Consider the following 55,446-nt stretch of genomic DNA (forward strand, 5'->3'; position numbering starts at 1 on the left):
CGATCTCCGGCTCCGACTTCGTCGAGATGTTCGTCGGCGTCGGCGCCAGCCGGGTCCGTGACCTCTTCGAGCAGGCCAAGGCGAACGCCCCGGCCATCGTCTTCGTCGACGAGATCGACGCCGTCGGGCGCCACCGCGGCGCCGGCATGGGCGGCGGGCACGACGAGCGCGAGCAGACGCTGAACCAGCTGCTCGTCGAGATGGACGGCTTCGACGTCAAGGGCGGCGTCATCCTCATCGCCGCCACCAACCGCCCCGACATCCTGGACCCGGCGCTCCTGCGCCCCGGCCGCTTCGACCGCCAGATCGCGGTGGACCGCCCGGACATGCAGGGCCGCCTGGAGATCCTGAAGGTGCACCAGAAGGGCAAGCCGGTCGCCCAGGACGTCGACCTGGGTGCCGTCGCCCGCCGCACCCCGGGCTTCACCGGTGCGGACCTGAACAACGTGCTGAACGAGGCGGCGCTGCTCGCCGCCCGCTCCAACGCGAAGATGATCGACAACAAGTACCTCGACGAGGCGATCGACCGTGTCGTGGCCGGGCCGCAGAAGCGCACCCGGATCATGAGCGACAAGGAGAAGAAGATCACCGCGTACCACGAGGGCGGTCACGCCCTGGTCGCGGCGGCCTCGCCGAACTCCGACCCGGTGCACAAGATCACCATCCTGTCCCGGGGCCGGGCGCTGGGCTACACCATGGTCCTGCCCGACGAGGACAAGTACTCGACCACGCGCAACGAGATGCTCGACCAGCTCGCCTACATGCTCGGCGGCCGGGCCGCCGAGGAGCTGGTCTTCCACGACCCGACGACCGGCGCCGCCAACGACATCGAGAAGGCGACGGCGACGGCCCGCGCGATGGTCACCAAGTACGGCATGACGGAACGTCTCGGCGCCATCAAGTTCGGCTCCGACCAGTCCGAGCCCTTCCTCGGCAAGGAGATGGCCCACCAGCGGGACTACTCCGAAGAGGTCGCCGGCCTCGTCGACGAAGAGGTCAAGAAGCTGATCGAGACCGCGCACAACGAGGCGTGGGAGATCCTGGTCGAGAACCGCGACGTGCTGGACAACCTGGTCCTCGCGCTCCTGGAGAAGGAGACGCTGGGCAAGGAGGAGATCGCCGAGATCTTCCGGCACATCGTCAAGCGTCCGGCCCGCCCGGCGTGGACGGGATCCACCCGGCGCACGCCGTCCAGCCGCCCGCCGGTGTCCACGCCGAAGGAGCTCGCCGTCACCAACGGCAGCGCCCCGGTGCTGGAGAAGGGCAAGGAGATCGGCCCCGTCGAAGCCCCCTCCGAGGCGGAGCGCCGCACGGAGAGCTGAGCGTGCCGGCCGGGCCGCCCCGGAATGCCGTCCGCGCCCCTCGGGTTCTACTCTGAGGGGCGCGGACGCTTTCGTGCGTGTATTCGAACGGTGCGGACGAGAGCACCGCGCACAGGCAAGGAACGAGGCAGACCCATGACCGACCCGGTGAGGCTGGCAGGCGACGGCGAGATCGGTGAGTTCGACGAGAAGCGGGCGGAGAACGCCGTCCGCGAGTTGCTCATCGCCGTCGGTGAGGACCCGGACCGGGAGGGCCTGCGCGAGACGCCGGCCCGCGTCGCCCGGTCCTACCAGGAGATATTCGCCGGGCTGTGGCAGCGCCCCGAGGACGTCCTGACGACGACGTTCGACCTCGGGCACGACGAGATGGTGCTGGTCAAGGACATCGAGGTGCTCAGCTCCTGCGAGCACCACCTGGTGCCCTTCGTCGGCTTCGCCCACGTCGGCTACATCCCGTCGGCCGAGGGCAAGATCACCGGCCTGTCCAAGCTGGCCCGGCTGGTGGACGTCTACGCGCGCCGCCCGCAGGTGCAGGAGCGGCTGACGACGCAGATCGCCGACTCGCTGATGCGCATCCTCGAACCGCGCGGCGTCATCGTCGTCGTCGAGTGCGAGCACATGTGCATGACGATGCGCGGGGTGCGCAAGCCCGGCGCCAAGACGCTGACCTCCGCCGTGCGCGGTCAGCTCCGTGACGCGGCCACCCGCTCGGAGGCCATGAGCCTGATCATGGCCCGCTGAGCCGCGCGGTCCCCGCCGCCCCCGCCCCCGGTGCGGCGGACCGCCGCGGGTCAGCACATACGCTGGACGCATGAGTGCGAACCGGCGTCCACGGAGAAGCGTGTCCGGCCTCCCGCGGTGGGACCGCTGCGCGGTGATGGGTGTGATCAACGTCACCCCCGACTCCTTCTCCGACGGCGGCCGCTTCTTCGACCCGGCCGCCGCCGTCAAACGCGGTCTGGAGCTGGCGGCCGAGGGCGCCGACCTCGTCGACGTCGGGGGCGAGTCCACCCGTCCCGGAGCGCAGCGCGTGGACGAGGAGGAGGAGCTGCGGCGGGTGCTGCCCGTCGTGCGCGGCCTCGTCGGCGAGGGCGTGCTGGTGAGCGTGGACACGATGCGCGCCCGCGTCGCGGAGCGGGCCGTCGCGGCCGGGGCGCGGCTGGTCAACGACGTCAGCGGGGGCCGGGCGGACCCCCGCATGGTGCCGGTCGTCGCCGAGGCCGGGGTGCCGTTCGTCGTCATGCACTGGCGCGGGCAGTCGGCCGACATGAACGACCGCGCGGTCTACGGCGACGTCGTGCGCGAGGTGTGCGACGAGCTGCGGGCCGCGCTCGACGGGGCCGTCGCGGGCGGCATCGACGCCGACCGCATCGTCGCCGACCCGGGCCTGGGCTTCGCGAAGAACGCCGAGCACGACCTCGCGCTGGTGGCCGCGCTGGGGGAGCTCGCCGAGCTCGGCCGTCCGCTGCTGGTCGCCGCCTCGCGCAAGCGCTTCCTCGGCCGGGTGCTGGCCGGTGGGCCCGGGGCCACGCCGCCCCCCGCCCGGGAGCGGGACGCCGCCACGGCGGCCGTGACCGCCCTGGCGGCGCGGGACGGCGCGTGGGCCGTCCGGGTGCACGAGGTCCGGGCCAGCGCCGACGCCGTCCGGGTGGCGCACGCCGTCGAGCGGGCCGCCCGGTGAGCGGGGGGCGGCCGGAGGAGGACGCGGAGGCCGTCCTCCAGGAGGTGGAAGCGGCCAACACGGCGCTGTACGACGCGGTGGAGAGCGGCGACTACGACGCGCTGGCCGAGCTGTGGCTGGACGGCGACGTGAGCGTCGTGCACCCGGGCTGGCCGGTGCTGCGCGGCCGGGGCGAGGTGCTGCGGTCGTACGCGCTGATCATGGCGAACACGGACTACATCCAGTTCTTCCTCACCGAGGTGGAGGTCTCCGTCGTCGGGGACGCCGCTCTGGTGACGTGCACCGAGAACATCCTCAGCGGCGGTCCGGCCGAGGCCGACGGGTCGGCGGGGGAGCTGGTCGGCGGCCTCGTGGTGGCCACGAACGTCTTCCGCCGGGACACCGACGGCGTGTGGCGCGTCTGGTCGCACCACGGCTCCCCCGTCATCACGGGTGAGGACGACGCCGAAGGCGGTCCGGAGGAGGAGGCCCGGGGTGACGGGCCGGAGCACTCCGGCGGCCCGGCGGACTGACGGCCGGGTGACCGGCCACGCACCGGCCCGTCACCCACAGGGGTGGATGCGGGGAATACCGGCGTCCGCGCGTTCGGTTAGGGGTAGACGCGCCCGGTCGGCCCCGCTGTGGGCCCCCGCGAGCACGGACGCGGGGTCGGCGCGGGTAGATTCGACGCGGTGCCGCCGGGCCTCCGTGCTCCGGCACGCCGCGGCGGACACGGCATCACCGGACGAACGACACCGAACGGCAGGACGAGAGAGGCGGACGGGGTGACGCAGGCGTGGACCGGGTAGCCGTACGCGGGCTGAGGGCGCGCGGGCATCACGGGGTGTTCGAGCACGAACGCGCCGAGGGGCAGCTCTTCGTCGTCGACGTGGACATGGCCGTGGACACCCGGGCCGCCGCCGCGGGGGACGAACTGGCGAAGACCGTGCACTACGGCGTCGTCGCCGAGGAGGTGCACGCGATCGTCACGGGGGAGCCGGTGGACCTCATCGAGACGCTGGCCCAGCGGATCGCGGACCAGTGCCTCAGCCACGACGCGGTGCGGGAGGTGGAGGTGGTCGTGCACAAGCCGGAGGCCCCCATCACCGTGCCCTTCGACGACGTGACCATCACCATCAAGCGGAGCCGCTCATGACGCCGAACAGTGACCCCACCGTGCAGCCGGTACCGGCCTCCGTGGTGCGGCAGGTGGACGCCGCCGACTCCACGCTGGCCAACCCCCAGCGGGCCGTGATCTCCCTCGGCAGCAACCTCGGCAACCGCCTGGAGACCCTCCAGGGAGCCGTCGACGCGCTGGAGGACACCCCGGGTGTCCGGGTCAAGGCCGTCTCGCCGGTCTACGAGACGCAGCCCTGGGGCGTGGACCCGCAGTCGCAGCCCTCGTACTTCAACGCCGTGGTCCTCATCAAGACGACGCTGCCCCCCGCGTCGCTGCTGGAGCGCGGGCACGCGATCGAGGAGGCGTTCCAGCGCGAGCGCTCCGAGCACTGGGGCCCGCGCACCATCGACGTCGACATCGTCGCCTACCAAGACGTCGTCTCCGGCGACCCGGGCCTGACCCTGCCGCACCCGCGCGCCCACGAGCGCGCCTTCGTGCTCGTGCCCTGGCACGACGTCGACCCGGAGGCCGAGGTGCCGGGCGTGGGACGGGTGGGCGACCTGCTGCGCGGCGTCCCCCGGGAGGGCGTCACCGTCCGCACCGACGTCTCCCTCGTCCTGCCCGAATAGCCCGCCGGAGGCCAAGACCCCCGTGAAGCAGCTTCGTCTCCGCACTCTCCTCGGCGTCTTCCTGGTGAGCGGCGTCCTGGCCTGGGCCGGTGCGCGCCTGTGGCACAACCTGGGCTCGCTGCCCGCCGTCCCGGTGCTGGCCCCGGTCGTCCTCGGCGGCATCGCGGCGGTGCTGCTGGCCACGGCCCTCTCGCTGCGGTCCCGGCTGAAGGCCCAGCGCGAGCGGCGGCCGGGCGCGCGGGGTGTGGAGCCGATGCTGGCGGCCCGCGCCGTGCTCTTCGGCCAGGCGAGCGCCCTCGTCGGCGCGCTCGCGGCCGGGGTCTACGGCGGCACGGGCCTCCTCCTGCTGACCTCGGACCTCTTCCAGGTCGACCCGCGCCGCGACCAGGCCTTGTACGCCGGCCTCTCGGTCGTCGCCGCCGCCGGGGTCGTCGCCGTCGCGCTGTGGCTCCAGCACATCTGCCGTCTGCCGGAGGACGAGGACCCCGCGTCCGCCGCCCCCGTTTCGTGACCCGGGCCCGCCGGAGGGCAACCCCGCGGGCGGTCCGTCGGTCGTAGGGGCATGCAGCCTGCACGCACCCGGTTCCTGCTGGGACTCACCTCCGCCGCCACCGTCGCCGTCACCGCGTACGCGGCCCTGCCCTCCCCGGACACCGGCCCGCGGCTTCTCCCGCGCGGGGCGTACGACCCCGTCCGGGCCTCGGCCTCGGCGGCGGACTGGGCGACGCACGCCGACCACGTCGTCGTCCTCGACGTCACGCACGAGGAGCCGCGCGGCGGCCCGGACGCGTTCGGCTACCGGGGGCGGTCGGTCACGGCGCGGGTCGCGGAGGGGCTGTGGTCCCGTGAGGCCGCCCCCGCCCTGGCGGCGGACGTCACGCTGCGGGTCGACGGCTGGTACGAGGCCGACGGGGGCGGACGGCGGGAGGCCGGCGTGGAGGCCGCGTCCCGGATCGAGCCCGGTCACCGCTATGTGGTCGCCCTGGTGGTGGAGGGGCGGACGGCCGAACCGGTGGGGGTGGACGCCGTCGTCCCCTGCGACGGTGGGACGGTGGGGGCGGGCGAGTTCGAGGGCCGGACCGTCGCCCCGGACGTCTACCGGGACGCGGTGGAGCGGACGGCCGAGGACACCGTGGCCGAGTTCCTGTCCACTCCGGGGCGGACGGCGCGCGACGTGCGTCGGCTGCTGACGGCCGCCTCCGGCTGACCGGCGCGGACGCGGGCGGTGCGCAGCTCGTGGTCGAGGAGGTGGCGCTTGCGCTCCAGGCCGCCGCCGTAGCCCGTCAGGCCGCCGGTCGAGCCGACGACGCGGTGACAGGGCACGACGATGCCCACCGGGTTCCGGCCGTTGGCCAGGCCGACGGCCCGGGAGGCGCTGGGACGGCCGATGCGGCGCGCCAGCTCGCCGTAGGAGACCGTCTCGCCGTAGGGGATCTCCGTCAGCGCGGCCCAGACCGTCCGCTGGAACGGGGTGCCGTGCAGGGCGAGCGGCAGGGAGAACGCCGTCCGGGCGCCCGTGAAGTACTCCTCCAGCTGCTCCACGGCGCGGGGGAGGGCCGAGGCGTCGGGCACGCCGAAGCTCTCCCGTGACGGCCGGTGCCGCTGGTCCTCCATGTAGACCCCGCACAGGACGCCGTTCTCGGCCACCAGGGTCAGCGGGCCGACCGGGCTGTCCAGGACGGTGTGGGTGCGGTGCGCGTAGGTGTTCACGGCTCCAGTCTGCGCCCGCCGGGGCCGGTGGACCGGCGGGTTTCGGACACCGTCATGGGTGCACGCTGTCCAGGGTGACGGCGTCCCGAGGCCGGTCGCCGTCCTCCGTGGCCACGGAGCGGCGCAGCGCCTCGTGCAGCCGGGACGGGGTGAGCACCCCGGCGAAGCGCTCGCCGTCCAGGACGGCGACCCAGCCGGCGTCGTACTGGAGCATGGTCGCGAACGCCTGCTTGAGCGAGGCCCCGAGCGGCAGCCACGCGTCCATGCGGCGGGCGTGGGCGCGTACGGTCGCGGCGCCGTCCGCCGCGTCCGTCAGGGCTTCGGCCGACACCCAGCCGTGGAGCGCGTCCCGGTCGTCGAGGACGACGGCCCAGCGGGCGTCGTCGGCGCGCAGTCGGGCGGCGGCCCGGTCGAGCCGGTCGTCGAGGTGGACGACGGGGGGCTGCTCCAGGTCGGCGGGTTCGATGGGCGTGACGGAGAGCCGTTTCAGCCCCCGGTCCGCGCCGACGAACTCCGCGACGTAGGGCGTCGCGGGTGCGCCGAGGATGCGGGCGGGGGAGTCCAGCTGCTCGACGCGGCCCGCGCCGTAGACGGCGATGCGGTCGCCCAGCCGGACGGCCTCCTCGATGTCGTGGGTGACGAAGAGCACCGTCTTGCGCACCTCCGACTGGAGCCGGAGGAACTCGTTCTGGAGGTGCTCGCGCACCACCGGGTCCACGGCCCCGAACGGCTCGTCCATCAGCAGGACGGGCGGGTCGGCGGCCAGCGCGCGGGCGACGCCGACGCGCTGCCGCTGCCCGCCGGAGAGCTGGTCGGGGTAGCGCCCGCCGTGGACGGCCGGGTCGAGGCCGACGAGGTCGAGGAGCTCGGCGGCGCGCCGCCGGGCCGCCGCCTTGGAGGCCCCGAGCAGCGTGGGCACCGTCGCGGTGTTGTCCAGGACGGTCCGGTGCGGGAAGAGGCCGACCTGCTGGATCACGTAGCCGATGCGCCGCCGCAGCCGCACCGGGTCGGACGCGGCGACGTCCTCACCGTCCAGCAGGACGCGTCCGGAGGTGGGCTCGACGAGGCGGTTGACCATCTTCATCGTCGTGGTCTTGCCGCAGCCGGACGGGCCGACGAGGGTGACCAGCTCGCCCTCGGCCACGTCGAGGGACAGGTCGTCCACGGCGGTCGTGCCGTCCGGGTACCGCTTGGTCACCCGCTCGAATCGGATCATCACCGCCCCTTTCGCCGACCGGTTCGTCGGCTGGACATTCTGTCACTCGTGCGCGTTAGGGTCGCCGAGTGATGACGACCGGGACGGAAAGCTGTCTGTCCGCCAATGACTGGATCTGTGCGGAATACGTCCGCACGCGCGGTCCGGAGTTGACCGACGCGACGGTGCAGCACATCTGGATCACCCTCACCTCGGTCGGCGTCGCACTGCTCGTCGCGCTCCCGCTGGCGCTCGTGGCCCGGCGCTGGCGCGCGGCGGCCGGGCCGGTGCTGGGGCTGACGACCGTCCTCTACACCGTGCCCTCGCTGGCCATGTTCGCGCTGCTCCTGCCCCTCCTCGGGCTCTCACCGGCCGTCGTCGTCACCGGGCTCGTGCTCTACTCGCTCACCCTGCTCGTCCGCAACATCCTGGCCGGACTCGCGTCCGTGCCGGAGGAGACGCGGGAGGCCGCGCGCGGCATGGGGTACGGGCCGGCGCGGATGCTCGTGAGCGTCGAACTGCCGCTCGCCCTGCCCGGCGTGCTGGCCGGGGTGCGGATCGCCACCGTCTCGACGGTGTCCCTGACGACCGTCGGCTCCATCGTGGGCTACGGCGGGCTCGGCAACCTCATCTACAGCGGCATGGACAGCTTCTTCAAGGCGGAGGTGCTGACGGCCTCCGTGCTGTGCGTCGTGCTCGCCGTCCTCTTCGACGTCGCCCTGCTCGGCCTGCAACGGCTGCTGACGCCCTGGGCGCGCGCCGGACGGGCCGCGCGCCGCCGGCCGTTCCCCGGCGGCCCGCTGCCGCGTCGGCTCGGGAGGGCGGCCTGAGATGGGCGTGGTGAACGGGACCTGGGACTGGCTGACGGACGGCGCCAACTGGAACGGTCCGGGGGGCGTGTGGGAGCGGCTCGGGGAGCACCTGTTCCTCACCGGCGTCTGCCTGGGGCTCGCCTGCGCCATCGCCCTGCCCGTCGCGCTGTGGCTGGGGCACGTCGGACGGGGCGGCGCGCTCGCCGTCAACCTCTCCAACGTCGGCCGCGCCGTCCCGACGTTCGCCGTGCTGGTCCTGCTCGGCCTCACCCCGCTCGGCGGGCACGGCGCCTGGCCCACCGTCATCGCCCTCGTCCTGTTCGCCGTGCCGCCGCTGCTGACCAACGCCTACGTCGGGATGCGGGAGGCCGACCGGGGCGTCGTCGAGGCATCGCGGGGCATGGGGATGTCCGGCGGGCAGCTGCTGTGGCGCACCGAACTCCCGCTCGCCTACCCGCTGATCATGACCGGCGTCCGCTCGGCGGCCGTGCAGGTCGTGGCGACCGCGACGCTGGCCGCGCTCCCCGGCGGTGGCGGGCTCGGCCGCATCATCACCGCCGGCTTCCGCACCTACGACACGCCGCAGGTGGTGGCGGGCGCGGTGCTCGTCGCCGCCCTCGCGCTCGCCGTGGAGGGCGTCCTCGTCCTCGCCGACCGCCTCCTCGACCCGATGCGCGGCCGGGCCCGCGCCGCACGGGCCACGGGCGCGACGCCGCCGCTCACGGCCGACCGGGCCACGCCGTGACCCGCGCCGCCGCACCGCCGCACCACCGTCGTCCACGAGAAGGAGCAGCACCGTGAGAACCTCCCGCACCCCGCGCCGACCGCGCGGCACCGCCGTCCTCGCCGCCGCCGCGCTCGCCGCCGCCCTGACGGCCTGCGGCGGCGAGAGCCTGGAGGAGGAGGGCGGCGACGGCGGCGACGGCGGCGGCAAGGGTGCCCTCGTCATCGGGTCGGCCGGGTTCACCGAGTCGAAGATCATGGCCGAGCTCTACGCCCAGGTCCTCGCCGAGGCCGGGTACGACACCAGCGTCCAGCAGCTCGCCAACCGCGAGCTGTACGAACCGGCCCTGGAGAAGGGCGACATCGACGTCGTCCCCGAGTACGCCGCGACGCTGGCCGAGTTCCTGAACGCCAAGGTGAACGGCGCCGAGGAGGCGGCCGGGAACCCGGTCGCGAGCAACGACGTGGACGCCACGATGGCGGCCCTGGAGAAGCTGGCCGACCAGCGGGGGCTGACCGTGCTGGAGGCGGGCGACGCCGTCGACCAGAACGCCTTCGCCGTGAGCGCCGACTTCGCGGAGGAGAACGGGCTCAGCACCCTCACCGACGTCGGCGAGCAGAAGCTGGAGATCCGCCTCGCCGCCGGTGACGAGTGCCCCGAGCGGCCCTTCTGCCAGCCGGGCCTGGAGCAGACCTACGGCATCGACGTCACCGCGCTCGACCCCAAGGGCGTCGGCACCGTACCGGCCAAGCAGTCGGTGGCCGACGGCGAGAACGACATGGTCCTCACCACCACGACCGACGCGACGCTGGAGCAGTTCGGCCTCGTCCTCCTGGAGGACGACCAGGGCCTGCAGAACGCCGACAACGTCGTCCCCGTCGTCAACACCGGGGACGCGGGCGGCCAGGACGTCGCGGACGCGCTCAACTCCCTGACCGAGGTGCTGACGACGGAGGACCTCACCGAACTGAACCGCAAGGTCGACGCCGAGCGCCAGAAGCCCGCCGACGTCGCCCGCGCCTACCTGGAATCCGAAAACCTGCGGTAGGTCCGGAAGATCCGCCGGGGCGCGTGCCGCTGCGATAACCCTCGGAGAACAATGCGTCACGCGCCCTCCCGGACGAAGGCCACGCAGGGTAAATTCCGGACCATGCCACGAGGACGTCACCGGCAAGCGCCACCCCTGCACCGGATGCTCGCCCCGGCGGCCCTCGCCGCGACCGCGCTGAGCTGCGCGGGCGGCGCCTGGCTGGCCGCCGACGGGCTGCTGCCGCGCGTCCTCGCGACGGGCGCCGCCGCGACCGCCCTCGCGGCGGCGGCCCTGCTGCGCGGCTGGGACCGCGCGGCGGGCCGTCGCCTCGGCGAGGCCCAGGCCGCCCGCCGCAGCCTGGAGTGGCGCGTCGAGGAGCGCTGCGCCGAGCTGGAGGAGGACCTGGAGGAGGCGCGCGCGCTGCGCCGGACGGCGCAGGAGGAGGCGCGGGCCGCGGAGGAGACGTTCGAGCGGCTGCGCACCGAACACGCCGCGCTGCTGCGCCGGTACGCCCACGCCGAGACCGACCGCGCCTCGGCGCTGGAGGGCCGCCGTCAGCTCGCCATCGCCGCCGCCGAACCGGCGAAGGCGCTGCCGCCGGGCCGGTCCGCCTCCGCCGTGGGCCCCGACGCCTACCGCAGGGCCTGCGCCGCGCTCGACCTGCTGGCCGCCCGCTCCGAGGCGGCGCCGCGCCCGGAATCGGACGTCGGCGGCGCGGACGTCGGCGGCGCGGAACTCGGCGGCAGCGGGGACGGCTTCGACTACTTCGGCTCCGGCGGCCCCCGCCCCGCCGCGCGGCGTGAGGCCGCCCGCGCCTCCTGAGCCGTCGGCCCCCAGGTGTCGGTCTACTTGTCGATGTCGCCGACGACGAAGAAGAACGACCCGAGGATCGCGACCATGTCGGCGACCAGCGTGCCGGGCAGCAGCTCGGTGAGCGCCTGGATGTTGTTGAACGACGCCGAACGGAGCTTCAGCCGGTACGGCGTCTTCTCGCCCTTGGAGACCAGGTAGTACCCGTTCAGCCCGAGCGGGTTCTCCGTCCACGCGTACGTCGCGCCCTCGGGGGCCTTCAGCACCTTCGGCAGCCGCTGGTTGACGGGGCCGGGGGGCAGCTCGGCCAGCCGGTCCAGGCAGGCGTCGGCCAGCTCCAGGGCGTTGTGCGTCTGGGCGAGCAGCACCTCGAAGCGGGCCAGGCAGTCCCCGCCGTCCCGGGTGACCACGCGCAGGACGTCCCGCAGCTCCCCGTAGGCGAGGTAGGGCTCGTCGAGGCGCAGGTCGAAGTCGACCCCGGACGCGCGCGCGATGGGCCCGCTCACGCCGTAGCCGTGCACCGTCGCGGGGCTCAGCACGCCGACGCCCTCGGTGCGCGCGCGGAAGATCTCGTTGCCGAGCACCAGGTCGTCGTAGACGCCCATGCGGGAGCGCAGGGCTCCGACGGCGGCGCGGGCCCGGTCCGTCCAGCCCGCCGGGAGGTCCTCCTTGAGACCGCCGACGCGGTTGAACATGTAGTGCATCCGCCCGCCCGACAGCTCCTCCATCACGTGCTGGAGGTCCTCCCGCTCCCGGAAGGCGTGGAAGATGGGCGTGATGCCGCCGAGCTCCAGCGGGTAGGAGCCGAGGAACATCAGGTGGTTGAGCACGCGGTTGAGCTCGGCCAGGAGCGTCCGCAGCCACACGGCCCGCTCGGGCACCTCCATGCCGAGCATCCGTTCGACGGCGAGGACGACGCCCAGCTCGTTGGAGAAGGCCGACAGCCAGTCGTGCCGGTTGGCCAGGACGATGATCTGCCGGTAGTCGCGTGCCTCGAAGAGCTTCTCGGCCCCCCGGTGCATGTGGCCGACGACGGGCTCGGCGGCGCTGATCCGCTCGCCGTCCAGCACCAGGCGCAGCCGCAGGACGCCATGGGTGGACGGGTGCTGGGGGCCGATGTTCAGCACCATGTCGGTGCTCTCGGCCGCGCCTCCGATGCCGACTGTCGTCTCCGTCATGGGCCAAGTCTGACAGCCGGGCCGCCGCGCCGCTGCCGCCGCCTACCCTTGACCCATGCAGGAGCAGGCGCAGCACGGGCCGACGGGGGAGCCCCCCGAGCAGGGCGCACCCGTACCGGACGCACCGGAGGACGTACCCCGCCCCACCGCGACGGGAGGCGCGGCACCGGACGCCCCGGCGTCCCGGCCGACGGCCGGGCCGGCTGACGGGCCGACCAACGGCCCCTCCGAGCCCGGGGAACAGGAGTGGCGCGGCGTCGAACGGGCGCTGCTGAGCATGCGGCGCACGGTGCTCCTGACGGTCATGGGCGTGCTGACGCTCGCCACCGCCCTGCCGCTGGCCCTGCCGCTCGGCCCGGTGTGGGCACTGCCCGCGCTGCTGTGGCCCGCCGTCGCCGCCTGGGGCTGGTACGCGCTGGGCCGCAACTGGCGGTCCTGGCGGTACGCGGAGCGCGCCGACGACCTGCTGATCAGCCGGGGCGTGCTGTGGCGCGAGACGACGGTCGTGCCCTACGGGCGGATGCAGCTCGTCGAGGTCACCTCGGGGCCGCTGGAGCGCCGGTACGGGCTGGCCCGCCTCCAGCTGCACACCGCCGCCGCCACGACGGACGCGGCCGTCCCCGGGCTGGTGCCCGCCGAGGCGGAACGGCTGCGGGACCGCCTCACCGAACTGGGCGAGGCCCGATCGGCGGGCCTGTGAGTACCGACCGGGAGCCGGAGGGGCCGGACGGGCCGGACAGGCCGGACGGGCCGGAGCGGGACGCCGCGCCGCAGGAGGGCCGGCGGCTGCACCCCATCACGCCGTGGCGCCGGGCCTGGGCGCCCATCGCGGCGCTCGTCGTCTTCTCCGTGCAGGACTACCAGCGCACCCGGGCCTGGGCGGAGGAGCTGACGCTCGGGTGGCTGGCGCTGGCGTTCGCCGTCGTGGTGCCGCTGGCGGCCGGGTACGGCTTCGTCTCGTGGTGGGTGACGCACTACGCGGTGACGGACACCGAGCTGCGCATCCGCACCGGGGTCCTCTTCCGCCGCGTCGCCCACATCCGGCTGGACCGCATCCAGGCCGTGGACGTCTCCCGGCCGCTGCTGGCCCGCGTCGCCGGCGTGGCCAAGCTGAAGCTGGACGTCGTCGGGACGAACGAGAAGGACGAGCTGGCGTTCCTCGGCGAGGCCGACGCCGTCGCCCTGCGGGCCGAGCTGCTGGCCCGCGCCGCCGGGATCGCCCCGGACGCGGCCCCCGAGGCGGGCGAGGCGCCGGAACGGGTGCTCCTGCGGGTGCCGCCGGGCATGCTCACCGTCGCGCTGCTGCTGATGGGCAGCGGTTGGGGGTTCCTGGCGGCCCTCGTCGTGGTCCCCGGCTTCCTGTGGTGGGCGAGCGGCAGCCCGGCCGCCGCCCTCGCGGCGGCGGTGCCGATGGTGGGCGGCGCGTGGATGGCGACCGTGGGCCGCTACCTGTCCGAGTACGACTGGAAGGTCGCCGAGTCCCCGGATGGCGTCCGCGTCGACCACGGGCTGCTGAACCGGGAGCACGCCACCGTGCCGCCGGGCCGGGTGCAGGCCGTGCGGATCTCGGAGCCGCTGCTGTGGCGGCGGCGCGGCTGGGTGCGCGTCGAACTGGCCGTCGCGGGCAACGGCGGCGACACGCTGCTGCTCCCGGTCGCGGAGCGGGCGGTGGCCGCCCGCGTGCTGGCCACGGTGCTGCCGGGGGTGGACGTGGCCGCCGCGGTGGCGGCGGCCCGGCCCGTGGCGCGCCGGGCGCGGTTCGCGGTGCCGGTGTGGTGGCACGGCTACGCGCACGGGGTCACCGACGCCGTCTTCGTCACCCGGCACGGACGGCTGCGGCGCGTGCTGGAGCTGGTGCCGCACGCGAAGGTGCAGAGCGTGCGGCGCACCCAGGGCCCGTGGGAGCGGCGGCTCGGCCTGGCGGACGTCCACGTGGACCACGGTGCGAACGGCTCGGTGGTGGCCCGCCTGCGGGACGCCGAGGAGGCCGAGGCCGTCGTCGTCGCCCAGGCGGAACGTTCGCGCACCGGACGCCGCACCGCCCGCCCGGAGCGCTGGCTGACCTGAGCACGCCCGCCGACCCGGGACGCCCCGCGACCGGCACGGCCCGCTCAGCGCAGCACGTCGCCCGTGCCCACCGGCTCGACGAGCCACAGGTGCCCGCCCAGCCCGGCCGGGTCGAGCAGCTCCGCCGCCTCCCCGGCCCGCACCAGCGCCCGCACGTACCCGGCCGGGTCGGCCGAGGCCGAGGCGAGCGGCGGCCGGTCGCCGCGCACCCCCAGCCGGGCCAGCGCCGTGCGCTGCGGCAGCAGCGCGGCCCGCGGCCCGGCGCAGGCGTCCAGCGCGACGTGCGCCGTCAGGTCGCACGACCCGTCCGGCACCGGGAGCACCGGTCGGCCCGCGCGGTAGCCGGTCAGGGTGCCGAAGGGCGGCCGGTCCGTCCGCAGATGGCCGTAGTCCACGGCGACGGCCAGCCCCCGGTCCAGCACGCGGACGGCCGCCCGCCACGCGGCGTCCCGGGGGCCGCCCGGCTCCGCCCGGTGGCCCGGCTCCGGCGGGCCGGGCCACCACCGGTCCAGCCACCGCGCGTCCGCCCCGGAGACCGGCGGGCCCAGCCGCTCCACCCCGTCCGTGCGCACCTCCACCCGGCGCCAGCGCCCCCCGTCGTCCGCCTCGACGACCTCGCAGGGCACGTTGTCCAGCCACTCGTTGGCGAACACCAGGCCGCTCAGGCCGCCTTCCGGCAGCGCGGACCGCCACGCCACCCGCGGGTCCAGGCCCGCCGGACGAGCCGCCCGCTCCACGGCGACGGGACGCACCCGGTCCGCCACGTCGGGCGGCAGCGCGGCCAGCACGCCGGTGAGCAGTTCGCCCCGACCCGCCCCGACGTCGACCAGCGCGAGTTCCGGCGGCCCGCCCAGCTCGGCGTCCACCCGCAGCAGGAGTTCCGCGACGGCCTCCGCGTACCGCGTCGAGGCGTGCACGGAGGTGCGGAAGTGGGCGCCCGGCGCCTCGCGGACGAAGAAGCCGTCGGGGCCGTAGAGGGCCCGCTCGGCGGCGTCCCGCCAGCCCGTGAACCCCGCGTCCGCATCGCTCGCGCCGCCCATCGCGGGGCCTCCCCTTCCACTTCGGTTCCGACGCCGTCCACCAGGCCGGGTACCGGCCCGGGGCCGTCCCGTATCCACCCTGGGAAGTAGTTGAACGTAGCAGGGATCGATCCTCCGGTTGACCCGTCGGCCGTTCGGGCTGTTTACGCTGGGTGACGTGCACCGGCTCTACGAGTTCCTCCGCAGACATCCCATGTGGGTGGACGGCTTCTGGGCCGTCTGCCTGCTCATGATGTCCGCCGTGTGGCTCGTCGCCGAGGCGTCCGCCGCGAACCACGGCGGCGCGCTCGCCGAATGGCAGGTCCTCGCCGCGATCCCGGTCACCCTCGCGCTCGCCGTCGTCGTCTGGCTGCGCCGCCGCTGCCCGCAGCAGATGCTGCTGCTCGCCGCCCTCGCGGGCGTCGCCCAGCTCGTCACCGACGTCTTCGCCGTGCCACCGGACTTCGCGATGCTGGTGATCGTCTTCACCGTCGCCTCCGGGCCGGTGCGCTGGGCCTCGCTGCTGGCGCTCGGCGGGGCCTTCGTCGCCCCCACCCTCGCCGCCCTCCGCTTCTTCGCCGGCGAGGGCAGCTCGCTCAGCACCATCGCCGGCCTGGTCTTCCTGACCGTCTGCTTCCTGCTGGCCTGGGTGCTGGGCGACTCGCTGCGCACCCGCCGCGCCTACTACGTGCAGCTGGAGGAGCGCGCCGCCCGGCTGGAGCGGGAGCGGGAGGCGCAGGCCAAGGTCGCCGTGGCCGCCGAGCGCGCCCGCATCGCCCGGGAGCTGCACGACGTCGTCGCGCACAACGTGTCGGTCATGGTGGTGCAGGCCGACGGCGGCGCCTACGTCCTGGAAACCGCGCCCGAGCAGACCCGGCAGGCCCTGGAGACCATCTCCGGCACCGGGCGCCAGGCACTCGCCGAGATGCGACGGCTGCTGGGCGTCCTGCGCACCAGCGAGGACGGTGAGGCGGGCGAGTACGTGCCGCAGCCCGGCGTCGACCAGCTCACCGAGCTCGTCGAGCAGGTGCGCGGCACGGGCCTCACCGTTGACTTCCGGGTCGACGGCTCCCCCCGCCCGCTGCCCAGCGGCGTCGAGCTGACGGCGTACCGCATCGTGCAGGAGGCGCTCACCAACACGCGCAAGCACGGCGGACCCGACGTGGGGGCGACCGTCCGCCTCACCTACGGCACCGACGAGCTGAGCCTGCTGGCCGAGGACGACGGGCGCGGCTCCCAGGCGGAGCTGTACGAGGAGGGCGGCGCGGACGGCCTCGGGCACGGGCTGATCGGCATGCGCGAACGCGTCGGCATGGTCGGCGGCCGGCTGGAGGCCGGCCCCCGCCCCGGCGGCGGCTTCCGCATCCACGCCCGGCTGCCGCTGGCCGGACGGACCTGACGCCACCCCTCAAGCCGCCGCCCCGCCCGCCGAGACCGCCGAGACCGCCCAGACCCCGCTGAGAAGAGGACCCACCCATGACCGTCCGCGTGATGCTCGTCGACGACCAGGCGCTGCTCCGCACCGGCTTCCGCATGGTGCTGGCCGCCCAGCCCGACATGGAGGTCGCCGCCGAGGCGGGCGACGGCGCCGAGGCCCTGGCCGCCCTGCGCGCCATCCACGTGGACGTCGTCCTCATGGACATCCGCATGCCGGTGATGGACGGCGTCGAGGCCACCCGGCGCATCTGCCAGGAGGGCGAGGGCGGTCCGGGCGGCCCGAAGGTGCTCATCCTCACCACCTTCGACCTCGACGAGTACGCCTTCGCCGCCCTCAAGGCCGGTGCGAGCGGCTTCCTGCTGAAGGACGTGCCGCCCGGCGAGCTGCTCAACGCCATCCGGGCCGTGCACAGCGGCGACGCCGTCGTGGCGCCGTCCACCACCCGGCGGCTGATCGACCGCTTCTCCCCGATGCTCCCCGGCACGGCGGACGCCGCCGAGCACCGCGAGCTGGCCCGCCTCACCGACCGGGAGCGCGAGGTGCTGCTGCTCGTCGCGCAGGGCATGTCCAACGGGGAGATCGCCGCCCACCTCGTCCTGTCGGAGGCGACGGTCAAGACGCACGTCGGCCGCATCCTCACCAAGCTCGGCCTGCGCGACCGCGTCCAGGCGGTCGTCCTGGCCTACGAGACCGGCCTCGTCCGCGCCGGCCGCGGCTGACCGCTCAGCGGGCACGCCTCCGGCTCGGGACCGGGTCGGCTCGACGCGGCACCCAGCCTCCGGCGGATCGCTCCGACCACCGTGGACCCGTACGGGTGCGCGCGACGCGGGCAGGCTCGCGGGAAACACGGATGCGCGAGGCGGCGTCCGTCCGGAACGATGCGGGCATGACCCGTGCGCCCCACGCCGCCCTCCCGCCGCTGTCCGTGCTGCGGGCGTTCCGGCTCACGGGCCGGCCCCGACCGCTGGACGGAGGCCAGGGGCAGAGCGTCCGTGTGGGTGACGCCGTGCTGAAGCCGGTCGGCGACCGTGCGGACGTGGAGTGGACCGCGCGGTTGATGAACGGCCTCCAGGGCAGGAAGGCGTTCCGGGTCCCACAGTTCCTGCCCTCCGTGACCGGAGGGCATGTCGTCGACGGGTGGGCTGCCACGCGGTTCCTGACGGGCGAGCCGGGACCTGTCGGCAGATGGGACTCTCTGTTCACCGCCGCGAGGGACTTCCACCAGGCTCTGCGGGACGAGCCGCGTCCCGAGCGGTTGGACGTGTACCGGCATCCGTGGGCGGTGGCCGACCGCGTGGCCTGGGGCGACTCGACCGCGGAGGTACCGGCGTCCGTGCGGCGGCCGGTCGCCCGACTGCTGGCGCTCCGCGAACCCGTCGCCATGCCTGATCAGCTCGTTCACGGTGATCTGACGGGAAACGTTCTCTTCGCTCCCGGCCATGCTCCCGCGATCATCGACTTCTCCCCCTACTGGCGGCCGGTCGCCTACGCAGATGCCATCGTGGTGATCGACGGCCTGCTCCACCACGGGGCCGGACCGTCCCTGGCGGACTCGCTGCCCCCCGGCGTCGAGAGCGCGCAGACGCTCGTGCGGGCGCTGATCTTCCGCCTGGTCGCCCTCGGGATCCTGGCCGGCCCCGACGGTACGCCCGCTGATCAGGAGCTGCTCGGGTTCGCCCGGGTGTCCGGGCTCCTCGAAGAGAGAATCCGTGGTCGGCGAGGCCAGGACCCTACCGGGACCGGGCGTACGTCAGGAACGACGTGAGTGCCGTGTGGACGTCGGCGGCGCTCCAGTCGAGGCCCGCCGCGTCGACGGTGACCTCCGTGAGGGCCAGCCCCGGCGCCCCCGCCGCCGTCCAGCGGCCGAACAGCGCGGTCCCGGTCTCCTCGGCCTGCCGCAGCGAGGCCAGCGTCAGCGCCTCCGCGTCGCCCGCGAGCCACACGTGGAACTGGTGGGTGTGCGGCTCCTGCGGCTGCACCCGCGCCCACGGCACCTCCGCCGCCGCGAAGCCGGACCGCAGCGCCGCCGCGACGAGCCGGGCGCGGGCCACGTACGACGGCAGCCGGGGCAGCTCCCGCTCCAGCCCCCGCAGCGCCGTCAGCGCGGCGGGCCACTGCTGGAAGACCGAGCCGCCGTACCGGTGCCGCCACACCCGGGCCTCGTCGGCCAGCTCCGCCGGACCGGCCAGCGCGGCGCCGGACAGCCCGCCCAGCGACTTGTAGAAAGAGACGTAGACGGAGTCCGCGAGCCCGGCGATGTCGGGCAGCGGACGGTCGAACCACGTCGTGCACTCCCACAGCCGCGCCCCGTCGAGGTGGACGACCGCGTCCCGTTCGCGGGCCGCCGCCACCGTCCGCGTCAGCTCCTCCCAGGTGGGCAGGACGAAACCGGCGTCCCGCAGCGGCAGTTCCAGCATGACGGTGCCGACCGGCTCGTCGAGGGCGCGGACGTCCTCGGCGGTGACGGGCGTGTGCTCGGTGCCCATCCGTACCGGACGCAGGCCCGCGACGCGTTCCAGCGCCTCCCGTTCGTGCCGCACCGGGTGGGAGTCGGCGTGCAGGGCCACCCGAGGGTCGCCGGTGCGGGCCGCCCAGCAGCGCAGGGCGGCCTGCTGGGCCATCGTCCCGGTGGGGAACCACACGGCGGCCGGGAGGTCCAGCAGCTCGGCGGTCCGCTCCTCCAGCCGCTCCACGACGCCGTCCCCGTAGAAGTCCGGCCACCCGTCGAGGTCCGCGGCGGCGGCGTCCGCGACGTCCGCGAGGCGCTCGCCGACGGACCGCAGCGGCCCCGACCACAGCTTCCGCTCCGCGCCGCGCAGCGCGGCGAGCAGCCGCTCCCGGGGGACGCCGCCGGCCTCTTCGCCCTCGCCCGTCATGCCCGCATCCTCACCCATCGTGTCCCCTCCGGCCGTCGTGTCTCCGCACCGTGGTCGTGCGGGCCGATCGACCGCACGACCACGGTGGCGGTACCCAAGTAGCATGGGGCCCCGACGTCCGGTACCGACAAGAACAGCGGACTGGAACGGAAGGCTTCGATCCGTGAACGCACACGAACCCGCCCGGCACGCCCACGAGCGGCCCGCGCGGCTGGCCGTCGGCGTGGTGGGCGCCGGCCGGGTCGGCCCCGCCCTGGCGGCGGCACTCGGTCTGGCCGGGCACCGCACGGTGGCCGCGTCCGGCGTCTCCGACGCGTCCCGGCAGCGGGCGGCGGAGCTCCTGCCCGGGGTGCCGCTGGTGGAGCCGGCCGAGGTGCTGGCGCGCTCCGAGCTGGTGCTGCTGACCGTGCCCGACGACGCGCTGCCCGCTCTCGTGTCCGGCCTCGCCGAGACGGGCGCCGTCCGGCCGGGCCAGCTGATCGCGCACAGCTCGGGCCGGTACGGGATCTCCGTGCTGGATCCGGCGCTGCGCGCGGGTGCCCTGCCGCTCGCGCTGCACCCGGTGATGACGTTCACCGGCACCGGCGTCGACGTCCAGCGCCTCGCGGGCTGCGTCTTCGGCGTGACGGCCCCCGAGGAGCTGCGGCTCGCGGCCGAGGCGCTCGTCATCGAGATGGGCGGGGAGCCGGAGTGGATCGCCGAGGAGAGCCGTCCCCTCTACCACGCGGCGCTCGCCCTCGGCGCGAACCACCTGGTCACGCTCGTCGCGCAGGCGCAGGACCTGCTGCGCACGGCCGGTGTCGCCGCACCCGACCGCATGCTGGGCCCGCTGCTGGGCGCCGCCCTGGACAACGCGCTGCGCTCCGGCGACGCCGCGCTGACCGGGCCCGTGGCACGCGGCGACGCGGGGACCGTCTCGGCGCACATCGCCGAGCTGCGCCGGCACGCGCCGGCGGCCGTTCCCGGCTACCTCGCCATGGCCCGCACCACGGCGGACCGGGCCCTGGAGCACGGGCTGCTCAAGCCGGAGCTGGCGGAGGACCTGCTGGCGGTCCTCTCGGACGGAGCCCGTTCATGACGGCCGCGCCCGCCCTGCTGCGCACGGCCGCCGAGCTGCGGGCCCTGCGTCCCGACCGGGGGCGGCGACGGGGCGTGGTGATGACGATGGGCGCCCTGCACGAGGGCCACGCGGAGCTGGTCCGTGCCGCCCGCGCCGCCGTGGGGCCCGGGGGCCAGGTGGTGGTGACCGTCTTCGTGAACCCGTTGCAGTTCGGGGCCGGTGAGGACCTGGACCGCTATCCGCGCACCCTGGACGCCGACCTCGCGGTGGCGGCGGGGGCGGGGGCCGACGTCGTGTTCGCGCCGCCCGCCGACGAGGTCTATCCGGGGGGTGAGCCGGAGGTGCGCGTCACGGCCGGGCCGATGGGCGGGCGGCTGGAGGGCGAGCACCGGCCGGGCCACTTCGACGGCATGCTGACCGTCGTCGCCAAGCTGCTGCACCTGACCGCTCCCGACGTCGCGTTCTACGGGGAGAAGGACGCCCAGCAGCTCGCGCTCATCACCCGCATGGTGCGGGACCTGAACTTCCCCGTGGAGGTCGTCGGCGTCCCCACGGTCCGGGAGCCGGACGGGCTGGCCCTCTCCAGCCGCAACCGCTACCTGTCCCGCTACGAGCGGAACATCGCCCTGGCCCTGTCCCGTGCGCTGTTCGCCGCCCGGGACCGGCTGACCGCCGAGACGGCCCTGCGCGTGCGCGCCGCCGCGTCCGGTGCCCCGGAGGGGCGGGCGGCGGCGCTGGCCAAGGTGGGCGAGTCCCGCGCGTCGGCGGACGCGCACGCCCTGGCCCACGCCTCCGGCGGCCCGGCGGCGGCGCTCGCCGCCGCGCGGCCGGTGCTGGAGGAGGCGCGCGGCCTGGACGTCGACTACCTGGCGCTCGTCGACCCCCGCGACTTCACCGACGTCCCCGACGACTTCCAGGGCGAGGCGGTCCTGGCCGTGGCGGCCCGCGTCGGCACCACCCGCCTCATCGACAACATCCGCCTCTGGTTCGGAGCCTCCGCATGACCGCCGCGACGGGCCACGCTGCCCCGGCCCCCGCCGTCCCCGGCATACGTCTGGACGCCCCCACCCCCAGCTGGGCCATCGAGGCCGACGTCGTCGTCGTCGGCTCCGGGGTGGCCGGCCTCACCGCCGCCCTGCGCTGCGCCGCCACGGGCCTGACCACCGTCATCGTCACCAAGGCGGACCTCGACGACGGCTCCACCCGCTGGGCCCAGGGCGGCATCGCCGCCGCCCTCGGCGAGGGCGACACACCCGCCCAGCACCTCGCCGACACCCTCACGGCGGGTGCCGGGCTGTGCGACGAGGACGCCGTGCGCACCCTCGTCACCGAGGGCCCGGACGCCGTCCGCCGGCTCATCGCCACCGGCGCCGTCTTCGACACCTCCACCGCGACCGGCGAGATCGAGCTGACCCGCGAGGGCGGTCACCACCGCCGCCGCATCGCCCACGCCGGCGGCGACGCGACGGGTGCGGAGATCTCGCGTGCGCTGGTGGAGGCCGTGCAGAGCGCGGGCATCCGCACCATCGAGCACGCCCTCGTCCTGGACCTGCTCCGGGACGCGGGCGGTCGCACCGCCGGGGTCTCCCTGCACGTCATGGGCGAGGGGCAGCACGACGGGGTGGGCGCCGTCCACGCGCCCGCCGTGGTGCTGGCGACCGGCGGCATGGGCCAGGTCTTCTCGGCCACCACCAACCCGGCCGTCTCCACCGGCGACGGCGTCGCCCTCGCGTTGCGGGCCGGGGCCGAGGTCAGCGACCTGGAGTTCGTCCAGTTCCACCCCACCGTGCTCTACCTGGGCTCCGGGGCGGAGGGCCAGCAGCCGCTGATCTCCGAGGCCGTGCGCGGCGAGGGCGCCCACCTCGTCGACGCCGACGGCGTCCGCTTCATGACCGGGCTGCACGAGCTGGGCGAGCTGGCGCCCCGGGACATCGTGGCCAAGGGCATCATGCGGCGCTGCCAGGAGCAGGGCACCGACCACATGTACCTGGACGCCCGGCACTTCGGCGCCCGCATGTGGGCCGAGCGCTTCCCGACCATCCTCGCGGCCTGCCGCGGGCACGGCCTGGATCCGGTCCGGGAGCCGATCCCCGTCGCGCCCGCCGCCCACTACGCCTCCGGCGGCGTCCGGACCGACCTGCGCGGACGCACCACCGTGCCCGGGCTCTACGCCTGCGGGGAGGCCGCCTGCACCGGGGTGCACGGCGCGAACCGGCTGGCGTCGAACTCGCTGCTGGAGGGCCTGGTCTTCGCCGAACGCATCGCGGCGGACATCCGCGCCCGCGCCGGGGACCGTGGCGGGGACGGCGCCGCGCCCGCCCGCCCCGCGCCCGCCGCCCCGCCCGCGCTGCCGCTGCTGCCCGCCGAGGCGCGCGGCGAGGTGCAGCGGATCATGACCGCCGGGGCGGGCGTGCTGCGTTCCGCGGCGAGCCTCGCCGGGGCCGCGGCCGCGCTGGCCGCCCTCCGTTCCGGACCCGGCCGGGACGGAAAGCCCGCCGAGCCGGCCACCGAGTCGTGGGAGGTCACCAACCTCCACCTGGTGGCCTCCGTCCTCGTCGCGGCCGCCGCCCGCCGGGCGGAGACCCGCGGCTGCCACTGGCGCGAGGACCACCCCGACCGCGACGATGCCCGGTGGGCCCGCCACCTCGTCGTGACCCTGGGCGCCCCCACGCCGCACGACGCCGTGCCCCTCACCCTCCGCACGACCGACACCACCGGCTTCCCGCCGGTCACCCCCGCCGCTCCCGAGGAGAAGCCGTGACCCCCTCCGACGACCGCGTCCGCCCCGAGCCGGTGGAGCTGCCCCTGCTCCAGATCGGCGGCCCCGGCGCCACCGCGCCCTCCGGGGGCGGCGGCTGCGGGGACGCCTGCGGCTGCGGCAGCGCGGACTTCGACGACGACCCGGACCTCGACCCGCTGGAGTGCGGGCTCGACCCGGACCTGGCGCGGCTCCTGGCCGACGCCGGGCTCGACCCCGTCCAGGTGGAGGACGTCGCGCACCTGGCCGTCGAGGAGGACCTCGACCACGGCGTGGACGTCACATCCGTCGCCACCGTCCCGGAGGACGCCGTGGCCACCGGCGACTTCACCGCCCGCGAGGCCGGGACGGTCGCCGGGCTGCGGGTCGCCGAGGCGGTCCTGTCGGTGGTGTGCACCGATGAGTTCGAGGTCGAGCGGCACGTGGAGGACGGCGCGCGGGTGGCGCCCGGCACCGTCCTGCTGAGCGTGCGCACCCGCACCCGCGACCTCCTCACCGGTGAGCGCAGCGCGCTGAACCTCCTGGGCCGGCTCTCCGGCATCGCGACGGCCACCCGCGCGTGGGCCGACGTCCTGGAGGGCACCGGCACCCGCGTCCGCGACACCCGCAAGACGACGCCGGGGCTGCGCGCCCTGGAGAAGTACGCGGTGCGCTGCGGCGGCGGCGTCAACCACCGGTTCTCCCTCTCCGACGCGGCCCTGATCAAGGACAACCACGTCATCGCGGCGGGCGGTGTCGCGGCGGCGTTCAAGGCCGTCCGGGAGGAGTTCCCCGACCTGCCGATCGAGGTCGAGGTCGACCGGCTGGACCAGATCGAGCCCGTCCTCGCCGAGGGCGCCGACCTCCTGCTGCTGGACAACTTCACCCCGGCGCAGACGGCGGAGGCCGTCGCGCTCGTCGCGGGACGGGCCGTGCTGGAGTCCTCGGGCCGCCTCACCCTGGCGAACGCCGCCTCCTACGCCGCCACGGGCGTCGACTACCTGGCCGTCGGCGCGCTCACCCACTCCGCGCCGGTCCTCGACATCGGCCTCGACCTGCGGGACGAGGTCTGATCCCATGCTGCTGACCATCGACGTCGGGAACACCCACACCGTCCTCGGCCTGTTCGACGGCGAGGAGATCGTGGAGCACTGGCGCATCTCCACCGACGCCCGCCGCACCGCCGACGAGCTGGCCGTCCTGCTCCAGGGCCTGATGGGCATGCACCCGCTGCTCGGGGTGGAGCTGGGCGAGGGCATCGACGGCATCGCCATCTGCTCCACCGTCCCGTCCGTGCTGCACGAGCTGCGCGAGGTCACCCGCCGCTACTACGGCGACATCCCGGCCGTCCTGGTGGAGCCGGGGGTCAAGACGGGCGTGCCGGTCCTCATGGACCACCCGAAGGAGGTCGGCGCGGACCGCATCATCAACGCGGTGGGCGCCGTCGAGCTGTACGGCGGGCCCTGCGTCGTCGTCGACTTCGGCACGGCCACGACGTTCGACGCCATCTCCGCGCGCGGCGAGTACGTGGGCGGCGTGATCGCCCCCGGCATCGAGATCAGCGTCGAGGCGCTCGGCGTGCGCGGCGCCCAGCTGCGGAAGATCGAGCTGGCCCGGCCGCGCGCGGTGATCGGCAAGAACACGGTGGAGGCCATGCAGTCCGGCATCCTCTACGGCTTCGCGGGCCAGGTCGACGGGGTCGTGGACCGTATGGCGCGGGAGCTGGCCGGTCCCGACGGCGACCCCGACGACGTGACCGTCATCGCGACGGGCGGGCTCGCGCCGATGGTGCTGGGGGAGTCGTCCGTGATCGACGAGCACGAGCCGTGGCTCACGCTCATCGGCCTGCGGCTGGTGTACGAACGGAACGCCTCCCGCCTCTGAGGCGCGGCACGGCGGGGCGCGTCACGCCCTGCATTTCGTCCGTTTAGCACTTAAAGTCACACTATGCCCACGCCACATGGTTCCCGAGGCGGCATGGCGTTCAGCGCCGAGGAGCTGCGCGTGCTCCGCCGTGCCCTTGCCACCACCCTCCAGTCCGCCGCGCTCCCGGCCCAGGAGATCAGGGAGTGCCTCATGCTCACGCTGGCCGTGGACGACGCGACGCACGAGGCCGCGCGGCTCCGGCGGTTCCTCTTCGCCGACGTGGCCCGCTACCGGGCCGCCCTCCCCGGTGCGGCGGCGGGCTACCTGGCCCGGCTCGGCAGCGCGCTCGACGCGGGCTACACCCCGACCGACGAGGACGTGACCGCCCTGCGGCGGCTGTGCGCCGGGCGCACCGGCGCGCAGGAGGCCGCCCGCCGCATGGACCTGCTCGTGCGCGCCGCCCTCCCGGCCGCCCGGACGCCGCTCGCGGCGCTCCCCGGCGGCCTGGGCGCCTCGGGCGCGGGCGGGGAGGAGGACGCCGAGCCCGGCGCCCCCGAGGAACCGCGCGAGCCGCGGCGGCCGGAGCGGGACGAGCCGGCGCCCGAGCGCGACCGGCCGGCGGGGCCTCAGCGGCCGTCGCGGCCGATCCCCACGCCGGGCGAGGTGTTCCCGCCGCGTCGCAGAACGCCCCCGCCCGAGCAGGCCCTGCTCTCCGCGTAGCCCGCGCCCCGACCGCTCCACCGGCCCGCAGCGCAGCCGCTCCGACGCCCCGGCAGCGGCTGCGCTGCGGTGTCCGCGCGGTCCTCGGCGCCCGGCCGAAAACGTGGCGAAGGCCATGCCCGGGGTGCTCCTCGAAGGCCCGGGGGGCTGCCCTACTCTCGTGGGTATGGACTACATTGCCGCACTCACTCCCTCCGCGGTGATGGCCGTTGCCTTCACCGCTCTCATCGTGACCATCGTCAAGAGCCAGGGTGGCGCCAACAAGGCCAAGGAGGACGCCGCCGTCGACGCGGTGTACGCCCAGGCCGCTCCCGAGGCGTCCACGGAGAGCGAGGCCCGCGTCTGACCGATGCGGTGGCCGGCGCCGAAGGCCGGACGGAAGAACCGGGTGTGTGAGGGCCTGCGGCCCTCACACACCCTTTGTGCGTCCGTGGCACCCGTGGCCCGACGCCCGCGCCGCCTATCATTCCCGGTGTGCCACGACGTTTGGGCGAGCTCGAAGACGCCGTCATGACCCGGGTATGGCAGTGGAACCGTCCGGTCACTGTCAGAGAAGTCCTGGAGGATCTCCGGGGAGAACGGCGGATCGCGTACACGACGGTCATGACCGTAATGGACAACCTCCATCAGAAGGGCTGGCTCCGCCGCGAGCAGCAGGGCCGCGCCTATCGATATGAACCCGTCTCGACCCGGGCCGCGTACTCGGCCGCACTCATGAGCGAAGCGTGGTCGGCCAGTGACAACGCGGCTGCGGCTCTCGTGGCGTTCTTCGGCATGATGTCGCCGGAACAGGTCGGCGCGTTGCGGGACGCCCTGCGCGTGGTCCAGGTCAATGGGGTTCGGCTGACCGGTCCCGAGGAGCGATAGCGTGCGGGCATGGCAGAACAGATAAGCGGGAACACGGTGACGCTCCGTCGGGCGCGGACATCCGATGTGCGGACGGTGCGCCGCCTCATCGACACCTACTCGCGGGACCGCATCCTCCTCAACAAAGCGACCGTGACCCTTTACGAGGACATCCAGGAGTTCTGGGTGGCCGAGCGGGCGGCGGACGGGCAGGTGGTGGGCTGCGGAGCGCTGCACGTGATGTGGGAGGACCTGGCGGAGGTCCGCACCCTCGCCGTGGACCCGGTCATGCGCGGCACCGGCGTCGGTCACCGCCTGCTGGAGAAGCTGCTGGAAACCGGGCGGTTCCTCGGGGTGCGCCGAATTTTCTGCCTCACCTTCGAAGTCGACTTCTTCGTCAAGCACGGATTCGCCGAGATCGGGGACACGCCCGTGGACGGCGATGTGTACAGCGAGCTCCTGCGCTCGTATGACGAAGGCGTGGCCGAGTTCCTGGACCTGGAGCGAGTCAAGCCGAACACCTTGGGCAACAGCCGGATGCTGCTCCATCTCTGATCCAGTCACGGAGGCATCACGACCGTGGCTGCTTTGTCCGAAAGGTCCTGACCTCGCGTCGTGCGTTCGTGCGCAAACCTCGATCAGGGTTTGTGTTTTCCGGGGAAAGGCGGTTTGCTGTGGTTGTCGATATCAGTATTCGCATATCGCCGCCCGTCCTCGAACAGGTGGCAGCACGAATGGGAGTAGCCGGTGGCACAGAAGGTTCAGGTCCTTCTTGTTGACGACCTCGATGGCGGCGAGGCTGACGAGACGGTGACGTTCGCGCTGGACGGCAAGTCCTACGAGATCGATCTCACCACCGCGAACGCCGACAAGCTCCGGGAATCCCTCGCGGAATTCGTCAAGGCCGGTCGTCGCACGGGCCGCGCCTCCGCGGGCGGCCGTGGAAAGGCCCGCGCGGCCTCGTCCGGCGGCTCGCCGGACACCGCGAAGATCCGCGCGTGGGCCAAGGAGAACGGCTACAACGTCAATGACCGCGGCCGGGTTCCGGCCGAGATCCGTGAGGCCTACGAAAAGGCCAACGGCTGACGTCGGCCGCTGCGGTGGAGTGCGGCGCGGTGGCATTCGGTGGCCGCCGCGCTGACGAGCCGCACAAGGTCGGCGTCAGCGCCGCTCGGGTCCCCCTCGGGGGGCCGCAGCCACACCCCCGCCGGGTCGGGCTCCCGGGTGTCCCCGCAGCGCTCGGCCCGGGCGCCGGGCTCGGCGCGTAGGTCCAGCCGGACGCCGCCCCAGTCGAGCCATTCCAGCAGCCCCGGCAGCTCCTCCGCGCTCCCGGCCGGCACCCGCAGCCGCACCCGTGCCCGCGCCGCGTCCCATTCCACCGGGCCGGTCCGTACGGAGCGCCGCAGGAGCGCCAGCCCCGCGTCGAGCGGGAGGTCCAGATAGTCGTACCCGGGTTCGGTGCGTCGCGTCGTCATGCCGGGGCAACGGCGGGCGATCCTATTCGGTCACTTCCTGTTGACATTCAGCCACAGGGTGTGCTGTGCAGGCGACGAGCTGCGAGGCAAGCGTGTTCGCCCGTAGCGGATGACCCCTCCGCGGGGGGAATGGAACGCCCCTCGCCGGGGGTAGGACATCACCAGTGGTCACGGGGGCGTGGCAAGGGGCGATGGCGCCGGGGGGACGGGCGTGTCGGGGACGAGGCGTTCGCCATCGGCGTACTGAATGCGGGTGCATCGGCTTGGCCTGCGGGAACATCGTCTCGCACCATCGGGTTGGAACGGGTGTCGCCCGCACCGTGGCACGGACTGGTAGGACTCGGAGCGGGTGTCGGCAGTTGGAATGAGCGGTCCCCCGTTGCGGGACTAAGCTGCGGAAGGACAGGGAGGGGACCTACCCCTAACTGACTGACCGCTCTGAGGAGCGATTAACGATGTTCGAGAGGTTCACCGACCGCGCGCGGCGGGTTGTCGTCCTGGCTCAGGAAGAAGCCCGGATGCTCAACCACAACTACATCGGCACCGAGCACATCCTCCTGGGCCTGATCCACGAGGGTGAGGGTGTCGCCGCTAAGGCACTGGAGAGCCTCGGGATTTCGCTCGAGGCGGTCCGCCAGCAGGTGGAGGAGATCATCGGCCAGGGCCAGCAGGCCCCGTCCGGCCACATCCCCTTCACCCCCCGGGCCAAGAAGGTGCTGGAGCTCTCGCTCCGCGAGGCCCTTCAGCTCGGCCACAACTACATCGGCACGGAGCACATCCTGCTCGGCCTGATCCGCGAGGGCGAGGGCGTCGCCGCCCAGGTCCTCGTGAAGCTCGGCGCCGACCTGAACCGGGTGCGGCAGCAGGTCATCCAGCTGCTCTCCGGCTACTCGGGCGGCAAGGAGACGGCCACGGCGGGCGGCCCGGCCGAGGGCACCCCCTCGACCTCGCTCGTTCTCGACCAGTTCGGCCGCAACCTGACCCAGGCCGCCCGCGAATCCAAGCTCGACCCGGTCATCGGGCGCGAGAAGGAGATCGAGCGGGTCATGCAGGTGCTGTCCCGCCGGACGAAGAACAACCCGGTGCTCATCGGCGAGCCCGGTGTCGGCAAGACCGCCGTCGTCGAGGGCCTGGCGCAGGCCATCGTCAAGGGGGAGGTGCCCGAGACCCTCAAGGACAAGCACCTCTACACCCTGGACCTCGGCGCCCTGGTCGCCGGCTCCCGCTACCGGGGTGACTTCGAGGAGCGCCTGAAGAAGGTCCTCAAGGAGATCCGCACCCGGGGCGACATCATCCTGTTCATCGACGAGCTGCACACGCTGGTCGGTGCGGGTGCCGCCGAGGGCGCCATCGACGCGGCGAGCATCCTCAAGCCGATGCTGGCCCGCGGCGAGCTCCAGACCATCGGTGCCACGACGCTGGACGAGTACCGCAAGCACCTGGAGAAGGACGCCGCCCTGGAGCGCCGCTTCCAGCCCATCCAGGTCGCCGAGCCGTCGCTGTCGCACACCATCGAGATCCTCAAGGGCCTGCGGGACCGCTACGAGGCGCACCACCGCGTCTCCATCACGGACGCCGCCCTGGTCGGCGCGGCCACCCTGGCCGACCGCTACATCTCCGACCGCTTCCTGCCGGACAAGGCGATCGACCTGATCGACGAGGCCGGCTCCCGGATGCGCATCCGCCGCATGACCGCGCCGCCGGACCTGCGCGAGTTCGACGAGAAGATCGCGAACGTGCGCCGGGAGAAGGAGTCCGCGATCGACTCGCAGGACTTCGAGAAGGCCGCCAACCTGCGGGACAGCGAGAAGCAGCTGCTCGCGCAGAAGGCCAAGCGGGAGAAGGAGTGGAAGGCCGGCGACATGGACGTCGTCGCCGAGGTCGACGAGGAGCTGATCGCCGAGGTCCTCGCCGCGTCCACCGGCATCCCGGTCTTCAAGCTGACCGAGGAGGAGTCCTCGCGGCTGCTGCGCATGGAGGACGAGCTGCACAAGCGCGTCATCGGCCAGGAGGACGCCATCAAGGCGCTCTCCCAGGCGATCCGGCGCACCCGTGCGGGCCTGAAGGACCCCAAGCGCCCCGGCGGCTCGTTCATCTTCGCCGGCCCGTCCGGCGTCGGTAAGACGGAGCTGTCCAAGACGCTCGCGGAGTTCCTCTTCGGTGACGAGGACGCGCTGATCTCCCTCGACATGTCGGAGTTCAGCGAGAAGCACACCGTCTCCCGGCTGTTCGGTTCGCCCCCCGGCTACGTCGGCTACGAGGAGGGCGGCCAGCTCACCGAGAAGGTGCGCCGCAAGCCGTTCTCGGTCGTCCTGTTCGACGAGGTCGAGAAGGCCCACCCGGACATCTTCAACTCGCTGCTGCAGATCCTGGAGGACGGTCGGCTGACCGACTCCCAGGGCCGGGTCGTGGACTTCAAGAACACCGTCATCATCATGACGACGAACCTCGGCACCCGGGACATCTCCAAGGGCTTCAACCTGGGCTTCGCCGCCCAGGGCGACGTCAAGACCGGCTACGAGCGCATGAAGGCCAAGGTCAACGACGAGCTGAAGCAGCACTTCCGCCCGGAGTTCCTGAACCGCGTCGACGACACGGTGGTCTTCCACCAGCTCACGCAGGAGAACATCATCGAGATCGTCGATCTGATGATCGCCCAGGTGGACGAGCGCCTGAAGGACCGCGACATGGGCATCGAGCTCAGCGCCGAGGCCAAGCAGCTGCTGGCCAAGCGCGGCTACGACCCGGTCATGGGCGCCCGGCCGCTGCGTCGCACGATCCAGCGGGAGATCGAGGACACGCTGTCGGAGAAGATCCTCTTCGGCGAGCTGCGCCCCGGTCACATCGTGGTCGTGGACACCGAGGGCGAGGGTGAGAGCGCGGCGTTCACCTTCCGCGGCGAGGAGAAGGCGGCCCTCCCGGACGTGCCTCCCGTGGAGGCCGCCGGTGGTCCGAACATGACCAAGGAACCCTGAGGCAGCGCCTCCGGGCCCCGCACGACGGTTCCGCACGACGGCCCCGGCACCCTTCGCGGTGCCGGGGCCGTCGTCCGTCACGGCGTGGTGCCGTTGCGGGCGACCTTGACCTTGAGGCCCGGCCGCAGGTGCTCCAGCACGGGCGTCGGCAACTCGCGGGGGAGTACGAGGGTGCGCAGCCGGGGGAAGGCGTCCAGCCACCCGGGCCCGTCCGGGAGGCCGCCGGCCAGCCACAGGTGGGTCAGGCGCTCGGGCGGGAGGAGGGCGGTCAGCTCGGCCGGGTCGTAGTCCCCGGGGACGTGGACGCGCGCACGGCCGCCCATCTCCCGCAGCGCCCGCAGGTGCTCGCCGCTCGGTGCGGTGAAGTAGAGGTCGTCCTCGGCGAGGTGCGCGATGATCTCCCGCGCGTACGGCCGTGTCGCGTACCGGTGCCACGCCCAGGCGAGCTGCCGCCGCACTCCCAGCGAGGGGTGGTCCCGGTAGCGGGCCAGGACGGGGAGCGCCGCGTCCTCGGTGAAGCCGGAGGCGGTGATGACGACGTTGAGGGCCGTCTCGTCGTCCAGACCTTCGGGGCCCGGCAGCAGCCGGAGCACGATCGGGCTGCCGACCCCGTCGGCCAGCCAGTGGGCGACCGTGCGGTCGGGCGGGGGGACGAGTGACCGCAGGCGGCGCTCCACCTCGTGCCGCACCGCCGGGTCCAGTTCCGTCGCCTCCTGGAGGCACGTCGCCGCGAGCAGGTCCCGGTAGTGCTGGTCGTCCGCGTCCCGCGCCCCCGGCGGGCCGTCGAGCAGCCCGCGCAGCAGCCGGGCGCGTTCGGCCGGACGGGCGTGGGCGACGGCCATGCGCAGGACGTCCTCCCACTGCGTCTTGTCCGCGTTGTCCAGCAGGAGGGGGAAGTCGCCCTCCTCCACGGCCGCCTTGGCCGCCAGGTAGTCCTGGAACGTGCGGTGGACGAAGTCGACGCGGTCCGTGGCCGGCTCGCGCAGCAGCCCCGAGCGGTCCCGCAGATGACGGTAGACCTCCTCCGCGTCGGCGGTGATGTGGGCCATCTGCGGAAGGGTGCGTTCCAGTTGCGCCACGACGTCCGCGCGGTCCATCTCGGCGCGGCTGTTGCGCAGCATCCAGTGGGCCAGCTTCTGCAGCAGCACGACGGAGGAGTCCTTCGACAGCCGCAGGGCGTCGTCCAGCACGGCACGCTCCACGTCGCGCCGCTCCAGCAGCATGGACAGCGCCGCCTCGTAGAGGTCCTTGCGGCTGTGCGGGAGGAAGCCGTGGCGCTCCCGGTGCAGGGCGCACAACAGCCCGCACATCAGCGGGTTGGAGGCCAGCCTGCCGAGGTCGGAGTTCGCGCGGACCAGGCCCAGCAGGGCGTCGGCCGACTCCGGCGGCGCCTCGGCGGCCGCGTGCCAGCGTCGGACGAACGCGGCGACGTCGGCGCGGCCCATCGGCGAGAGGGCCAGCTCCGCGAAGCCGTCCCGGGCCAGCCAGTCGCTCGCGACGGCCGAGGGCCGGGAGGTGACGAGCCACAGGTTGTCCGGGAAGTCCGCCAGGAGGTCGCGCAGCCAGCGGCGGGTGGCGCCGCGCTCGGCCTCGGGGATCTCGTCGATGCCGTCGACGAGCAGCAGGCCGCGCCCGGACCGCAGCACCCGGAGCGCCCAGCCGTCGGGCTGTTCCCCGGCGAGGTTGCTGCCCACGGCGTGCAGGAAGCGGTCCGGGGTGGGCGGCAGGCCGTCCCGCAGGACGCGCCGCAGCGGCAGCACGAACGGCACCCGCCCGACGAGGTGGGGCAGCCGGGCGAGGTGCTCGGGGTCCTGCCGGGCGGTGGTCACGGTGAGCCACTGCAGGAGCGTGGTCTTCCCGGACCCGGCGGCCCCGCGCAGCAGGACGCGGGCGTCGTCCTGGAGGGCGCGCTCCGCCGGGAGCGGGGCGCCGCCGGCCTCGGCCTCCAGGGAGATGTAGGCGGTGTCCAGGGGCCAGTCGCGGGTGTGGTGGAGGTCGAGTCCGTAGATCGTCAGCTCGCTGTGCCGCCGGGCGACGTGGGCGGCGTACGCCTCCTCGAACCGCGCGTCGGCGGCGGTGCGGGAGGGGACGCGCTCGGCGAGCAGCTCCAGCGTGGAGGCGATCCGGTCCAGCCGGGCGGTCTGCTCGACGGCGGTGCGGGCCAGGAACGTCGAGTGCTGGGTGAAGAAGTTCAGCACGTGCAGGCACACGTCGTGCAGCAGCGGCCGGAACAGGGCCTCGGCGTCGGCGGACAGCGCCTCGGCCTGCCCGGCCTGCCCGGCCCGGACGACCCGGTCGGCGAGCCCCTCCGGGCCGAGCCGCACGGCCTGCACGTCGTCCATGTCGAGCTCGCCGAGCTGCCGCAGCGCACGGGTGAGTGTGTCGGCGACCTCCTGCCGCACCTCGGCGGAGGGGGCGTCGTGCGGGCCGGTGGCCCGCACGTACCGGGTGACGACCTCGGCGGCGAGCCGGGCCAGGTCGTCGCCGTCCAGGGTCCGCTTCTCACCGCGGAAGGAGAACCAGCCGCCCAGCCGGACGGGCCTCTCCACCAGCCCGGCCCCCGGCTCGCGCCGCACGAGGAGCTTCCGCACCAGCGGTGTCACGGCGCCCGCGGCCACCCGCAGGCCCAGCGTCGACGGTTCCACGCGTCCCCCTCCAGGCGCCGACCGGTCCACGCCCACCCTAAGGGCGGGGTGACGGTGCCTCAGCCCGCGCCGGGGGGAACGGGGCTGACGGGGGCCGTCGCCGGGAGGTGCAGCGTCGCGACGGCGCCGGGCTCGGCGTTGCGGAACGTCAGCCGGGCGCCCAGTACCCGGGCCTGACCGGCTGCGATGGTCAGGCCCAGGCCGTGGCCGCGCCCGGCCCGGTCGGTGGAGCCGGTGCGGAACCGGCTGGGCCCCTCCGCCAGCAGGTCGGCGGGGAAGCCCGGGCCGTGGTCGCGGACGCGCAGCCGTCGACCCTCCACGGTGACCTCGACGGGGCCGGCGCCGTGCCGCTCGGCGTTGGCCAGCAGGTTGCCCAGGACGCGTTCCAGCCGGCGCGGGTCGGTGGTGACGATGGCGTCCCCGCCGACGTCGACCCGCGCCTCGGGGGTGAGCGCGCGCACCCGTCGCGCGACGAACTCCCCGAGCGCGATGTCCTGCAGCTCGGCCCGTTCCGCCGCGCCGTCCAGCCGGGCCACCTCCAGGATGTCCTCCACGAGGGTGCGCAGGACCTGGGCGCGGTCCCGCACCAGCTCGGCGGGACGGCCGTCGGGCAGCAGCCCGGCGGCGGTGACCAGGCCGGTCACGGGGGTGCGCAGCTCGTGCGCGATGTCGGCGGTGACGCGGCGTTCGGCGTCGAGCCGGGCCTGGAGGGCGTCGGCCATGGCGTCCACGGCGCGGGCGAGCTCGTCCGCCTCGTCCGGGGCGCGTCCGCCGATGGCGTCCCGCACCCGCACGTCCGCGTGCCCGGCGGCGACGCGTCCCGCCGCGGTCGCCGCCTTCCGCAGCCGCCGCGAGAGCTGCCCGCCGACGAGCACCCCGAGGGCGGTGCTGCCCACGACGACCGTCCCCGCGCCCACGACGAGGGTGCGGTCCAGGTCGGCCAGGACGGAGTAGCGGTCGGTGAAGCGGGCGTGCAGGGACAGGACGCTGCCGTCGGGCAGTTGCGTCGCCGCCCACACGTCGGGAGCGTCGTCGCCGTTCTCGCTGACGAACGTGGCGCGCTCCCCGGTGCGCACCGCCTCCCGCAGCTCCTCCGGCAGCGCGGGGTCGTCCAGCTCCGCGCCGAGGGCGAGCCGTTCGCCCAGCTCGTAGATGCGTTCCGCCGAGCGCAGCCGTTCGTCCTGCACGTCCCGGCTGTTGCTGATCATCGTCACCCGGGCCGCGTTGTGCACGATGAGGCTGAGCAGCAGCGCCACGAGGGCGCTGACGGCGGCGATGGCGCCGCTCAGCTTCCACCGCAGTCCGAACCGCACGGCTCTCATCGGATGAGCTTGTACCCGAAGCCGCGCACCGTCTCGATGCGGGCCTGCCCGATCTTCACCCGCAACCGCTGCACGTGGACGTCCACGACGCGGGTGTCGCCGCCCCAGCCGTAGTCCCACACGCGCTCCAGCAGCCGGTCGCGGGAGAGCACGGTGCCCGGTGCGGCCGAGAACTCCAGCAGCAGCCGCATCTCGGTCGGCGTCAGCGGCACGGGCCGCCCGTCGCGCCGCACCTCCATGCCGCCGGTGTCGACCTCCAGGTCACCGAAGCGCAGCGTTCCGTCCGGCCCGGCCGCAGGCTCGGCGGACGGGCCGGACGTCCCGTCCGGGCCCGCGACGACGGCGCGGGAGTGCCGGAAGCGGCGCAGCACCGCACGGATGCGCGCGACGAGCACCGCACCGTCGAACGGTTTGGTGACGTAGTCGTCCGCTCCCGCCTCCAACCCGAGGACGACGTCGATCGAGTCGGCCCGCGCGGACAGCATGATGACCGGCACGGTGGACTCGTCCCGGATGCGGCGGCACAGGCTCACGCCGTCCAGCCCCGGCACCATGACGTCCAGCAGCGCCACGTCCGGCCGGTCCGCACGGAACGCCTCCAGTCCCGCCAGCCCGTCCGGGACCGCCGTCACGGCGAACCCGTCGCGTTCCAGCGTCAGCTGCAGTGCCTCACGGATGACGTCGTCGTCCTCGACGAACAGCACATGGGTCTCCGCCACGTCCTCGCTCAGCCCTCTCCGTCCGGGCGGCCCTCCTGCGTGGCCGTCGGGTACTCCTGGTAGGTGCGATCCTGCTCGGCGAACCCGTCGTCCCGCCACACGTACGTGGCGACGTCCTCACCGGAGGGACAGCACGTCGGGTCCGTGTCCAGGTAGATCTGCGTGTGCACCCGCAGGGCGCCCTCGGCCACCTCGGCGAAGACCGTCGGTTCCTCGTCGGCGAAGACGTTGACCCACCGCTGCGCCTCCTCCCGGTACACGTACGAGCCGACACCCTTGCCGTCGGCGCAGGCGGACACGTTCACGACGAGGTCCTCCGCCGGGCCGCCGGTCAGCTCCCCGAAGGAGAAGGTGATCGGCCACTCCTCGGCCTCGCACGGCTCCAGGCGCCGCTTGACGGCCTGGCTCACGGCGCGGTCGGCGCGCAGCAGCGAGACGATCTCCACCTCGCCGCTCGCCCCGGGCGGCGAGACGGGCGCGCCGGCCGTCGGCACGTCCGTCTCCCGCGTCGCGCCCGGCGACGGCGGCGTCGGGGCGTCGGCCTCCGTCTCCCGGGCGGGTGAGGGCGTCGCGGCGGGCAGCGGGCTCGCCTCGGCCGGGGTGTCCTCCGCGGCCGAGGCCGACTCCTCGATGCGCACCCCGTCCCCGGCCGCACAGCCGGTCAGGACGACCGCGAGCAGCAGCAGGGTGACGGCGGCCCAGGCGGCCGCCGTCAGGCCGCCCGGGCCGCCACCACGCCGTGGCCCGCCGCCGGCTCGCCAACGTGATGCCACTCCCGCTCCCTGCTCTCCAGCTCCGTCCGCAGCCGCGCCAGCGCGCGGTGCAGCGTGCTTTTCACCGTTCCGGTGGACATGCCGAGCGCCTCGGCCGTCTCCTCCGTGCTCATCTGCTCCCAGTGCCGCAGCACGACCACGCTGCGCTGCTTGGGTGCGAGCACGGACAGGACGTCCATGAGCAGCGCCCGGTCGGCGTGCTGACCGAAGCGGTCCTCCTCGCTCGCCACCTCGGGCAGCGCGTCGGTCGGCACCTCCTGGAGCCGACGCGCCCGCCACCACTCGGTGCGCGTGTTGATCATGACGCGCCGGAGGTAGGCGTCGGCCAGCGACTTGTCCGTGATGCCGTCCCAGTTTCCCAGAGTCCGGATGAGCGCCGTCTGCAGGAGGTCCTGCGCGTCCACCGGGTCGGGCACCAGGCGTCGGGCGCTGCGCAGCAGGGCGTCCTGCCGCATGCGCACGTACGTCTCGAACGACTGCGGGGTCTCGGAGGATTCGCAGGTCTCCTCGGGGGGCAGCGTCACTGGGTCGCCTCCTCGTGGCCGGCTCGCCGGGCGGGTTCTCCGGTCTGCCACGAAGGTAGGGACACGGTGTTGCGGCACCGTGCCCGCAACCGCACGGCCGCCGCACGGCCGGCCATCGGTTGTGTAACAGCCCGGCCGGGCGGTGTCGTGCCGCGCGGGAGGCGGGGTGGAATTACCCGTGCGGAAGGCGGTAGGCGGGTCCCGGCAGCGGCTCGACGAGTCCGTCCGCCACGAGTCCGTCCAGTGCGCGGGCCCGCTGCACGGCGTCGTCCCAGACCGTGTCCAGTGCCGCCCGGGGGACGGGGTCGGTCGCCTCCCGCAGAACGGCGAGCAGCCGGCCGCGCACCTGGCGGTCCGTTCCCGCGTACGTCTGGCCCCGGCGCGGCGGGCCCTCGTGCGGGGGCGACCCGGCCAGTCGCCAGGCGCACTGCGCGGCGATCGGGCAGCCGCCGCAGCGCGGGGAGCGGGCGGTGCACACCAGGGCGCCCAGTTCCATCGTCGCCGCCGCCCAGCGCGCCGCCACCGCGTCGGTCTCCGGCAGCACGGCGCGGGCCAGCCGCCGCTCGGCGGCCGTCGTCGCGTTGGGCGGGTACTGGGTGCCGCTGAGGGCGCGGGCGAAGACGCGGCGCACGTTCGTGTCCAGCACGGCGTGCCGCCGCCCGTACGCGAAGGAGGCCACGGCGGCGGCCGTGTACTCGCCCACTCCCGGCAGCGCGAGCAACTGCGCGTGCTCGGAGGGAACGTCGCCGCCGTGCCGTTCCGCTATGGCCAGCGCCGCTCCGTGCAGCCGCAGCGCGCGGCGGGGGTAGCCGAGGCGGCCCCAGGCGCGCACGGCCTCGCCGGGCGTCTCCTTCGCCAGGTCCGCCGGGCGCGGCCAGCGCTCCATCCACTGCTCGTACACCGGCAGCACGCGGTTCACGGGGGTCTGCTGGAGCATGAACTCGCTCACCATGACGCCCCAGGCACCGGCCTCCGGACGTCGCCAGGGCAGGTCCCGGGCGTGCGCGTCGAACCAGTCGATGACGGGACCATGGAGGGCGGCAGCGCTGTGCTCGGTCTCTGTGGTAGCAGTCATGTCGTCCACGATCCTGGCATGTCCCGCCCAGTGCGGGAAAGCCGCGCGGTCATACCGCCTCCCGCGCGGACCTTTGCGGCATGCGGCGGAGCGTGAACGGGCCGTCCGCGCGCCGCTGATACGAAAAGTTGACGTATCCAGCGGCGGGTGCGGCCCGGCGGACGGCTGATGTCTCGTAAGGTTTCCGACGTGGGATCACTGCGCAATCCGGTCGGGCCGCTTCCCTCCTCCATCTACTGGCGACGGAGGGCGGTCGCGCTGTCCGTGGTCGCGCTGCTCTCGCTCCTCGCGTGGTGGATGTTCAGCCTGGGCGGCGGGGGTGGTGACACCCGGAACCAGGCCGGCGGCGGTCCGGACGACGAGCCCGGCGCGGCCAGCTCCATCACGCCCGGCCCCAGCGCCACCGAGTCCCTCGACGACTCCCGGCCCGGCGGCCGCGACGAGTCGGGCACGGGCGGCTCCGGCGGGGACGACGACACGTCCGGGGACGGCGACGGCGGCTCGGACGGCTCGGACGGCTCCGATGGTGAGTCCGGGGGCTCCGGGGGCTCCGGGGGCGAGGGGGCGTCCGGGGACGGCAAGAACGGCGACGCCGAGCCCGGCGCCTCGGGCGGCGGGGACGTCGACGGCCTGCCCGTCTGCGCCGCCGGGAAGGTGAAGCTGAGCCTCGTGGCCGTCCGCAACACCTACGCGCCCGACGAACGTCCGCGGCTGCGCCTCACGGTGGACAACACCGGGGGCTCCGCGTGCCGGGTGGGGGTCGGCCCGGAGCAGGCCGTCGTCACCGTCGTGGACGCCGACGACGGGACCGTCTGGTCCTCCGAGCACTGCGCCGAGCCCGGCGACGCCGCCCAACTGCGGGTGCCCGGCCGGGAGAAGGTCGACCACACGATCGAGTGGGACCGCCGGGGCAGCGCACCCGGCTGCTCCGGGAAGTCGCGGGCGGAGGCCGAGCCGGGCACCTACCTGGCCGAGATCGCCGTCCCCGGCCTCGGCACCGCCCAGACCTCCTTCGTCCTCGCCAAGGACTGACGGCCCGCCGCTGCCTTCGCCCGCGCCGGAGCCCCGAGAAGCGGTCTCGATCGGCTCGGTAGGCCGTGGCTCGTTGCGGGGGTCGTTGAGCGGCTGGTGCCGGGTGAGTCGCGGGGGGTTGTTCCAGCGGCTGGTGCCGGAGGCGCCTTCGCGGCACCGGGACGGTGGTTTTGGCGCTGCCACGCTGACCGGGAGGTGCTGGGCGCGATCGTGTTCGCGGCGACCTCGGGGGTGCCCGTGGCAGCAGTTGCCTCCGCGTCGTTCGGGCCGTCCCGGGGCCCACGGCCCACCGCCGTCTCCCCGAGCGGACGAAGTGCTCACAAGCCCCTTCTCGTGCCCGCCGGCCTCGTTCAAACGCTCGCTCCGGCATCCGTTCGAGGGGTCTGGGGCGGATTGTGCGGCAGCTTCCCGGCCCACCGCAGGATGATCACGTAAGGCGCAGCGTGGCTCGGCGGGCGAGACCGGTGGTCCCATCTGGCGCTGCGGACTCACCTTCATCGCCGGACTCGGGAAGGCCGTGCCCACCTCACTCCCCGGGTACGCATCGCCAGCTCGCTCTCGGGCGTCGGCCCGGAGGTGTGCCGGCCTCCTGCGTCGAGCCGGGGTCACCCGGGGCCGAAGACACCGTCACCACCGTCGAGGAGCATGGATGCACCTGATTCCGTCGGAGCAGGAGAAGCTGCTGTTGAGCGTGGCGGGGATGCTCGCCAGCTACCGCAAAGAGCGTGGCGTCAAGCTGAACTACCCCGAGGCTGTGGCCTACATCAGCTGTTGGGTCATCGAGGAGGCCCGGGCGGGCAACTACACCGTGGACCAGATGATGAGCGACGCCAGCGTCCCCCTGGAACAGCGGAAGGGCGACACCCTGGGTGCGGGCGAGAGCGTCCTCACGACGGCCGACGTCATGGAGGGCGTCGCCGAGATGCTCCACGTCCTCCAGATCGAGGCGACGTTTCCCGACGGCCGCAAGCTTGTCACCCTCTACGACCCGATCCGCGCCCCGAAGGCCGTCCCGACGCCCGCCCCGATCCGCTGAGGACGAACCTGTGCCCTATTTCCAGCCGCCGGCAGCGAAGTCCACACCGACCGTGTGTCCGGGCGTGCGGCCCGAATGCCCCGTCCCCGCCGAGTGCTTGCCGCCCTCCGATCTGGATCCGGGCGAGGTCCACGACTTCTCCCGGTACGAGGTGGGCGGGGTGTGGGTCACCGAGCCGACCACGGAGCATGTCCTCAACTCCGAAGAGGGCAAGACGACGGTCTACGTGGTCAACGTCGGTGACCGGGACATCCAGATCGGTTCGCACATCCACCTGGCCGACGTCAACGAGGACTTGCTGTTCTTCACTGACGAGGAAGCCGCCGCCGAGGCCGAGAAGGCGCTGACAGACCCGCGGTTCTCACGGCTTGAACAGATCGCCGCAGCACGCCAGTTGGCGCACGACCGGTCGAAGACACTGGGAGTGGCCCCCTGGGGCTACCGCCTCGACATCGCTCCCGGGGACTCCATGCGGTTCAGCCCGGAGCACGCGCCCAGCGACGCGATCGAGGTCGTACCGATCGGCGGGAATCGACGTGTTCCGGGCCTGCGCAAGGACAGGCAGCCCGGCGACGCCGATCTCGACTGACAGCGCCCTAGTAGACCCAGCTGGAGCAGAGCAATGGCGAACATCACGCGGAAGCAGTACGCGAAGTCCTACGGCCCGACCGTGGGCGACCAGGTCCGCCTGGGCGACACGAACCTCTGGATCGAGATCACCGACGACCTGACCTTCGGCGGTGACGAGGCGATCTTCGGCGGCGGCAAGACCATCCGCGAGTCGATGCTGCAGGGGACCACCACCAGCGCGCAGGGCGCCCCCGACACGGTGATCACCAATGTGATCATCCTGGATGTCGCTCCAGCCCTCAAGCAGCGGCGCCTCAACACCATCATGCGTGCCGACGTCGGGATCAAGGACGGTCTCATCGTCGCGATCGGCAAGGCCGGCAACAGCGACGTCATGGACGGGGTCACGGAGGGGCTGGAGATCGGCCCCTCCACGGACGTGATCTCCGGCGAGGGCAAGATCCTCACCGCCGGCGCCGTCGACACCCACGTGCACATCATCTCCCCCTCGGCCGTCATGGAGGCCGTGGCCACCGGCACCACCACGCTGATCGGCGGCGGCGTGGGCCCCTCCGAGGGGACCAAGGCGACCACCGTGACCCCTGGCCCGCGGCACCTGGTGAACCTCCACCGCAGTTTCGACGACCTGCCGGTCAACGTCATGCTGTTGGGCAAGGGCAACACCGTCAGCGAGGACGGTTTGGCCGAGCAGGCGCTGGCGGGCGCGGGCGGCTACAAGATCCACGAGGACTGGGGAGCCACCCCGGCGGCTCTGGACGCCGCACTGAAGGCCGGAGAGGAGTGGGGCCTGCAAGTCACCCTGCACGCCGACTCTCTCAATGAGGCCGGTTTCGTCGAGACCACCCTCGACGCCATCGGCGGGCGCGGCATTCACGTCTTCCACGCCGAGGGCGCCGGCGGCGGGCACGCCCCCGACATCCTGAAGGTGGCCGCCGAAGAGAACGTCCTGCCCGCCTCTACGAACCCGACTCTGCCGTACACCAGGAACACCGTGGCCGAGCACATCGACATGCTGGCCTCCGCCCACCACCTGGACCTCAGCAACAAGAACGACCAGGCGTTCGCCGACTCCCGGATCCGCTCCACCACCATGTTCGCCGAGGACGTGCTGCACGACATGGGCGCGATCTCCATCACCTCCTCCGATGCCCAGGCCATGGGCCGGATCGGTGAGGTCGTGACCCGCACCTGGCAGGTCGCACACGTCATGAAGGAGTGGAGCCACAAGACCTTCCAGGACGCGAACTTCTTCTACCGGTCCGGCAGGAGAGTGGGCGACAACGCCCGCGCCCTGCGCTACGTGGCCAAGTACACGATCAACCCCGCCATCGCCCACGGCATCGACGACTACGTCGGTTCCGTGACCGAGGGCAAGCTGGCCGACCTGGTGCTGTGGGACCCGCGGTTCTTCGCCGTGCGACCCGAGACCGTCATCAAGGGCGGCGCCATGGTGCTCGGCAACCTGGGCGACCCCAACGGCTCGGTGTCGACGCCTCAACCGACCATCCTGCGCCCGGCCATGGCCCATGCGATCGCGTCCCAGCTGTCCTACTCGTTCGTCTCGGGCAAGGCACTCGACCCGTCCCCCGGCACCGACCCCTACGACCAGGTGAGGGGCGAGGGCGTGTTCAAGGACTCGCTGCGCGCCACCCTTGGACTACGGCGTGAACTGAAGGGCGCCAAGCCCGTCAAGGACGTCGGGAAGGCCGACATGGTCTTCAACGGCGAGCGGTTCGGCATCGACATCGATCCCAGTACGTTCAAGATCGCGGTGGAGATCCCGGAGCTCACTACGACACAGAACCACCGTCTCACCAAGCACAGGAGCCGAGCTGGGTTCTGGTATCTCGACCAGCCGAATCCACCGAAGAAGCTGCCGCTCGCCCAGCGCTATCTGATGTTCTGAGGCGTCCTGTGGACACCACCTCCTCGCTCCTGCTCGCCCTGCTGGGCGACGCCCGGCTCCCGTCCGGGGGACACACGCAGTCCGCGGGTCTGGAACCGGCGTTGCGAGCCGGAACGTCATCGGCCCAGGTTCCCCCCTATCTGCGGGTCCGTCTCCGTACGGTCACGCGTGTGGAGGCGGGTGCCGCCGTGGTCGCCCGTGCGGTGGCAGCAGACGGCGGCGACCTGGCCGAGGTCGAGGCCGCCTGGGCAGCCCGGACCCCCAGCCAGGCGCTCAGGGCCAACGGGCGCCGCCTGGGGCGTGGTTACCTGCGCGTCCTGCAGACGCTGTGGCCCGGCCCCGTGGACACGAGCGCACGCACCTGGTCGCGTCCCGTCGTGCTGGGGCTGCTCGCCCACCGCGCCGGGATGAATGCCGTCGACCTGGCCCGCCTGGTCGGGTACGACGACGTCCAGACCGTCACGGCGGCCCTGCTCAAACTCGAGCCGCAGGACCCACTGCTCATCGCCGCGTGGGTGAAGGACCTGTTGCCCGACATCGACGAGATGGCCGCGCAAGTCGCCCATCTGCACACCACGGAGCAGATCCCAGCCCAGGGCGCCCCTCTCATCGAGCGCTGGGCCGAGACCCACGACACCATCACAGAAAGACTCTTCAGTGCCTGAGAACACCACCGCCCCCACCCGTGCCATGCGTCTGGGCGTAGCCGGTCCCGTCGGCACCGGCAAGAGTTCGCTGATCGCGACCCTGTGCCGGGCGCTGTCCGGCGAACTGCGCCTGGGTGTCATCACGAACGACATCTACACCGACGAGGACGCACGCTTCCTCAAGAGTGCCGGGGTGCTGGAACCCGAGCGGATCCGTCCGGTGGAGACGGGCGCGTGCCCGCACACCGCGATCCGGGACGACGTGACCGCCAACCTGCTGGCGGCCGAGGACCTGGAGGCCGACTTCGGCTCTCTGGACCTCGTCATCATCGAGTCCGGCGGCGACAACCTCACCGCGACGTTCTCCCCGGCCCTGGTGGACGCCCAGCTGTTCGTCCTGGACGTCGCCGGCGGCGGGGACGTCGTACGCAAGGGCGGCCCCGGTATCGCCCGCGCCGACCTGCTCGTGATCAACAAGACCGACCTGGGCCCACACGTGGGCGTGGACGTCGAGCGCATGGCCCGCGAGGGCCGCGAAGCCCGCCGAGGCGGCTCGGTGGTCGCGCTGTCCCAACACGACGAGGCGTCGATCCGGATGCTGACCGGCTGGGTCCGCGACACTCTCGCCCGTTACCGCACCGGCGACCACACCCCCGTCGACCCCGGCCCCATGGCCCCGCACTCCCACACCGGTCGGGACGGCGAGGGCGGTCACCCGCACACCCACGCCGACAGCGCCCACGACCAGGCACCCGCGCATGCAGGGCCCAGCGCGTGACCGGCCCGACCCGCCTGGGCATCGCCCCCACGGGAAGCCGCAGCCGCCTCCACCACAGGACGGGGCACCTGACGGTACGGGTCATGAATCAGGACGCGGACGGAGCCAGGGTGGGCCTGATCGCCACCCAGGCACTGCTGCTGTCCGGCGACGACGTCCGCATCGAAGTGGACGTCGCCCCCGGCGCCTGGCTCGACGTCGTGGAAGCGACCGGCACAGTCGCCTACGAAGGCGACACACCCTCGTCCTGGACGGTCGACGCCACGGTGGGCGACGGAGCCATCCTGACCTGGGCAGGCAAGCCGTTCGTGGTCTCGGACGAGATCGCAACCCACCGTGGCACACGGATCCGGCTGCACGGCACCGGCAGGGCACTGATGCAGGAGAAGATCGTACTGGGGCGTGCCGGTCAGCTGGGCGGGGATCTGAGCATGTCCCTTGAGGCGAGCGACGACACCGGGCCGCTGCAGGTGGAATGCTTGGACCTGGGCCAGGAGGCCCGCCAGATGCCCGGCGTCCTCGGAAACCTACGCTCCATGGACACGGTCACCGCCTGGGGATGGACACCTGAACCAACCGGTGAACCCGAGGCCGGCACCACGGGTCCAGGGGAAACCTACTTCCCCCTGGACCGGTCCGGCGCCGCCCTGCGCTGGATGGGCATCGGCCGATTCCGTGACCAGTTGTGTGACGCCACCTTCGCCGCCTGGCACGAGGAAGCCATGCGCGACTACCGGCTTCGACACGCCACACAGCACCTGCGTCACGCACGGGGGGAGACCCGTCCGGCCGCGCATGCGGTGGCCGACATGGCCGGGCGACCCCATGGCCGGTACCGGTGGCACTCCCCAACAGACCGGAGGGAGGGTGCCGTCACGCCAAGTGCGTCCTGACGACCATGCACGCGACGCGATGGCACGCCGACGGGGCAACCTGCTCTAGTCGTTCGGCTCCGACCGCTCGGACAGCTCGGACAGCTCGGCGAGGGTTGCGTCGAGGTCGCCGGGGCGCGGACGGTTGTGGGGCAGCTTGGACAGCAGCCGGGCCATGCCGCAGGTGTCGGTGAGGGCCGAGAAGACGAGCCCGCCCGCGACGCCCGCGGACAGCAGCCGGGCGCCCCCGACGCGGCGTCCCGCGAGCAGGCCGGCCAGCACGAGGGAGCCGGCGGCGAAGCGGACCTGCCGTTCCATGCCCCACACGGCGCGGGCGCCGGCCGGACGGTGCACGTCGTGACCGAGTTCGGTCCAGCGGTTCGTCCCGCCCGCGAGGGTGGTGGCGGTGACGCCCTGCTCGTCGAGCCGGGCGCAGGCCCGCGTGGAGCGCGCCCCGGAGGCGCAGACGAGGAGGAGGTCGCCCCGGTCGGCGGCCGTGCGCAGCGCGGGGAGCGCCCGGTCGAGGTCGTCCAGGGGGATGTTGTGCGCACCGGGCAGGTGCCCGGCGGCGTACTCGCCCGGTGTGCGGACGTCGACGACGATCAGTTCGGCGAGCCGTGCGTGGGCCTGCTCCGGGGCCAGGGTGGGGTCGGCGTTCATGTCGGTGGTTCCTCTTCCTGATGGGGTCGGTGGTGCAGAACACGGGGTGGGGTATAGGTGGATAGGGCGGGTGGAGGGGTGGGCCCCGGCGGCTCACCACACCGCGTCGGCCAGCATGAAGGCGGACACGGCGAGGAGGACCACGGCGAAGGCGCGCCGGAGCGCGGTGCCGGAGACCTTGGCGGCCAGCCGCTTGCCGTCCCAGGCGCCGAGGATCGCCGCACCGGCGAACGGTGCGATGACCGCCCAGCCGAGCTCGGCCGTGGTGGCACCGCGCGTCGCCAGCGAGGCGAGCGAGTTGGCCGAGATGACGAGCAGGCTGGTGCCCACGGCCGCCCGCATCTCGAAGGCGAGCACGGTGACCAGCGCCGGGACGGCGAGGAACCCGCCGCCCACGCCGAGCAGTCCCGTCAGGGCTCCCAGGCCCGCGCCCGTACCGGCCGCCCGCACCGGACGCACCGCCGAGGCGGGCGTGCCCCAGGCGGGCGTCGCGCGCAGCATGAGGACGGCCGCGACGCCCGCCACGACGGCGAACGCCCCGGTCAGCGCCGCCTGCGGCAGCCGGGTCGCGGCGGCTCCGGCCGCGGCGGCGGGCAGCAGACCGGCCGCCGCGAGCAGTGCCCCGGCCCGCCACCGCACATGCCCGGCGCGGGCGTGCGCGGTCAGCGCGGTCAGCGAGGTCGCCGTGACGATGAGCAGGCTCGCGGTGGTCGCGGCGGCCGGGGTGAGCCCGAGGAGGTAGATCAGGGCGGGGACGGCGAGTACGCTGCCGCCCCCGCCCAGCGCGCCGAGTGCGACACCGACCACGGCCCCTGCGGCCAGCGCCAGGACGAGCGCGGTCACCCGCCCGCTCCGCCCCGGCCGGGCGGGGCGACCGGAAGACCGGCCCGGCTCCAGGCGACCATCCCCCCGACGACGTCGGTGGCGTCGACGCCGCGCTCGGCGAGGAGCTCGGCGGCCTGCCGGGACCGGCGTCCCGAGCGGCAGATCGCCACCACGGGGCCGTCGCCCGCCGCCGGCGGCAGGGCCGCCCCGGTGGCGAGCCGGGACAGGGGGAGGTGGACGGCGCCGGGCACGTGCCCGGCGTTCCACTCGTCCGTCTCCCGGACGTCGAGCAGGACGGCATCGCCGTGGGAGGACCGCCGGTGCGCCTGCTCGGGCGTGAGGCGGTCCGGTTCGGGTCGGGGACACATCGGGCATCACTCCGTGCGCTGCGCCGGGAGGGGCGTCAGCGGGTGGGGGCGGTCGGTGGAACCGGGGGCTGCTCAGGCGCGGCCGTCCGGCCGGACGAGCTCCAGGCCCGCCTCCTCGGCGGCGTCGAAGCCGTCGTCGACGGCGACGACGTCCCGACCCGCGGCGTCCAGCAGCGAGGCGGCGATCGCCGCGCGCATCCCGCCCGCGCAGTGCACCCACACCGTGCCCGGCGGGACCTCGTCGAGGCGGCCGTGCAGCTCGTGGATCGGCACGTGCACCGATCCGCTCACGTAGCCGGTCTTCCGCTCGGAGTCGCGGCGCACGTCGAGGACGACGGGCTGCCCGTCCCGGCCGAGCACGTCGGCCAGGTCGGCGAAGGCGGCGCGCGGGAAGGAGCGCGGCGTCTCCCCCTCCCGCACCCAGCCGCGCGGGTCGCCGGTGGCGGACGCCGCCGGGCGGTCGATCCCCACCCGGGCCAGCTCCCGCTGCGCGTCCGCGATCTGTTCGGCGGTCTCGGCGAGCAGGGTGACGGGCTTGCCCCAGGGGATCAGCCAGGCCAGGTAGGTGGCCGGCTTGCCGTCGCCCTCGAAGTTGAACGCGCCCGCGAGGTGGCCGTCGGCGAAGGCCACGCGGTTCCGCAGGTCCACCACCCACTCCCCGGCGGCCAGCCGTGCGGCGAGCTCGTCGGCGTCGGCCGGCTCGGGCGGCGTGAGGTCGATCGGGGCGGGGCCCGCCGCGTTGACCGGGGCCATGTGGGCGTAGTAGGCGGGGACGTCCTCCAGCTGCGGCAGCAGGTCGGCCACGAAGGTGGACACGTCCTTGGTCAGTGCCTCGTTGCCGCGCCGCTCGGCGCCGATCGTGGTGGCGTCCCCCTCGGCCTGCGAGGACGAGCAGAAGCTGCCGAAGCCGTGCGTCGGCAGAACGGGGACGTCGTCGTCGAGCAGGCCCGCCAGGCGGTGCGCGGACGCGTGCTGGGCGCGTGCCAGCCGCTCGGTGAGCCTCGGCTCGACGAGGTCCGGTCGGCCGACGGTGCCGATCAGCAGCGATCCGCCGGTGAACGCGGCGACCGACCGCCCGGCGTCCTCCAGCACGTAGGACGTGTGGTGCGGCGTGTGGCCGGGCGTGGCGACCGCCCGCAGGACGAGGCCGTCGTCCACCGCCACGGTGTCGCCGTCGGAGACGGCGGTGCGGGCGTAGGCGACGGAGGCGTCGGCCGGCACCAGGTACCGGGCGCCGCTGACCCGCGCCAGCTCCAGGCCCCCGGTGACGTAGTCGTTGTGCACGTGGGTCTCGGCCACGTAGGCGATCCGGACGCCGCGCCGCGCGGCGGCCGCGAGGACCCGGTCGATGTCGCGCGGCGGGTCGATGGCCACCGCGCTCTCGGCGCCTCCGGCCAGGTAGCTGCGGTTCCCCAGCCCGGTCAGCTCCAGGGTGTCGACGAAGAACACGACGCCTCCTTCCTGTGGGGTTGTACCCCAGGGGGTATCTGTTCGTCTCACTGTAACAGGTATACCTAGGGGGGTATTCCTGGCCCGGAGTGGATCCCGGACCGGGGATGCCGCCTCCCCGGGTGCCCCCTCCACGGCCGGGTCAGACCCGCCGCCCGCCACCGGGCCCGCACAGCGCGAAGGCCCCCTCGATCCGGGGATCGAGGGGGCCTTCTGGGTCATGGCGGGCCGGAGGCGCCGGGGCCGTTCAGAGCGGGGGTCGGGGCGGTCAGGACAGGGAGAGGAAGAGCTTCTCCATCTTCCGGGTGTCCAGACTGTCGGCCCCGCCCTCGGCGGCCAGGCACTGCTTGAGCCCACCGGCGACGACGGCGAACCCGGCCCGGTCCAGCGCGCGGCTGGCCGCCGCCAGTTGTGTGACGACGTCCTCGCAGTCGCGCCCGTCCTCCAGCATCCGCACCACCCCGGCAAGCTGGCCCTGGGCGCGCTTGACGCGGTTGACCGCCGCACGTGTGTCGTCAGGAGGCAGGCGGACCATCGGACCGTCCCCCCTGACCGGCGCGCTCGGCGGCCACGGCACTGTGGACCTCGTCCATGTCCAGCTCCCGGACGGCGCTGATCACCTGGTCCAGTGCCTGCGGCGGCAGCGCCCCCGGCTGGGCGAAGACGAGGACGCCCTCGCGGAAGGCCATCAGCGTCGGGATGGACGTGATGTCGACGGCCCCGGCCAGTTCCCGTTCCGCCTCGGTGTCGACCTTGCCGAAGACGATGTCGGAGTGCTGCTCGGAGGCCCGCTCGTAGACGGGGGCGAACGTCCGGCACGGACCGCACCAGGAGGCCCAGAAATCGACCAGGACGATGTCGTTGCCGGTCACGGTCTCCTGGAAGGTGTCGGCGGTCAGGCTGACGGTGCTCATGGGGACCTCACATCGCTCTCTCGGAAACACCCCCCGGGGTTGGTCAACCCCCACCCCGCCCCCGCTATTCCTCCCCGCGCTCGCGACGGTCAGACGTAGCGTTCGAGGATGGAGGACTCGGCGAGGCGCGAGAGGCCCTCGCGGACGGAGCGGGCGCGGGCCTCGCCGACGCCCTCGACCATCTGCAGGTCGTCCACGCTGGCGGCCAGCAGCTTCTGGAGCCCGCCGAAGTGCTCGACGAGCCGCTCGATGACGGTGTTGGGCAGCCGCGGCACCTTGGCGAGGAGCCGGAAGCCGCGCGGGGAGACGGCGGAGTCGAGCGTCTCGGGGGCGCCGCTGTAGCCGAGGGCGCGGGCGACGGTCGGCAGCTCCAGCAGCTCGGAGTGGGTGAGCCGGTCCAGGTCGGTCAGCGCGGTGCCGACGGTGCGGGCCCGCTTGCCGGACTGGGGGACGTAGTCCCGGGCGACCAGCTCCCGCTCCGGCTCGACACCGGCGATCAGCTCGTCAAGCTGGAGGGAGAGCAGGCGGCCGTCGGTGCCGAGCTCGACGACGTACTCGGCGATCTCGGTGGCGATGCGGCGGACCATCTCCAGCCGCTGGGCGACGGCGGAGACGTCCCGGACGGTCACCAGGTCCTCGATCTCCAGGGCGGAGAGGGTGCCGGCCACCTCATCCAGGCGCAGCTTGTACCGCTCCAGCGTGGCCAGGGCCTGGTTGGCACGGGAGAGGATCGCGGCGGAGTCCTCCAGGACGCGGCGCTGCCCGTCGACGTAGAGCGCGATCAGCCGCATGGACTGGCTGACGGAGACGACCGGGAAGCCCGTCTGGATCGACACGCGCTGCGCGGTGCGGTGCCGGGTGCCGGTCTCCTCCGTCGGGATCGACGCGTCCGGCACGAGCTGGACGCCGGCGCGCACGATCTTGGTGATGTCCTTGTCCAGCACGAGTGCCCCGTCGAGCTTGCACAGCTCACGCAGGCGCGTGGCCGAGAACTCGACGTCGAGGACGAAGCCGCCGCTGCACAGCGGCTCCACCGTCCGGTCCATGCCGAGGACGATGAGTCCGCCGGTGTTGCCCCGCAGCACTCGCTCCAGGCCGTCGCGCAGGGCGGTGCCGGGAGCGACCGCGCTCAGCGAGGCGCGCATCAGCTTGTCAGCGGCTGCTGCCCGGTCAATGGGTGCCACGGCGCTCCTTCGGTCGTGCGTGATGGCCGGCGGTTGCCTTCGCGGGTCGTACGTACGGGCGAGACCAGGGCAAAGTCTACCGGCGGCGCCGGGGCTCAGGCTCCGGGATTGCGCGCGGGCAGGGCGCGCAGCGCGTCGCCGATGTCCGCGACCTCCAGAACGCGCATGCCGGCCGGTACCCTCCCCGGGTCCGTGGGCACGAGGGCGTGGGTGAAACCGAGCCGGGCGGCCTCGGCCAGCCGCCGCTGGACGCCGGTGACGCGGCGGACCTCCCCGGCGAGCCCGACCTCCCCGACGGCGACGAGGTTCTTGGGCAGCGGGGTGTCGATGGCGGCGCTGGCCAGGGCGAGGGCGACGGCCAGGTCGGCGGCCGGCTCGGACAGCCGCACGCCGCCGACGGTGGCGCTGTAGATGTCCCGTTTGCCGAGCGCGTTGATCCGGCCGCGCTGCTCCAGGACGGCCAGCATCATCGAGACGCGCGAGGTCTCCAGCCCGGACGTCGTGCGGCGCGGCGAGGGGATCTGGGAGTCGACGGTGAGCGCCTGCACCTCCGCCACGAGGGGGCGGCGCCCCTCCAGCGTCACGGTCAGGCAGGTGCCGGGCACGGGCTCGTCGCGCCGGGTCAGGAAGAGGCCGGAGGGGTCGGCGAGGCCGGTGATGCCCTCGTCGTGCAGCTCGAAGCAGCCGACCTCGTCCGTGGCGCCGTAGCGGTTCTTCACGCCGCGCACCAGCCGGAGCCGGGCGTGCCGGTCGCCCTCGAAGTGCAGGACGACGTCGACCAGGTGCTCCAGCAGCCGGGGCCCGGCGATGGCGCCGTCCTTGGTGACGTGCCCGACGAGCAGCGTCGACATCCCCCGCTCCTTCGACGCCCGGATCAGGGCGCCCGCCACCTCGCGCACCTGCGCCATGCCGCCGGGGGCGCCGTCGATCTCGGGTGAGGCCACCGTCTGCACCGAGTCCAGGACGAGGAGGGCGGGCTTGACGTCGTCCAGATGCCCGAGCACGGCGGACAGGTCCGTCTCGGCCGCGAGGTAGAGGTGCTCGCTGAGCGCCCCGATGCGGTCCGCCCGCATGCGGACCTGCCCGGCGGACTCCTCCCCGGTGACGTAGAGGGTGCGCCGCCCCTCACCGGCGGCCTTGGCGGCGACGTCGAGCAGCAGGGTGGACTTGCCGACGCCGGGCTCACCGGCCAGCAGGACCACGGCGCCGGGGACCAGGCCGCCGCCCAGCACCCGGTCCAGCTCGGGTACGCCCGTGGCGCGGGCCGCCGCCTGGCGGGCGTCCACCTGGCCGATGGGCAGGGCGGGCGTCGTCACCCGGCCCGCCGCCGTCGTCCGCACGCCGCCGGCGCCCGCGCCCGTCTCCTCGATGGTGTTCCACGCCTGGCACTCGTGGCAGCGGCCGAGCCACTTCGGGGTGGCCCAACCGCACTCGGAGCAGCGGTAGGTGGGGCGGTCCTTCGCGGGGGACTTGCGGGCAGCCATGCGCTCACCGTAGCGGCGCCCGCCGACAGCCCCTTCCGTCAGCCCGTGCCGAGGGACCCGGGCCGTCGACCGTCGGCGTGTGAGGGGTCCGTCGCCCCCCGGCCCCGGCCCGGCGCGCCGAAGGTCTCGTGCGAGTGGTTCGGGAGCGGCACGCGCGTGTCCCCCGGCGTCCTCTTTCGAGTGAGATCGTCACTCTTCCGGGCTAATCCCGGGCGCACGGGCGGAGTGCGCCCCCGCGCGCCGCCTACCGTCGCCAGGTGATGACCACCAGGCGCGAGCAGCACCCCGAGACCGGCAGCGCACCGCGCGCCCGCCGCGCCGCGTCGCCCGGGCGCCACGCCGGGCGTCCGGCCCAGGGCGCCCACCGTGCCGCCTCCCCGCGCAAGCAGCGGCGCGCGCGGGAGCGCGAGGAGCGGGCCACCGAGCGCGCCGCCGAACGCACCACCGACCAGGCTGCCGAGCGGACCGCGCAGCGCGCGGCCGAACGTTCCGCCAACGGCGCCGGGGCCCGGCCGGAGGCGCGTCCGCCCGCCCACTTCGACGCCTACCTGGACGGGCTGTTCACCTACTGCCTGTCCGTCATGTGCGACCACGACGCCGCCGTCACCGCCCTCGGCGACGCCCTGGCCGTCGCCGAACGCCAGCGCGTGCGCGACCGGGCCCCCACCGACCCGGCGCAGCACCGGCCCTGGCTCTACGCCCTCGCCCGCTGGTCCTGCCTGCGCCGCCTGGGCGCGGGGGTGCCGGCCGTCCAGGCGCCGCCGCTCACGACGCCCGCCGCCCGGCAGCGGCGTCGCGAACTGGCCTCGCTCGCCTGGCCGGAGGCGGCGGGGACGGTACCCGAGCAGCGCGAGGCCCTGGAACTCGCGATCCGCCACCAGCTGCCCGTCCACGAGGTGGCCGCCGTGCTGGCCCGCACCCCGGACGTCACGCGGGAGCTGCTGTCCAGCGGCGCCTGCGAGGTCGAACGCACCCGCGCGGCCCTCGGCGTCGTCGCCACGGGGGGTTGCCCGGCCGTCGCCGGGATCGCCGCCGAGAGCCGTCAGGGCGAGCTGCGCCTGGGCACCGCGCTGTGCCGCGAGCTCGTCCGCCACGTGGACGTCTGCCCCGGCTGCCGCCGCGCCTCCGAGCGGTACATGGCGGGCGGGCCCTGGCCGGGGACCGCTCCGGCCGGTGGCGGGCGGCTGCCGCTGCTGCCCGCGCCGCGGCCGTCCGTGCACGCCGCCCTGCTGCTCGCGCAGCGGGCCCGGATGCTGCACACCCCGCGCTTCGACCGCCGGGGCTTCCCGGTGGACGACCGGGACCGGTCCGCGCGTCGGGATCGGCTGCGCAGCCGCGCGGTCACGACGACGGTCGTGGCCACCGTCATCGCCGCTCCGGTCCTCGCGGTGTGGGCGGCCTACCGGGGCGCGCCGCTGACCGGCGAGGCACGGGAGGAGGCGTCCGTGACGGCGGCGGAGGCGCTGGAGGAGGACGGCGTCCGCAGCCACCCCTACGACGGCACCTCGCACGGCGACCCGGGCCCCGGGCCCGGTGAGCGCGCCGGGCGGGCGGGCGTCGCGGTGTCGCCGCGGGAGGACGGGCGGCCCGGCGGGGACGACGCCTCTCCCGGCCCGGCCGAGCCCTCACCCACGCCGTCGGCCGCGGACCCCTCCGGTTCCGACGGCGGGGCGACGACGGCGCCGGCGCCCGGCCGGCTCTCCGTCCGTGCGGACACCTCCGGCGGGGCGACCCTCATCACCCTGACGGCTTCGGGCGGTTCGGCGGTGGCGTGGTCCGCCTCGACGGACGCCGCGTGGCTGCGGCTGAGCCGGACGTCCGGCACCCTGGCGCCCGGCGAGTCGGTGACCGTCCGGGTGACCGTGGACCGGGACGCCGAGCCCGTCGGCTCCTGGTCGGCGCAGATCCACCTCGCCCCGGCGGGGGCCGTGGTGACCGTCGAGGGGCGGGGCGCTCCGCCCGACCCGGGCCCGTCGGAGCCGTCGCCGGACCCGGAGCCGTCGGAGCCGCCGCCCTCCGGCGATCCGTCCACCGGGCCGGACCCGTCCGAGCCGCCTCCGTGACGCTCGTGACGCCGTGCCGCGGCACGGGGCGTCACCGCCACGCACGACGGCCGCCGGTCACCGACCAGCGGTGACCGGCGGCCGTCCGCGCGTGGCGGGTGCGCCGTCGGCTCAGTAGGGGCCGAAGACGTTGTCGATCGAGCCGTAGCGGTCGGCCGCGTAGTTGCAGGCGGCGACGATGTTCGCGACGGGGTCGTACTGGTCGTGCGGGGTGCCCGCGACGTGGTAGGCGTCGAAGGTCGGCTTGATGACCTGGAGCAGCCCGATGGACGGCGTGCCGTTCTGGGCGTTGATGTCCCAGTTGTTGATGGCGTTCGGGTTGCCGCTCGACTCCCGGAGGATGTTGCGGTGGATGCTGTCGTAGCTGCCCGGGATGCCGTGGGTCTTCATGATGGACATGGCCTCGCGGATCCAGCCGTCCAGGTTGTCCGGGTAGGCCTGGGTGGTGACGGCGGCCCGCTCGGCGGTGCGGTCGGCCCGGTCGGCGGAGCCGCGCTCGACGGCCTGCGCGGCGAGGGACAGCTCCTGGCCCGGGACGATCAGGTCCGGGTCGTCGCCGATGGTCTCCTCGTTGGTCTCGTAGAGGGCTTCCCAGCCGCCCTCGACGTCCTCGGCGGTGGCGATCCCGTGCAGGGTGTCGCCCGCGACGACGGTGTACGTGCCGGACTTCGCCTGCGGTGCGGCCGCGGGGGCGGCCTGCTGCACGACGGACGGGGCGGCGGCGGGGGCCGGGGCGGCCTGCGCGCTGCCGGCCGCGACGAGCGGCACGGCGACGCCGGCGGTGCCGACGGTCAGCGCGAGGGACAGCCGGGACAGGCTGCGGGAGGTGAGCAGGGTGTGGGAGCGGCGGTGACGGCCACGAGACATAGGTATGCGTCCTCTCCTACGCCTGCGAGGTGAGCTGTCGGATTCGGGCGAGAGCTGCCCGGCCATGTCCGCGGCGGTTCCTTCCGGTTCCGTCGCGCTTCCGTCGGCGCGGGGGACCGCGCCGCGGAACATGGCTTCACCCCTAGCCGGCCACGGAAATCCGCGGCACGGCACTTACCTGGTTCCCCCGCTCCCGCTGCGGTGACGTGCAGTCATTTTCCCGGCCACGGGCAGCGGGATTCGGCGTGCCGTGGTTGGGGCCCCCGCCAGGTGGTCGGGAGCGGAGACACATAAACACGAGGCGCCGACTGCGGACAAGGCGCGGGGATACCGACATTTAGCGCCCAAGTGACGATCATGGGGAATTCCGCCACGGAACGCGTCTGGCTATTCTCCGAGCGTGAATTACCCGATTCCGGGCGTGAGGCAAATACCCGCTTTCC

57 protein-coding genes and 1 riboswitch (1 of these 58 only partly in view) are annotated in these 55,446 nt (G+C 74.0%); of the genes, 36 read left to right on the top strand and 21 right to left on the bottom strand.

Annotated elements, in window-relative coordinates:
• The 8 genes from ftsH to IF129_RS11485 form a co-directional block, all read left to right on the top strand.
• Positions 1-1,322, top strand: the 3' portion of a protein-coding gene (gene ftsH / locus IF129_RS11450) for an ATP-dependent zinc metalloprotease FtsH (protein WP_191209448.1). It extends 700 nt beyond the left edge of the window; 1,322 of the gene's 2,022 nt are visible here — the last part of the coding sequence; its start codon lies beyond the left edge, outside the window; its stop codon occupies positions 1,320-1,322.
• A gap of 135 nt (positions 1,323-1,457) precedes the next feature.
• Complete coding sequence (folE, locus tag IF129_RS11455) at positions 1,458-2,063, top strand: GTP cyclohydrolase I FolE (protein WP_191209449.1); 606 nt, start codon at positions 1,458-1,460, stop codon at positions 2,061-2,063.
• A gap of 100 nt (positions 2,064-2,163) precedes the next feature.
• Positions 2,164-3,003, top strand: a complete 840-nt coding sequence (folP, locus tag IF129_RS11460; RefSeq protein WP_318153675.1) for a dihydropteroate synthase — start codon at positions 2,164-2,166, stop codon at positions 3,001-3,003.
• Positions 3,000-3,515 (top strand): nuclear transport factor 2 family protein, encoded by a 516-nt coding sequence (locus IF129_RS11465; protein ID WP_191209451.1) that lies wholly within the window; start codon positions 3,000-3,002, stop codon positions 3,513-3,515. Before folP ends, IF129_RS11465 begins: the two co-directional genes overlap by 4 nt.
• 263 nt (positions 3,516-3,778) lie before the next feature.
• Positions 3,779-4,138 (top strand): dihydroneopterin aldolase, encoded by a 360-nt coding sequence (gene folB / locus IF129_RS11470; RefSeq protein ID WP_191209452.1) that lies wholly within the window; start codon positions 3,779-3,781, stop codon positions 4,136-4,138.
• Positions 4,135-4,731 (top strand): 2-amino-4-hydroxy-6-hydroxymethyldihydropteridine diphosphokinase, encoded by a 597-nt coding sequence (gene folK / locus IF129_RS11475; RefSeq protein WP_191209453.1) that lies wholly within the window; start codon positions 4,135-4,137, stop codon positions 4,729-4,731. The genes folB and folK overlap by 4 nt, the downstream gene beginning before the upstream one ends.
• A gap of 22 nt (positions 4,732-4,753) precedes the next feature.
• Positions 4,754-5,242, top strand: coding sequence for a DUF3180 domain-containing protein (locus IF129_RS11480; protein ID WP_191209454.1), 489 nt, complete (start codon positions 4,754-4,756; stop codon positions 5,240-5,242).
• Positions 5,243-5,293: 51 nt separating this feature from the next.
• On the top strand, positions 5,294-5,938 hold the full coding sequence (locus IF129_RS11485; RefSeq protein ID WP_191209455.1) for a hypothetical protein: 645 nt from the start codon (positions 5,294-5,296) through the stop codon (positions 5,936-5,938).
• Here IF129_RS11485 and IF129_RS11490 read toward each other — a convergent pair.
• Together IF129_RS11490 and IF129_RS11495 are read right to left on the bottom strand one after the other, a co-directional pair.
• Positions 5,827-6,441, bottom strand: coding sequence for a methylated-DNA--[protein]-cysteine S-methyltransferase (locus IF129_RS11490; RefSeq protein ID WP_318153676.1), 615 nt, complete (start codon positions 6,439-6,441; stop codon positions 5,827-5,829). The genes IF129_RS11485 and IF129_RS11490 overlap by 112 nt on opposite strands.
• Positions 6,442-6,493: 52 nt before the next feature.
• Positions 6,494-7,657 carry an ABC transporter ATP-binding protein gene (locus IF129_RS11495; protein ID WP_191209456.1) on the bottom strand — a complete coding sequence of 388 codons (1,164 nt, stop codon included), beginning with the start codon at positions 7,655-7,657 and terminating at the stop codon, positions 6,494-6,496.
• Between the two features lie 71 nt (positions 7,658-7,728).
• Here IF129_RS11495 and IF129_RS11500 point away from each other — a divergent pair, with 71 nt between their 5' ends.
• The 4 genes from IF129_RS11500 to IF129_RS11515 all read left to right on the top strand — a co-directional run bounded on the left by IF129_RS11500 (position 7,729) and on the right by IF129_RS11515 (position 11,024).
• A complete protein-coding gene (locus IF129_RS11500) occupies positions 7,729-8,466 on the top strand; it encodes an ABC transporter permease (RefSeq protein ID WP_191209457.1) in 738 nt (245 codons plus the stop codon).
• A 1-nt stretch (position 8,467) separates the two neighbouring features.
• Entirely contained in the window at positions 8,468-9,193 is a 726-nt protein-coding gene (locus tag IF129_RS11505) for an ABC transporter permease (RefSeq protein ID WP_191209458.1), read from the top strand.
• 52 nt (positions 9,194-9,245) lie between these two features.
• Positions 9,246-10,220: an ABC transporter substrate-binding protein gene (locus IF129_RS11510; RefSeq protein WP_191209459.1), complete on the top strand. Its 975-nt coding sequence runs from the start codon at positions 9,246-9,248 to the stop codon at positions 10,218-10,220.
• A 102-nt stretch (positions 10,221-10,322) separates the two neighbouring features.
• On the top strand, positions 10,323-11,024 hold the full coding sequence (locus IF129_RS11515; protein WP_191209460.1) for a hypothetical protein: 702 nt from the start codon (positions 10,323-10,325) through the stop codon (positions 11,022-11,024).
• 23 nt (positions 11,025-11,047) lie between these two features.
• Here IF129_RS11515 and IF129_RS11520 read toward each other — a convergent pair whose 3' ends face one another.
• On the bottom strand, positions 11,048-12,190 hold the full coding sequence (locus tag IF129_RS11520; RefSeq protein ID WP_191209461.1) for an NADH-quinone oxidoreductase subunit D: 1,143 nt from the start codon (positions 12,188-12,190) through the stop codon (positions 11,048-11,050).
• 55 nt (positions 12,191-12,245) lie between these two features.
• Between IF129_RS11520 and IF129_RS11525 the strand changes: the two genes are divergently transcribed.
• Positions 12,246-12,890 carry a PH domain-containing protein gene (locus IF129_RS11525; protein ID WP_381479979.1) on the top strand — a complete coding sequence of 215 codons (645 nt, stop codon included), beginning with the start codon at positions 12,246-12,248 and terminating at the stop codon, positions 12,888-12,890.
• Positions 12,887-14,257, top strand: coding sequence for a PH domain-containing protein (locus tag IF129_RS11530; protein ID WP_318153678.1), 1,371 nt, complete (start codon positions 12,887-12,889; stop codon positions 14,255-14,257). Before IF129_RS11525 ends, IF129_RS11530 begins: the two co-directional genes overlap by 4 nt.
• Positions 14,258-14,301: 44 nt before the next feature.
• On the opposite strand, the gene IF129_RS11535 is transcribed toward IF129_RS11530, so the two are convergent.
• Positions 14,302-15,297 (bottom strand): SAM-dependent methyltransferase, encoded by a 996-nt coding sequence (locus tag IF129_RS11535; protein ID WP_191209462.1) that lies wholly within the window; start codon positions 15,295-15,297, stop codon positions 14,302-14,304.
• Between the two features lie 157 nt (positions 15,298-15,454).
• Between IF129_RS11535 and IF129_RS11540 the strand changes: the two genes are divergently transcribed.
• The 3 genes from IF129_RS11540 (at position 15,455) to IF129_RS11550 (ending at position 18,479) form a co-directional block, all read left to right on the top strand.
• A complete protein-coding gene (locus IF129_RS11540; RefSeq protein ID WP_191209463.1) occupies positions 15,455-16,675 on the top strand; it encodes a sensor histidine kinase in 1,221 nt (406 codons plus the stop codon).
• Positions 16,676-16,752: 77 nt separating this feature from the next.
• Complete coding sequence (locus IF129_RS11545; protein WP_191209464.1) at positions 16,753-17,433, top strand: response regulator; 681 nt, start codon at positions 16,753-16,755, stop codon at positions 17,431-17,433.
• A 167-nt stretch (positions 17,434-17,600) separates the two neighbouring features.
• Complete coding sequence (locus IF129_RS11550; protein ID WP_191209465.1) at positions 17,601-18,479, top strand: phosphotransferase; 879 nt, start codon at positions 17,601-17,603, stop codon at positions 18,477-18,479.
• On the opposite strand, the gene IF129_RS11555 is transcribed toward IF129_RS11550, so the two are convergent.
• Positions 18,445-19,608 carry a threonine aldolase family protein gene (locus IF129_RS11555; protein WP_224754752.1) on the bottom strand — a complete coding sequence of 388 codons (1,164 nt, stop codon included), beginning with the start codon at positions 19,606-19,608 and terminating at the stop codon, positions 18,445-18,447. The two genes, IF129_RS11550 and IF129_RS11555, sit on opposite strands and share 35 nt — an antisense overlap.
• 85 nt (positions 19,609-19,693) lie before the next feature.
• On the opposite strand from IF129_RS11555, the gene IF129_RS11560 reads away from it, so the two are divergent.
• The 10 genes from IF129_RS11560 to IF129_RS11605 all read left to right on the top strand — a co-directional run bounded on the left by IF129_RS11560 (position 19,694) and on the right by IF129_RS11605 (position 27,905).
• Positions 19,694-20,668: a Rossmann-like and DUF2520 domain-containing protein gene (locus IF129_RS11560; RefSeq protein WP_191209467.1), complete on the top strand. Its 975-nt coding sequence runs from the start codon at positions 19,694-19,696 to the stop codon at positions 20,666-20,668.
• Entirely contained in the window at positions 20,665-21,654 is a 990-nt protein-coding gene (panC, locus tag IF129_RS11565; RefSeq protein WP_191209468.1) for a pantoate--beta-alanine ligase, read from the top strand. Before IF129_RS11560 ends, panC begins: the two co-directional genes overlap by 4 nt.
• Positions 21,651-23,411 carry an L-aspartate oxidase gene (locus IF129_RS11570; RefSeq protein ID WP_191209469.1) on the top strand — a complete coding sequence of 587 codons (1,761 nt, stop codon included), beginning with the start codon at positions 21,651-21,653 and terminating at the stop codon, positions 23,409-23,411. The genes panC and IF129_RS11570 overlap by 4 nt, the downstream gene beginning before the upstream one ends.
• The gene (nadC, locus tag IF129_RS11575) at positions 23,408-24,460 is read left to right on the top strand and encodes a carboxylating nicotinate-nucleotide diphosphorylase (RefSeq protein WP_191209470.1); all 1,053 of its coding nucleotides are present in this window, start codon (positions 23,408-23,410) and stop codon (positions 24,458-24,460) included. The genes IF129_RS11570 and nadC overlap by 4 nt, the downstream gene beginning before the upstream one ends.
• Positions 24,461-24,464: 4 nt before the next feature.
• The gene (locus IF129_RS11580; protein ID WP_191209471.1) at positions 24,465-25,271 is read left to right on the top strand and encodes a type III pantothenate kinase; all 807 of its coding nucleotides are present in this window, start codon (positions 24,465-24,467) and stop codon (positions 25,269-25,271) included.
• A gap of 63 nt (positions 25,272-25,334) precedes the next feature.
• The gene (locus tag IF129_RS11585) at positions 25,335-25,973 is read left to right on the top strand and encodes a hypothetical protein (RefSeq protein ID WP_191209472.1); all 639 of its coding nucleotides are present in this window, start codon (positions 25,335-25,337) and stop codon (positions 25,971-25,973) included.
• 166 nt (positions 25,974-26,139) lie between these two features.
• Positions 26,140-26,319, top strand: a complete 180-nt coding sequence (locus IF129_RS11590; protein ID WP_191209473.1) for a hypothetical protein — start codon at positions 26,140-26,142, stop codon at positions 26,317-26,319.
• Positions 26,320-26,447: 128 nt separating this feature from the next.
• On the top strand, positions 26,448-26,840 hold the full coding sequence (locus IF129_RS11595) for a BlaI/MecI/CopY family transcriptional regulator (RefSeq protein ID WP_191209474.1): 393 nt from the start codon (positions 26,448-26,450) through the stop codon (positions 26,838-26,840).
• Between the two features lie 9 nt (positions 26,841-26,849).
• Positions 26,850-27,374 (top strand): amino-acid N-acetyltransferase, encoded by a 525-nt coding sequence (locus IF129_RS11600; protein ID WP_191209475.1) that lies wholly within the window; start codon positions 26,850-26,852, stop codon positions 27,372-27,374.
• Positions 27,375-27,566: 192 nt separating this feature from the next.
• Positions 27,567-27,905 carry a histone-like nucleoid-structuring protein Lsr2 gene (locus IF129_RS11605; RefSeq protein ID WP_191209476.1) on the top strand — a complete coding sequence of 113 codons (339 nt, stop codon included), beginning with the start codon at positions 27,567-27,569 and terminating at the stop codon, positions 27,903-27,905.
• Here the strand turns inward: IF129_RS11605 and IF129_RS11610 are convergent.
• Complete coding sequence (locus tag IF129_RS11610) at positions 27,884-28,294, bottom strand: hypothetical protein (RefSeq protein WP_191209477.1); 411 nt, start codon at positions 28,292-28,294, stop codon at positions 27,884-27,886. The genes IF129_RS11605 and IF129_RS11610 overlap by 22 nt on opposite strands.
• 455 nt (positions 28,295-28,749) lie before the next feature.
• On the opposite strand from IF129_RS11610, the gene IF129_RS11615 reads away from it, so the two are divergent.
• Positions 28,750-31,269, top strand: a complete 2,520-nt coding sequence (locus IF129_RS11615; protein ID WP_191209478.1) for an ATP-dependent Clp protease ATP-binding subunit — start codon at positions 28,750-28,752, stop codon at positions 31,267-31,269.
• 77 nt (positions 31,270-31,346) lie between these two features.
• Here the strand turns inward: IF129_RS11615 and IF129_RS11620 are convergent, their stop codons facing one another.
• The 6 genes from IF129_RS11620 to IF129_RS11645 form a co-directional block, all read right to left on the bottom strand.
• Positions 31,347-33,914, bottom strand: coding sequence for an NACHT domain-containing protein (locus tag IF129_RS11620; protein WP_191209479.1), 2,568 nt, complete (start codon positions 33,912-33,914; stop codon positions 31,347-31,349).
• Between the two features lie 59 nt (positions 33,915-33,973).
• Positions 33,974-35,236 carry a sensor histidine kinase gene (locus tag IF129_RS11625; protein WP_191209480.1) on the bottom strand — a complete coding sequence of 421 codons (1,263 nt, stop codon included), beginning with the start codon at positions 35,234-35,236 and terminating at the stop codon, positions 33,974-33,976.
• Positions 35,233-35,955 carry a two-component system response regulator CseB gene (gene cseB / locus IF129_RS11630; protein WP_191209481.1) on the bottom strand — a complete coding sequence of 241 codons (723 nt, stop codon included), beginning with the start codon at positions 35,953-35,955 and terminating at the stop codon, positions 35,233-35,235. Before cseB ends, IF129_RS11625 begins: the two co-directional genes overlap by 4 nt.
• Positions 35,956-35,963: 8 nt before the next feature.
• Positions 35,964-36,728 (bottom strand): hypothetical protein, encoded by a 765-nt coding sequence (locus IF129_RS11635; RefSeq protein WP_191209482.1) that lies wholly within the window; start codon positions 36,726-36,728, stop codon positions 35,964-35,966.
• Positions 36,668-37,183: a SigE family RNA polymerase sigma factor gene (locus IF129_RS11640; RefSeq protein WP_191209551.1), complete on the bottom strand. Its 516-nt coding sequence runs from the start codon at positions 37,181-37,183 to the stop codon at positions 36,668-36,670. Before IF129_RS11640 ends, IF129_RS11635 begins: the two co-directional genes overlap by 61 nt.
• Positions 37,184-37,424: 241 nt before the next feature.
• Positions 37,425-38,327, bottom strand: coding sequence for an A/G-specific adenine glycosylase (locus IF129_RS11645; protein ID WP_191209483.1), 903 nt, complete (start codon positions 38,325-38,327; stop codon positions 37,425-37,427).
• Positions 38,328-38,516: 189 nt separating this feature from the next.
• Here IF129_RS11645 and IF129_RS11650 point away from each other — a divergent pair, with 189 nt between their 5' ends.
• The 7 genes from IF129_RS11650 to IF129_RS11680 all read left to right on the top strand — a co-directional run bounded on the left by IF129_RS11650 (position 38,517) and on the right by IF129_RS11680 (position 45,210).
• Positions 38,517-39,359 carry a hypothetical protein gene (locus IF129_RS11650; RefSeq protein ID WP_191209484.1) on the top strand — a complete coding sequence of 281 codons (843 nt, stop codon included), beginning with the start codon at positions 38,517-38,519 and terminating at the stop codon, positions 39,357-39,359.
• Positions 39,360-40,008: 649 nt separating this feature from the next.
• Entirely contained in the window at positions 40,009-40,395 is a 387-nt protein-coding gene (gene ureA / locus IF129_RS11655) for an urease subunit gamma (RefSeq protein WP_191209485.1), read from the top strand.
• A 160-nt stretch (positions 40,396-40,555) separates the two neighbouring features.
• Positions 40,556-40,984: an urease subunit beta gene (locus IF129_RS11660; RefSeq protein WP_191209486.1), complete on the top strand. Its 429-nt coding sequence runs from the start codon at positions 40,556-40,558 to the stop codon at positions 40,982-40,984.
• Positions 40,985-41,017: 33 nt separating this feature from the next.
• Positions 41,018-42,892 carry an urease subunit alpha gene (ureC, locus tag IF129_RS11665; RefSeq protein WP_191209487.1) on the top strand — a complete coding sequence of 625 codons (1,875 nt, stop codon included), beginning with the start codon at positions 41,018-41,020 and terminating at the stop codon, positions 42,890-42,892.
• Positions 42,893-42,993: 101 nt separating this feature from the next.
• Positions 42,994-43,557, top strand: coding sequence for an urease accessory protein UreF (locus tag IF129_RS11670; protein WP_224754839.1), 564 nt, complete (start codon positions 42,994-42,996; stop codon positions 43,555-43,557).
• Positions 43,558-43,582: 25 nt separating this feature from the next.
• Positions 43,583-44,317 carry an urease accessory protein UreG gene (gene ureG / locus IF129_RS11675; RefSeq protein ID WP_191209552.1) on the top strand — a complete coding sequence of 245 codons (735 nt, stop codon included), beginning with the start codon at positions 43,583-43,585 and terminating at the stop codon, positions 44,315-44,317.
• 83 nt (positions 44,318-44,400) lie between these two features.
• Positions 44,401-45,210, top strand: a complete 810-nt coding sequence (locus IF129_RS11680) for an urease accessory protein UreD (RefSeq protein ID WP_224754755.1) — start codon at positions 44,401-44,403, stop codon at positions 45,208-45,210.
• 45 nt (positions 45,211-45,255) lie between these two features.
• On the opposite strand, the gene IF129_RS11685 is transcribed toward IF129_RS11680, so the two are convergent.
• From IF129_RS11685 to radA, 8 genes are all read right to left on the bottom strand, one after another.
• Complete coding sequence (locus IF129_RS11685; RefSeq protein WP_191209489.1) at positions 45,256-45,849, bottom strand: rhodanese-like domain-containing protein; 594 nt, start codon at positions 45,847-45,849, stop codon at positions 45,256-45,258.
• 93 nt (positions 45,850-45,942) lie between these two features.
• Positions 45,943-46,692, bottom strand: coding sequence for a sulfite exporter TauE/SafE family protein (locus IF129_RS11690; RefSeq protein ID WP_191209490.1), 750 nt, complete (start codon positions 46,690-46,692; stop codon positions 45,943-45,945).
• A complete protein-coding gene (locus tag IF129_RS11695; RefSeq protein WP_191209491.1) occupies positions 46,689-47,042 on the bottom strand; it encodes a rhodanese-like domain-containing protein in 354 nt (117 codons plus the stop codon). The genes IF129_RS11690 and IF129_RS11695 overlap by 4 nt, the downstream gene beginning before the upstream one ends.
• Before the next feature lie 72 nt (positions 47,043-47,114).
• Entirely contained in the window at positions 47,115-48,491 is a 1,377-nt protein-coding gene (locus tag IF129_RS11700) for a rhodanese-like domain-containing protein (protein WP_191209492.1), read from the bottom strand.
• A 268-nt stretch (positions 48,492-48,759) separates the two neighbouring features.
• Complete coding sequence (locus IF129_RS11705; protein WP_191209493.1) at positions 48,760-49,026, bottom strand: metal-sensitive transcriptional regulator; 267 nt, start codon at positions 49,024-49,026, stop codon at positions 48,760-48,762.
• Positions 49,007-49,405, bottom strand: a complete 399-nt coding sequence (trxA, locus tag IF129_RS11710) for a thioredoxin (RefSeq protein ID WP_191209494.1) — start codon at positions 49,403-49,405, stop codon at positions 49,007-49,009. Before trxA ends, IF129_RS11705 begins: the two co-directional genes overlap by 20 nt.
• Positions 49,406-49,494: 89 nt before the next feature.
• Positions 49,495-50,550 (bottom strand): DNA integrity scanning diadenylate cyclase DisA, encoded by a 1,056-nt coding sequence (gene disA, locus IF129_RS11715; RefSeq protein ID WP_191209554.1) that lies wholly within the window; start codon positions 50,548-50,550, stop codon positions 49,495-49,497.
• A gap of 134 nt (positions 50,551-50,684) precedes the next feature.
• Entirely contained in the window at positions 50,685-52,073 is a 1,389-nt protein-coding gene (gene radA, locus IF129_RS11720) for a DNA repair protein RadA (RefSeq protein WP_191209495.1), read from the bottom strand.
• A gap of 260 nt (positions 52,074-52,333) precedes the next feature.
• Between radA and IF129_RS11725 the strand changes: the two genes are divergently transcribed.
• A complete protein-coding gene (locus IF129_RS11725; protein WP_191209496.1) occupies positions 52,334-54,136 on the top strand; it encodes a BACON domain-containing protein in 1,803 nt (600 codons plus the stop codon).
• A 111-nt stretch (positions 54,137-54,247) separates the two neighbouring features.
• Here the strand turns inward: IF129_RS11725 and IF129_RS11730 are convergent, their stop codons facing one another.
• Entirely contained in the window at positions 54,248-55,003 is a 756-nt protein-coding gene (locus IF129_RS11730; protein ID WP_191209497.1) for a LysM peptidoglycan-binding domain-containing protein, read from the bottom strand.
• Positions 55,004-55,007: 4 nt separating this feature from the next.
• Positions 55,008-55,220, bottom strand: a riboswitch (cyclic di-AMP (ydaO/yuaA leader).
• Positions 55,221-55,446 lie beyond the last annotated feature (226 nt).

The organism is Streptomyces chumphonensis (genome assembly GCF_014779715.1).
Classification (GTDB): Bacteria; Actinomycetota; Actinomycetes; order Streptomycetales; family Streptomycetaceae; genus Streptomyces; species Streptomyces chumphonensis.

What these genes read in the sequence shown, in the direction of transcription:
- folK (WP_191209453.1), top strand. Translation starts at nt 4,135, where the DNA reads ATGACGCCGAACAGTGACCCCACCGTGCAGCCGGTACCGGCCTCCGTG.
- ureA (WP_191209485.1), top strand. Translation starts at nt 40,009, where the DNA reads ATGCACCTGATTCCGTCGGAGCAGGAGAAGCTGCTGTTGAGCGTGGCG.
- IF129_RS11495 (WP_191209456.1), bottom strand. Translation starts at nt 7,657, where the DNA reads ATGATCCGATTCGAGCGGGTGACCAAGCGGTACCCGGACGGCACGACC.
- IF129_RS11610 (WP_191209477.1), bottom strand. Translation starts at nt 28,294, where the DNA reads ATGACGACGCGACGCACCGAACCCGGGTACGACTATCTGGACCTCCCG.
- IF129_RS11550 (WP_191209465.1), top strand. Translation starts at nt 17,601, where the DNA reads ATGACCCGTGCGCCCCACGCCGCCCTCCCGCCGCTGTCCGTGCTGCGG.
- IF129_RS11580 (WP_191209471.1), top strand. Translation starts at nt 24,465, where the DNA reads ATGCTGCTGACCATCGACGTCGGGAACACCCACACCGTCCTCGGCCTG.
- panC (WP_191209468.1), top strand. Translation starts at nt 20,665, where the DNA reads ATGACGGCCGCGCCCGCCCTGCTGCGCACGGCCGCCGAGCTGCGGGCC.
- IF129_RS11600 (WP_191209475.1), top strand. Translation starts at nt 26,850, where the DNA reads ATGGCAGAACAGATAAGCGGGAACACGGTGACGCTCCGTCGGGCGCGG.
- IF129_RS11585 (WP_191209472.1), top strand. Translation starts at nt 25,335, where the DNA reads ATGCCCACGCCACATGGTTCCCGAGGCGGCATGGCGTTCAGCGCCGAG.
- IF129_RS11625 (WP_191209480.1), bottom strand. Translation starts at nt 35,236, where the DNA reads ATGAGAGCCGTGCGGTTCGGACTGCGGTGGAAGCTGAGCGGCGCCATC.
- IF129_RS11545 (WP_191209464.1), top strand. Translation starts at nt 16,753, where the DNA reads ATGACCGTCCGCGTGATGCTCGTCGACGACCAGGCGCTGCTCCGCACC.
- IF129_RS11615 (WP_191209478.1), top strand. Translation starts at nt 28,750, where the DNA reads ATGTTCGAGAGGTTCACCGACCGCGCGCGGCGGGTTGTCGTCCTGGCT.
- IF129_RS11525 (WP_381479979.1), top strand. Translation starts at nt 12,246, where the DNA reads ATGCAGGAGCAGGCGCAGCACGGGCCGACGGGGGAGCCCCCCGAGCAG.
- IF129_RS11515 (WP_191209460.1), top strand. Translation starts at nt 10,323, where the DNA reads ATGCCACGAGGACGTCACCGGCAAGCGCCACCCCTGCACCGGATGCTC.
- IF129_RS11555 (WP_224754752.1), bottom strand. Translation starts at nt 19,608, where the DNA reads ATGGGTGAGGATGCGGGCATGACGGGCGAGGGCGAAGAGGCCGGCGGC.
- IF129_RS11500 (WP_191209457.1), top strand. Translation starts at nt 7,729, where the DNA reads ATGACGACCGGGACGGAAAGCTGTCTGTCCGCCAATGACTGGATCTGT.
- IF129_RS11590 (WP_191209473.1), top strand. Translation starts at nt 26,140, where the DNA reads ATGGACTACATTGCCGCACTCACTCCCTCCGCGGTGATGGCCGTTGCC.
- IF129_RS11485 (WP_191209455.1), top strand. Translation starts at nt 5,294, where the DNA reads ATGCAGCCTGCACGCACCCGGTTCCTGCTGGGACTCACCTCCGCCGCC.
- IF129_RS11695 (WP_191209491.1), bottom strand. Translation starts at nt 47,042, where the DNA reads ATGTGTCCCCGACCCGAACCGGACCGCCTCACGCCCGAGCAGGCGCAC.
- IF129_RS11560 (WP_191209467.1), top strand. Translation starts at nt 19,694, where the DNA reads ATGGGGCCCCGACGTCCGGTACCGACAAGAACAGCGGACTGGAACGGA.
- IF129_RS11680 (WP_224754755.1), top strand. Translation starts at nt 44,401, where the DNA reads ATGAATCAGGACGCGGACGGAGCCAGGGTGGGCCTGATCGCCACCCAG.
- IF129_RS11505 (WP_191209458.1), top strand. Translation starts at nt 8,468, where the DNA reads ATGGGCGTGGTGAACGGGACCTGGGACTGGCTGACGGACGGCGCCAAC.
- IF129_RS11685 (WP_191209489.1), bottom strand. Translation starts at nt 45,849, where the DNA reads ATGAACGCCGACCCCACCCTGGCCCCGGAGCAGGCCCACGCACGGCTC.
- disA (WP_191209554.1), bottom strand. Translation starts at nt 50,550, where the DNA reads ATGCGCGCCTCGCTGAGCGCGGTCGCTCCCGGCACCGCCCTGCGCGAC.
- IF129_RS11645 (WP_191209483.1), bottom strand. Translation starts at nt 38,327, where the DNA reads ATGACTGCTACCACAGAGACCGAGCACAGCGCTGCCGCCCTCCATGGT.
- IF129_RS11725 (WP_191209496.1), top strand. Translation starts at nt 52,334, where the DNA reads ATGACCACCAGGCGCGAGCAGCACCCCGAGACCGGCAGCGCACCGCGC.
- trxA (WP_191209494.1), bottom strand. Translation starts at nt 49,405, where the DNA reads ATGAGCACCGTCAGCCTGACCGCCGACACCTTCCAGGAGACCGTGACC.
- IF129_RS11640 (WP_191209551.1), bottom strand. Translation starts at nt 37,183, where the DNA reads ATGCGGCAGGACGCCCTGCTGCGCAGCGCCCGACGCCTGGTGCCCGAC.
- IF129_RS11570 (WP_191209469.1), top strand. Translation starts at nt 21,651, where the DNA reads ATGACCGCCGCGACGGGCCACGCTGCCCCGGCCCCCGCCGTCCCCGGC.
- IF129_RS11730 (WP_191209497.1), bottom strand. Translation starts at nt 55,003, where the DNA reads ATGTCTCGTGGCCGTCACCGCCGCTCCCACACCCTGCTCACCTCCCGC.
- ureG (WP_191209552.1), top strand. Translation starts at nt 43,583, where the DNA reads ATGCGTCTGGGCGTAGCCGGTCCCGTCGGCACCGGCAAGAGTTCGCTG.
- folE (WP_191209449.1), top strand. Translation starts at nt 1,458, where the DNA reads ATGACCGACCCGGTGAGGCTGGCAGGCGACGGCGAGATCGGTGAGTTC.
- ureC (WP_191209487.1), top strand. Translation starts at nt 41,018, where the DNA reads ATGGCGAACATCACGCGGAAGCAGTACGCGAAGTCCTACGGCCCGACC.
- radA (WP_191209495.1), bottom strand. Translation starts at nt 52,073, where the DNA reads ATGGCTGCCCGCAAGTCCCCCGCGAAGGACCGCCCCACCTACCGCTGC.
- IF129_RS11705 (WP_191209493.1), bottom strand. Translation starts at nt 49,026, where the DNA reads ATGGTCCGCCTGCCTCCTGACGACACACGTGCGGCGGTCAACCGCGTC.
- IF129_RS11520 (WP_191209461.1), bottom strand. Translation starts at nt 12,190, where the DNA reads ATGACGGAGACGACAGTCGGCATCGGAGGCGCGGCCGAGAGCACCGAC.
- IF129_RS11535 (WP_191209462.1), bottom strand. Translation starts at nt 15,297, where the DNA reads ATGGGCGGCGCGAGCGATGCGGACGCGGGGTTCACGGGCTGGCGGGAC.